The sequence below is a fragment of the Secundilactobacillus sp. MJ173 genome (genome assembly GCF_059704265.1).
In genome coordinates, this window is the sequence record NZ_BAAKGN010000075.1 from 1 (window position 1) to 57,671 (window position 57,671).

Annotated in this window: 53 protein-coding genes, 1 other RNA gene and 1 pseudogene (1 of these 55 running past the window's edge); 39 read left to right on the forward strand and 16 right to left on the reverse strand. The window is 43.6% G+C overall.

The window, feature by feature from the left end:
• On the forward strand, nucleotides 1–404 hold a 404-nt coding region (locus tag AC6H04_RS11940), incomplete at its 5' end, for a hypothetical protein (RefSeq protein ID WP_497571886.1).
• A gap of 106 nt (nucleotides 405–510) precedes the next feature.
• On the opposite strand, the gene AC6H04_RS11945 is transcribed toward AC6H04_RS11940, so the two are convergent.
• On the reverse strand, nucleotides 511–1,926 hold the full coding sequence (locus AC6H04_RS11945) for a C69 family dipeptidase (RefSeq protein WP_497571974.1): 1,416 nt from the start codon (nucleotides 1,924–1,926) through the stop codon (nucleotides 511–513).
• A 178-nt stretch (nucleotides 1,927–2,104) separates the two neighbouring features.
• On the opposite strand from AC6H04_RS11945, the gene AC6H04_RS11950 reads away from it, so the two are divergent.
• The 3 genes from AC6H04_RS11950 (at nucleotide 2,105) to glpK (ending at nucleotide 4,933) form a co-directional block, all read left to right on the forward strand.
• On the forward strand, nucleotides 2,105–2,998 hold the full coding sequence (locus AC6H04_RS11950) for a YitT family protein (protein ID WP_497571887.1): 894 nt from the start codon (nucleotides 2,105–2,107) through the stop codon (nucleotides 2,996–2,998).
• 62 nt (nucleotides 2,999–3,060) lie between these two features.
• Complete coding sequence (gene thmT, locus AC6H04_RS11955) at nucleotides 3,061–3,249, forward strand: 2-hydroxymuconate tautomerase (protein ID WP_098824198.1); 189 nt, start codon at nucleotides 3,061–3,063, stop codon at nucleotides 3,247–3,249.
• 172 nt (nucleotides 3,250–3,421) lie between these two features.
• Nucleotides 3,422–4,933 carry a glycerol kinase GlpK gene (gene glpK / locus AC6H04_RS11960; RefSeq protein ID WP_497571888.1) on the forward strand — a complete coding sequence of 504 codons (1,512 nt, stop codon included), beginning with the start codon at nucleotides 3,422–3,424 and terminating at the stop codon, nucleotides 4,931–4,933.
• 241 nt (nucleotides 4,934–5,174) lie between these two features.
• Here the strand turns inward: glpK and AC6H04_RS11965 are convergent, their stop codons facing one another.
• Nucleotides 5,175–7,301, reverse strand: a complete 2,127-nt coding sequence (locus AC6H04_RS11965; protein WP_497571889.1) for a metallophosphoesterase family protein — start codon at nucleotides 7,299–7,301, stop codon at nucleotides 5,175–5,177.
• A 104-nt stretch (nucleotides 7,302–7,405) separates the two neighbouring features.
• Between AC6H04_RS11965 and AC6H04_RS11970 the strand changes: the two genes are divergently transcribed.
• Entirely contained in the window at nucleotides 7,406–8,305 is a 900-nt protein-coding gene (locus tag AC6H04_RS11970; RefSeq protein ID WP_497571890.1) for a helveticin J family class III bacteriocin, read from the forward strand.
• Between the two features lie 74 nt (nucleotides 8,306–8,379).
• Here the strand turns inward: AC6H04_RS11970 and AC6H04_RS11975 are convergent, their stop codons facing one another.
• A complete protein-coding gene (locus AC6H04_RS11975) occupies nucleotides 8,380–9,189 on the reverse strand; it encodes a Cof-type HAD-IIB family hydrolase (protein ID WP_497571891.1) in 810 nt (269 codons plus the stop codon).
• Between the two features lie 151 nt (nucleotides 9,190–9,340).
• Here AC6H04_RS11975 and AC6H04_RS11980 point away from each other — a divergent pair, with 151 nt between their 5' ends.
• A complete protein-coding gene (locus AC6H04_RS11980) occupies nucleotides 9,341–10,693 on the forward strand; it encodes an RsmF rRNA methyltransferase first C-terminal domain-containing protein (RefSeq protein ID WP_497571892.1) in 1,353 nt (450 codons plus the stop codon).
• A gap of 58 nt (nucleotides 10,694–10,751) precedes the next feature.
• Here AC6H04_RS11980 and fni read toward each other — a convergent pair whose 3' ends face one another.
• From fni to mvk, 4 genes are all read right to left on the reverse strand, one after another.
• The gene (gene fni, locus AC6H04_RS11985) at nucleotides 10,752–11,792 is read right to left on the reverse strand and encodes a type 2 isopentenyl-diphosphate Delta-isomerase (protein ID WP_497571893.1); all 1,041 of its coding nucleotides are present in this window, start codon (nucleotides 11,790–11,792) and stop codon (nucleotides 10,752–10,754) included.
• Nucleotides 11,793–11,796: 4 nt separating this feature from the next.
• Complete coding sequence (locus AC6H04_RS11990) at nucleotides 11,797–12,870, reverse strand: phosphomevalonate kinase (RefSeq protein ID WP_497571894.1); 1,074 nt, start codon at nucleotides 12,868–12,870, stop codon at nucleotides 11,797–11,799.
• A 64-nt stretch (nucleotides 12,871–12,934) separates the two neighbouring features.
• A complete protein-coding gene (gene mvaD / locus AC6H04_RS11995) occupies nucleotides 12,935–13,921 on the reverse strand; it encodes a diphosphomevalonate decarboxylase (protein WP_497571895.1) in 987 nt (328 codons plus the stop codon).
• Complete coding sequence (gene mvk, locus AC6H04_RS12000) at nucleotides 13,921–14,868, reverse strand: mevalonate kinase (RefSeq protein WP_497571896.1); 948 nt, start codon at nucleotides 14,866–14,868, stop codon at nucleotides 13,921–13,923. Before mvk ends, mvaD begins: the two co-directional genes overlap by 1 nt.
• Before the next feature lie 289 nt (nucleotides 14,869–15,157).
• Between mvk and AC6H04_RS12005 the strand changes: the two genes are divergently transcribed.
• The 5 genes from AC6H04_RS12005 to AC6H04_RS12025 all read left to right on the forward strand — a co-directional run bounded on the left by AC6H04_RS12005 (nucleotide 15,158) and on the right by AC6H04_RS12025 (nucleotide 21,909).
• Nucleotides 15,158–17,986, forward strand: a complete 2,829-nt coding sequence (locus AC6H04_RS12005; protein ID WP_497571897.1) for a helicase C-terminal domain-containing protein — start codon at nucleotides 15,158–15,160, stop codon at nucleotides 17,984–17,986.
• Nucleotides 17,987–18,039: 53 nt separating this feature from the next.
• Nucleotides 18,040–18,546, forward strand: a complete 507-nt coding sequence (locus AC6H04_RS12010; RefSeq protein ID WP_497571898.1) for a cell wall elongation regulator TseB-like domain-containing protein — start codon at nucleotides 18,040–18,042, stop codon at nucleotides 18,544–18,546.
• 27 nt (nucleotides 18,547–18,573) lie between these two features.
• Nucleotides 18,574–19,761 carry a pyridoxal phosphate-dependent aminotransferase gene (locus AC6H04_RS12015; protein WP_497571899.1) on the forward strand — a complete coding sequence of 396 codons (1,188 nt, stop codon included), beginning with the start codon at nucleotides 18,574–18,576 and terminating at the stop codon, nucleotides 19,759–19,761.
• Nucleotides 19,762–19,782: 21 nt separating this feature from the next.
• Nucleotides 19,783–21,078, forward strand: a complete 1,296-nt coding sequence (asnS, locus tag AC6H04_RS12020; RefSeq protein WP_497571900.1) for an asparagine--tRNA ligase — start codon at nucleotides 19,783–19,785, stop codon at nucleotides 21,076–21,078.
• A 105-nt stretch (nucleotides 21,079–21,183) separates the two neighbouring features.
• The gene (locus AC6H04_RS12025; RefSeq protein WP_497571901.1) at nucleotides 21,184–21,909 is read left to right on the forward strand and encodes a DnaD domain protein; all 726 of its coding nucleotides are present in this window, start codon (nucleotides 21,184–21,186) and stop codon (nucleotides 21,907–21,909) included.
• A gap of 361 nt (nucleotides 21,910–22,270) precedes the next feature.
• Here the strand turns inward: AC6H04_RS12025 and AC6H04_RS12030 are convergent, their stop codons facing one another.
• Both AC6H04_RS12030 and recU read right to left on the reverse strand, forming a co-directional pair.
• On the reverse strand, nucleotides 22,271–24,577 hold the full coding sequence (locus AC6H04_RS12030; protein WP_497571902.1) for a transglycosylase domain-containing protein: 2,307 nt from the start codon (nucleotides 24,575–24,577) through the stop codon (nucleotides 22,271–22,273).
• Nucleotides 24,578–24,601: 24 nt separating this feature from the next.
• Entirely contained in the window at nucleotides 24,602–25,207 is a 606-nt protein-coding gene (gene recU, locus AC6H04_RS12035) for a Holliday junction resolvase RecU (RefSeq protein ID WP_497571903.1), read from the reverse strand.
• A gap of 187 nt (nucleotides 25,208–25,394) precedes the next feature.
• Here recU and AC6H04_RS12040 point away from each other — a divergent pair, with 187 nt between their 5' ends.
• The 6 genes from AC6H04_RS12040 (at nucleotide 25,395) to AC6H04_RS12065 (ending at nucleotide 30,305) form a co-directional block, all read left to right on the forward strand.
• The gene (locus AC6H04_RS12040) at nucleotides 25,395–25,976 is read left to right on the forward strand and encodes an SLOG family protein (protein WP_497571904.1); all 582 of its coding nucleotides are present in this window, start codon (nucleotides 25,395–25,397) and stop codon (nucleotides 25,974–25,976) included.
• A gap of 53 nt (nucleotides 25,977–26,029) precedes the next feature.
• Nucleotides 26,030–26,377, forward strand: coding sequence for a cell division regulator GpsB (gene gpsB / locus AC6H04_RS12045; protein ID WP_497571905.1), 348 nt, complete (start codon nucleotides 26,030–26,032; stop codon nucleotides 26,375–26,377).
• 20 nt (nucleotides 26,378–26,397) lie between these two features.
• An RNA gene (rnpB, locus tag AC6H04_RS12050) (RNase P RNA component class B) lies at nucleotides 26,398–26,776 on the forward strand.
• 251 nt (nucleotides 26,777–27,027) lie between these two features.
• The gene (locus AC6H04_RS12055) at nucleotides 27,028–28,164 is read left to right on the forward strand and encodes a THUMP domain-containing class I SAM-dependent RNA methyltransferase (protein WP_497571906.1); all 1,137 of its coding nucleotides are present in this window, start codon (nucleotides 27,028–27,030) and stop codon (nucleotides 28,162–28,164) included.
• 295 nt (nucleotides 28,165–28,459) lie between these two features.
• The gene (locus AC6H04_RS12060; protein WP_497571907.1) at nucleotides 28,460–29,773 is read left to right on the forward strand and encodes an ammonium transporter; all 1,314 of its coding nucleotides are present in this window, start codon (nucleotides 28,460–28,462) and stop codon (nucleotides 29,771–29,773) included.
• Nucleotides 29,774–29,819: 46 nt separating this feature from the next.
• Nucleotides 29,820–30,305: an 8-oxo-dGTP diphosphatase gene (locus AC6H04_RS12065; protein ID WP_497571908.1), complete on the forward strand. Its 486-nt coding sequence runs from the start codon at nucleotides 29,820–29,822 to the stop codon at nucleotides 30,303–30,305.
• Here the strand turns inward: AC6H04_RS12065 and AC6H04_RS12070 are convergent.
• The gene (locus AC6H04_RS12070) at nucleotides 30,276–30,944 is read right to left on the reverse strand and encodes a CPBP family intramembrane glutamic endopeptidase (protein WP_497571909.1); all 669 of its coding nucleotides are present in this window, start codon (nucleotides 30,942–30,944) and stop codon (nucleotides 30,276–30,278) included. The two genes, AC6H04_RS12065 and AC6H04_RS12070, sit on opposite strands and share 30 nt — an antisense overlap.
• 179 nt (nucleotides 30,945–31,123) lie before the next feature.
• Here AC6H04_RS12070 and AC6H04_RS12075 point away from each other — a divergent pair, with 179 nt between their 5' ends.
• Nucleotides 31,124–31,726, forward strand: a complete 603-nt coding sequence (locus AC6H04_RS12075) for a nitroreductase family protein (RefSeq protein ID WP_497571910.1) — start codon at nucleotides 31,124–31,126, stop codon at nucleotides 31,724–31,726.
• A 226-nt stretch (nucleotides 31,727–31,952) separates the two neighbouring features.
• Nucleotides 31,953–33,065, forward strand: coding sequence for an NAD(P)/FAD-dependent oxidoreductase (locus tag AC6H04_RS12080; protein ID WP_497571911.1), 1,113 nt, complete (start codon nucleotides 31,953–31,955; stop codon nucleotides 33,063–33,065).
• Here the strand turns inward: AC6H04_RS12080 and AC6H04_RS12085 are convergent.
• Nucleotides 33,062–33,460 (reverse strand): ribonuclease HI family protein, encoded by a 399-nt coding sequence (locus AC6H04_RS12085; RefSeq protein ID WP_497571912.1) that lies wholly within the window; start codon nucleotides 33,458–33,460, stop codon nucleotides 33,062–33,064. The two genes, AC6H04_RS12080 and AC6H04_RS12085, sit on opposite strands and share 4 nt — an antisense overlap.
• 34 nt (nucleotides 33,461–33,494) lie before the next feature.
• Here AC6H04_RS12085 and AC6H04_RS12090 point away from each other — a divergent pair, with 34 nt between their 5' ends.
• The 7 genes from AC6H04_RS12090 (at nucleotide 33,495) to AC6H04_RS12120 (ending at nucleotide 41,318) form a co-directional block, all read left to right on the forward strand.
• The gene (locus tag AC6H04_RS12090) at nucleotides 33,495–33,899 is read left to right on the forward strand and encodes an EbsA family protein (protein ID WP_497571975.1); all 405 of its coding nucleotides are present in this window, start codon (nucleotides 33,495–33,497) and stop codon (nucleotides 33,897–33,899) included.
• Between the two features lie 16 nt (nucleotides 33,900–33,915).
• The gene (locus AC6H04_RS12095; protein ID WP_497571913.1) at nucleotides 33,916–35,574 is read left to right on the forward strand and encodes a formate--tetrahydrofolate ligase; all 1,659 of its coding nucleotides are present in this window, start codon (nucleotides 33,916–33,918) and stop codon (nucleotides 35,572–35,574) included.
• Nucleotides 35,575–35,716: 142 nt separating this feature from the next.
• Nucleotides 35,717–36,175 carry a signal peptidase II gene (lspA, locus tag AC6H04_RS12100; RefSeq protein WP_497571976.1) on the forward strand — a complete coding sequence of 153 codons (459 nt, stop codon included), beginning with the start codon at nucleotides 35,717–35,719 and terminating at the stop codon, nucleotides 36,173–36,175.
• The gene (locus AC6H04_RS12105; protein ID WP_497571914.1) at nucleotides 36,168–37,079 is read left to right on the forward strand and encodes an RluA family pseudouridine synthase; all 912 of its coding nucleotides are present in this window, start codon (nucleotides 36,168–36,170) and stop codon (nucleotides 37,077–37,079) included. The genes lspA and AC6H04_RS12105 overlap by 8 nt, the downstream gene beginning before the upstream one ends.
• Before the next feature lie 94 nt (nucleotides 37,080–37,173).
• Entirely contained in the window at nucleotides 37,174–37,710 is a 537-nt protein-coding gene (pyrR, locus tag AC6H04_RS12110) for a bifunctional pyr operon transcriptional regulator/uracil phosphoribosyltransferase PyrR (RefSeq protein WP_497571915.1), read from the forward strand.
• 28 nt (nucleotides 37,711–37,738) lie between these two features.
• Complete coding sequence (locus AC6H04_RS12115; RefSeq protein WP_497571916.1) at nucleotides 37,739–38,809, forward strand: carbamoyl phosphate synthase small subunit; 1,071 nt, start codon at nucleotides 37,739–37,741, stop codon at nucleotides 38,807–38,809.
• Between the two features lie 4 nt (nucleotides 38,810–38,813).
• On the forward strand, nucleotides 38,814–41,318 hold the full coding sequence (locus tag AC6H04_RS12120) for a carbamoyl phosphate synthase preATP-grasp domain-containing protein (protein WP_497571917.1): 2,505 nt from the start codon (nucleotides 38,814–38,816) through the stop codon (nucleotides 41,316–41,318).
• Between the two features lie 82 nt (nucleotides 41,319–41,400).
• On the opposite strand, the gene AC6H04_RS12125 is transcribed toward AC6H04_RS12120, so the two are convergent.
• Complete coding sequence (locus AC6H04_RS12125) at nucleotides 41,401–43,116, reverse strand: NFACT RNA binding domain-containing protein (RefSeq protein ID WP_497571918.1); 1,716 nt, start codon at nucleotides 43,114–43,116, stop codon at nucleotides 41,401–41,403.
• Between the two features lie 160 nt (nucleotides 43,117–43,276).
• Between AC6H04_RS12125 and AC6H04_RS12130 the strand changes: the two genes are divergently transcribed.
• From AC6H04_RS12130 to AC6H04_RS12150, 5 genes are all read left to right on the forward strand, one after another.
• A complete protein-coding gene (locus tag AC6H04_RS12130) occupies nucleotides 43,277–43,717 on the forward strand; it encodes a MarR family winged helix-turn-helix transcriptional regulator (RefSeq protein WP_497571919.1) in 441 nt (146 codons plus the stop codon).
• A gap of 139 nt (nucleotides 43,718–43,856) precedes the next feature.
• Nucleotides 43,857–44,723 carry a DegV family protein gene (locus AC6H04_RS12135; protein WP_497571920.1) on the forward strand — a complete coding sequence of 289 codons (867 nt, stop codon included), beginning with the start codon at nucleotides 43,857–43,859 and terminating at the stop codon, nucleotides 44,721–44,723.
• Nucleotides 44,724–45,073: 350 nt separating this feature from the next.
• Nucleotides 45,074–46,174, forward strand: coding sequence for an NADH-dependent flavin oxidoreductase (locus AC6H04_RS12140; RefSeq protein WP_497571921.1), 1,101 nt, complete (start codon nucleotides 45,074–45,076; stop codon nucleotides 46,172–46,174).
• A gap of 140 nt (nucleotides 46,175–46,314) precedes the next feature.
• Nucleotides 46,315–47,040, forward strand: a complete 726-nt coding sequence (locus tag AC6H04_RS12145) for an SDR family NAD(P)-dependent oxidoreductase (protein WP_497571922.1) — start codon at nucleotides 46,315–46,317, stop codon at nucleotides 47,038–47,040.
• Between the two features lie 464 nt (nucleotides 47,041–47,504).
• Nucleotides 47,505–47,954, forward strand: a complete 450-nt coding sequence (locus tag AC6H04_RS12150) for a flavodoxin family protein (RefSeq protein ID WP_497571923.1) — start codon at nucleotides 47,505–47,507, stop codon at nucleotides 47,952–47,954.
• Nucleotides 47,955–48,030: 76 nt separating this feature from the next.
• Here the strand turns inward: AC6H04_RS12150 and AC6H04_RS12155 are convergent, their stop codons facing one another.
• The gene (locus AC6H04_RS12155) at nucleotides 48,031–48,894 is read right to left on the reverse strand and encodes a LysR family transcriptional regulator (RefSeq protein WP_497571924.1); all 864 of its coding nucleotides are present in this window, start codon (nucleotides 48,892–48,894) and stop codon (nucleotides 48,031–48,033) included.
• A gap of 114 nt (nucleotides 48,895–49,008) precedes the next feature.
• On the opposite strand from AC6H04_RS12155, the gene AC6H04_RS12160 reads away from it, so the two are divergent.
• The 6 genes and pseudogenes from AC6H04_RS12160 (at nucleotide 49,009) to AC6H04_RS12185 (ending at nucleotide 54,271) form a co-directional block, all read left to right on the forward strand.
• On the forward strand, nucleotides 49,009–49,893 hold the full coding sequence (locus AC6H04_RS12160) for an aldo/keto reductase (RefSeq protein ID WP_497571925.1): 885 nt from the start codon (nucleotides 49,009–49,011) through the stop codon (nucleotides 49,891–49,893).
• Nucleotides 49,894–49,969: 76 nt separating this feature from the next.
• Nucleotides 49,970–50,575: pseudogene (locus tag AC6H04_RS12165) on the forward strand (NAD(P)H-binding protein).
• Between the two features lie 47 nt (nucleotides 50,576–50,622).
• On the forward strand, nucleotides 50,623–51,273 hold the full coding sequence (locus AC6H04_RS12170) for an NAD(P)H-binding protein (RefSeq protein ID WP_497571926.1): 651 nt from the start codon (nucleotides 50,623–50,625) through the stop codon (nucleotides 51,271–51,273).
• A 15-nt stretch (nucleotides 51,274–51,288) separates the two neighbouring features.
• Nucleotides 51,289–52,329: a zinc-dependent alcohol dehydrogenase family protein gene (locus AC6H04_RS12175; RefSeq protein ID WP_497571927.1), complete on the forward strand. Its 1,041-nt coding sequence runs from the start codon at nucleotides 51,289–51,291 to the stop codon at nucleotides 52,327–52,329.
• Between the two features lie 193 nt (nucleotides 52,330–52,522).
• Nucleotides 52,523–53,848: an MFS transporter gene (locus AC6H04_RS12180; RefSeq protein WP_497571928.1), complete on the forward strand. Its 1,326-nt coding sequence runs from the start codon at nucleotides 52,523–52,525 to the stop codon at nucleotides 53,846–53,848.
• A 12-nt stretch (nucleotides 53,849–53,860) separates the two neighbouring features.
• On the forward strand, nucleotides 53,861–54,271 hold the full coding sequence (locus AC6H04_RS12185) for a MerR family transcriptional regulator (RefSeq protein ID WP_497571929.1): 411 nt from the start codon (nucleotides 53,861–53,863) through the stop codon (nucleotides 54,269–54,271).
• 117 nt (nucleotides 54,272–54,388) lie between these two features.
• Here the strand turns inward: AC6H04_RS12185 and AC6H04_RS12190 are convergent, their stop codons facing one another.
• A complete protein-coding gene (locus tag AC6H04_RS12190) occupies nucleotides 54,389–54,910 on the reverse strand; it encodes a helix-turn-helix domain-containing protein (RefSeq protein ID WP_497571930.1) in 522 nt (173 codons plus the stop codon).
• Between the two features lie 202 nt (nucleotides 54,911–55,112).
• Between AC6H04_RS12190 and AC6H04_RS12195 the strand changes: the two genes are divergently transcribed.
• Together AC6H04_RS12195 and AC6H04_RS12200 are read left to right on the forward strand one after the other, a co-directional pair.
• Nucleotides 55,113–55,784, forward strand: a complete 672-nt coding sequence (locus tag AC6H04_RS12195) for a response regulator transcription factor (RefSeq protein ID WP_497571931.1) — start codon at nucleotides 55,113–55,115, stop codon at nucleotides 55,782–55,784.
• Nucleotides 55,781–56,695: a sensor histidine kinase gene (locus tag AC6H04_RS12200; RefSeq protein WP_497571932.1), complete on the forward strand. Its 915-nt coding sequence runs from the start codon at nucleotides 55,781–55,783 to the stop codon at nucleotides 56,693–56,695. Before AC6H04_RS12195 ends, AC6H04_RS12200 begins: the two co-directional genes overlap by 4 nt.
• 26 nt (nucleotides 56,696–56,721) lie before the next feature.
• Here the strand turns inward: AC6H04_RS12200 and AC6H04_RS12205 are convergent, their stop codons facing one another.
• Together AC6H04_RS12205 and AC6H04_RS12210 are read right to left on the reverse strand one after the other, a co-directional pair.
• On the reverse strand, nucleotides 56,722–57,498 hold the full coding sequence (locus AC6H04_RS12205) for a hypothetical protein (protein WP_497571933.1): 777 nt from the start codon (nucleotides 57,496–57,498) through the stop codon (nucleotides 56,722–56,724).
• Nucleotides 57,491–57,671, reverse strand: partial view of an ABC transporter ATP-binding protein gene (locus AC6H04_RS12210; protein ID WP_497571934.1) — the final stretch only. Its footprint extends 746 nt past the window's final position; the window shows 181 of its 927 coding nt (coding positions 747–927); its start codon lies off the right edge, out of view — the gene reads right to left on this strand; its stop codon occupies nucleotides 57,491–57,493. Before AC6H04_RS12210 ends, AC6H04_RS12205 begins: the two co-directional genes overlap by 8 nt.

Here is a 57,671-nt window from a genome sequence, read left to right on the forward strand (position 1 = left end):
TTTTTATGGCCGAAATATTTGAGTTCAAAGCTTTAAACTTGTATGCTGAAATTAGACAATATCCAACGAAAGAAGTGGTTGAGATGGCTGATAATCAATTAACACCACGACAGCAGCGACTTTTAAAAACACAGTTAGTCATACAGGGAAGTGCATTAGTTGTATTGGTGACGTTATTATTTAAAATGATATCGTCTAATTTTCGTCTTCTCACGGGTAAAAACTTAATGATCATGCTAGCTGTTATACTGATCCAATGGGGATTAAGTGCAGTTCTTGCTAAGATTCAAAATCAGGCTGGTCAATTTCAACATTTTGAAAAGCATTGGCTATCGCAGTTGTCTACCAGTTTTGAATTTGCATTGTTTCTAGTGTTAGGTGTTTATTTTTTGTTGCAAGTGTGAGTGGGTTTCACAACTTAAATTCCGATTATTCAAAAGAAACGCCAGCCTGACAGTGTGTCGGGCTGGCGTTTCTTAATTTGTAATCCTCAAATCTAGCATCACATTGTCACAAATTTAAATCCTGTTTGTAGCTTAACGGTGAAAATGCAGTGGCCTGTGTAATCAAACTCGCTGATAACTCCCGGTATTTTGTCAGTGCTAATTCGGCATTTTTCATACTTTCTTTTGTGAGCAATGCTGTTAGTTCTACGCCGTTTAAGCGTTGTGCTTTTTGATCTGTCTGGATGACGGAACGCGTAAACTGCTGATTCAGTTCTTTTTGAACTTGCTTTAATTGATCACCAAATTGCTTGTAGTGGGAATCAACCAATACACCGGTTTGCTTAAAGACCCAATAGGCACTATCGGCGCTATAAGTTTGTGGTGCACGTTGGTAATCAGCAGGTGTCTCCGTAATCCCCGCATAGAAGGGCACGTAAACACTTTGCGCTGATACACCCATTGCCAGCCAATGAATACCGGCCAGTTCAGGCTGCGAATATTGGCGTAATTGCAACACATGTGATTCTTGGGTTGTTGCTAAGCTAACCGGACGAAATCGTTTCCGTTCTTCTGGACTGCCAGTTCCGATTGGATCATACGGTGTTTCCTGGAAGTGAGAGCTTAGGAAAGCCTTGGCATCTTCAACTGACAATAATTTTTCTGCTTGACGAATAAACGGCATGTGATGGCTATTCGTTGCTTGTTCCGTACTTGGATTAAACATTTTTTGACCGTACCACACACGTGGGAGATTATAATAAGCGTCCATTTGGTTATTAGTTCCAAAAATTTCTCTGAAGTTAAATCCCTGACGTTGGGGGTTTAGTGCGTGTTCCTGTACAAATGCTTGAATGTTGGGATGCCACATAAAGTTGTCCGGGTCATCAAAATCAATGGCTTGAATCGCCATCTGGTTAGCGACCACGGCATAGCTGTCATCTGGAATTCGTTGCGCTACCCAATAATGCCCCGAACCAGTTTCAAAGTACCAGGCTTCTGTGCGGTCGGCAAATAAAATCCCGTTAGACTCAGAAGTGCCATAGTGGCTAATGATCGTGCCCAGTCGTTTCACGCCTTCACGTGCAGTTTTAATGTACGGCAGGGTAACGGTTATCATGGCTTCTTCACCGATGCCATCCTTCACTAAGGGATCAGCGGCTAAGACCCGATCGTTTGCATAGGTGCTTTCCGTAGCACTCATGGCAACACCATACTGGTTGATGCCATCTTCTTCGAATAAGCCATACTTATCCGTCCACTCTGGTGTTGCAGTGTATTTGTAAGCTACTTCTGGCAATGGCATTTTAAAACCATTATCAGTTGATTCAAAAGTAGCTTGTTTGGTGACGGTTGCTGGATGAACGACAAAGTGTTTTGGCCACGCTGGGCGCGAGTCCTCGTTTCGGCCAATCATCACTGATCCATCAACAGATGCTGCTTTACCGATTAAGATACTGGTACAAGCAGAGTAGGGTGTCATTGACATACGTATCCCTCCAATAATCAATTCTAAAAAGCATTCTATCACAGATTGGGTTGAAACATGTTATTATTATGCAGTTGTAGTGATCAAATGGCCTGAAGATGATAGGCAAACGTAAAAAAATATGATTAAATTAGTGCTGTGAGTTAAATTTTTTGAAGGGACGTTATTTTTTATGCAGGCTCTCATTGACCGAAAAGATTTTACGATCAAGTGTGCACTGATCGTTGGTTCGGCGTTTATTAGCGCAGTTGCCCTAAATTTCTTTTTAATTCCTGGCAATATTTTTAGTGCCGGAATCAACGGGGTTTCTCAAATTTTATCAATCTTGGCTCTAAAGTGGTTTCATCTTCGGATAAACACCGGTTGGCTGATCCTGATATTCAACATCCCAATCGGTTTATTAGGCTGGTTAAAAATCGGCCGAGGATTTACCGTCTATAGTTTCATTACTTCTTTTTTAACTTCCATTTTAGCGGTGACTTTACCGGTTCAAACACTCTCCCATAATCCACTGTTGAGTGCTTTATTTGGCGGTATTTTAACGGGCGTCGGCGTTGCTTATCCGCTGAAATACGGTTTTTCAACTGGTGGCATGGATATCGTTGCGGTAATTCTGGAAAAAACAACAGGTAAAACCATTGGGACGTTAATGATTGCGATTAACTTAGTCATTGTGTTAATCGCTGGTACCTTGGTCGGCTGGGAAAATGCCATGTATACGATTATTTCGTTATACGGGATGTCTCGGGTAGTAGATGCGATTCATACCCGCCACCAAAAACTGACGGCCTTTATTGTGACGACTGCGCCAGATGATGTCATCGACGGTTTGAAGAAGACGCTGATCCGCGGGGTTACCATTTTACCAGCTCAAGGTGCTTATAAACGGCGTCCTGGGGCGGTTTTAATGGTGGTGATTTCCCGGTACGAACTGTACGAGTTGGAACACGTGGTGAAAACGGTTGATCCAGGCTCCTTCGTTAACCTGGTTAGCACAGTGGACATTGAAGGTAATTTTTATGATGAAACAGAGCAGTTAAAGTTTAAACAGGGGAACACTGAATAGACTTGCTTGAAAACGGGAAACACGGTATACTTTTATCATCTTAAACAAGGGGGGCACTTATAATGCCAATCGTAAATATTGATTTGATTGCAGGCCGTTCACAAGAACAGCTGAAGAACTTAGTTAAAGATGTTACAGATGCTGTAACTAAGGATACTGGTGCACCTGCTGAACACGTTCACGTTATTTTGAGAGAAATGGCCAAGGACCGTTACAGTGTTGGTGGCGTTCTTAAGAGCGACGAAAAATAATTTTTGAGGGTGGACGAGCAGTCGTTGACCCTTTTTTTAACGGCTATTTGTAACCGATTACAGCACTGATACAAATGCTTTTTGAACAAATGTAGTTGGCTAATTCTTCGTTCTTAGGTATACTATAGGTTGATTAACTAACTTGAGAATGTAAACGAATGGAGACTTAACGATGAATGACGAACAGTACATAATGGCAATTGACGAGGGTACGACTAGTACACGTGCAATTCTATTTAACCGGGATGGTCAGATTGTAGGTCAGGCGCAACGTGAATTCACACAGCATTTTCCAAAGCCTGGCTGGGTGGAACATGATGCAGACGAAATTTGGAGTGCCGTCCAATCGGTCATTTCTGATGCTGTGATCAATGCCCATATTCAGCCTTACAAAGTGCGGGGAATCGGGATTACTAACCAGCGTGAAACGACCATTGTGTGGGATAAAAACACTGGTGAACCCGTTTATCACGCGGTGGTTTGGCAATCAAAACAAACGAGTGAGATCGCTGATGAGTTAAAGGAAAAGGGTTATGCCGATTTAATTCACAAAAAAACGGGTCTGGTGATCGATTCATACTTCTCAGCCACTAAGATTATGTGGATTTTGGACAATGTTCCTGGTGTTCGTGAACGCGCTGAGAAGGGTGAGCTTTTGTTTGGTACTATCGATACTTGGGTATTATGGAAGCTTACAGGTGGTCGAATTCACGCCACCGACTATACCAACGCCTCTAGAACCATGCTGTTTAACATTCATGATTTAAAGTGGGATGACGAAATTCTAGATCTGTTAAACATTCCTGCTAGCCTTTTGCCAGAAGTTCACCCGTCTTCTTACACCTACGGCTATACTGCAGGCTACACGTTCTTCGGCCTACAAGTGCCAATCGCCGGAATCGCGGGTGATCAGCAGGCCGCATTGTTTGGTCAAACTGCTTTTGAAAAAGGCTCGGTTAAAAACACCTATGGTACCGGTGCATTTATCGTGATGAATACGGGTACTCAGCCAACCTTGTCTAATAAGGGGCTGTTGACCACTATTGCATACGGGGTTAACGGTGAGGTCAACTACGCCTTGGAAGGTAGTATTTTCGTGGCAGGATCGGCTGTTCAATGGTTACGGGATGGGATGCGGTTGTTCGAACACGCATCCGAATCTGAAAAAATGGCTGTTGACGCGAAAACTACAAACGATGTTTACGTGGTGCCAGCCTTTACGGGTCTTGGTGCGCCATATTGGGATCAGGAAGTCCGTGGCGCCGTCTTCGGTTTAACCCGTGGTACGACTCGAGAACAGTTTGTTAGAGCGACACTGGAAGCCATTGCGTACCAGACCAGAGACGTTGTGGATACCATGGCAGCAGATACTGGTATCGACATTAAAACCCTTAGCGTGGACGGCGGAGCAGCGAATAACGACTTTTTGATGCAGTTCCAGGCCGATATTTTGGATACCCATATTCAACGAGCGGCAATTGCTGAGACTACCGCTCTGGGTGCTTCTTACTTAGCTGGCTTGGCTACTGGCTTCTGGAAGGATTTAGATGAAATCAAACGCATGCACAAACCAAGTGAAGAGTTTGACCCTCAGATGTCAGCAAAAGACCGTGAGAACTGCTACTCTGGTTGGCAGGCGGCGGTGAAAGCCACACAGTTATTTAAACCGAAAAAAAACTTGTAACATTTTAAATATATAAAAGGTGTAACATAACTCGGCAAATTCCAGAGTATAACACCTCAAAACGGCATCCCGATGTTCTTATCGGGATGCCGTTTTTGGGTGTTAGATGCCCGGAATCTGAGTTGTGAACCAGTTAAGGCTACATAAAGACCAAAGTAAATTCTAGAACGTGTTTTAGTCAAGAAACTAGCTAAATACTTACCCATATAGACTTATGGCAAAACCTCTTTTTGTATTTGATCTAATATTCAAAATAACCGCGAAAGCCATGCCAAATTTGATCAACTTGCTTATTTTGATTCTGGTAATAAAGGGCGTTGCCAGTTAGAGGCTTCGCATCGGGACGTTTCAAAATTTCTTTCAGCGTCCAATGCCTGGTATCAGTGCCATCACCAAATAAGCGATACTGCCAGTTACGAAGTTTACCTGCTCGATCACGCCAGCCATATCGTAAACGGAATAATTGTCGCTGCTTAGGATTGATAATTAGCACATCCCAAGCACCAATGGCGTTGTTGTCCAGCCGATTAGCTTTACGGCGGTCAGCAATATCGCTGGTCGTAGCGATCCAGTTAATGCCATCTTGGTGCGACCAGTCGTCCACGTGAGTATGCCCCGACATAACAGCGATAATTTGTTGCCGGTGTTTAATCAAACTACTGTAAACACGGGCGTAATCGCCCTGTTGGTTGTTAGCAAACCAATCGTAAGTCCAAAACGGGTTGACAGCTTGTCTATCAGTTGCAGAACGAATCGAATCATGGGTAAAAACAATCACTTGTTCGTCAGGTTTCAGCTGATCTAGGGTATTGGTGAACCAGGTCGCCTGCTGTTCAGCAATCCGTGAACGGCTATGACGAATATTTTGTAAGATACCGGTCCAATGAATGCCGTTTGGCTGGTCGTCATAATCACGGTCAAAATACTCGTCTGAGCACGAGTCGCGAATATCGAAGGTATTGAGCATGATGAGACTGACAGGTGTGTCAGGTACGTGATATTTGCCGTAGAAGTTATGTGAGTCGGCTAACCAGCTATTATTAAAAGTGTTTCGCAAATGTAACGCCGTTTGCTCGATCATTACCTGGTCAGTGCGATAACCGTTTAAATAGCGTGCAAACCCAGAGTTATCATCGTGGTTCCCCTGAGTGATGAAAAACGGTCGCTGACTTTGGCTCAAAGCAGATACTGCATCACCAGTGTCAATAATCGTTTGGTTAAGGGGCTGGTTGCCATCGACGAGATCACCGTTCATCACCAAGCCATCAAAAGCCTCTTTTCGCGCTAACTGACTGATCATTCTCAAATCATGCAACGTTCGTTGAGTACCGAGAGACTGGTGGGAATCGTAGTGTGTATCATTTATCAGACCAATGACGATTGAATCAGGTTGCCGCAACTGCTTAATGTTAGCGGCGATTTGTTGCAATTGCTGTTTTTCTAGGGGTGTGGCCAACTGTGATGCTGGCTTATTTACTCGATTAAATTCCCACGGTTCTCGTAGCCGAGAAACCTTTTTAGAACCCGTAATTTCCTTACCAAAATAATGCTGATGAGTTGGGTAGCGACTCATAAAAGGCACGTAGCCGTGTCGACCAGCGTGGGTGAGTTGTAACCAACCGCGATGAACATCAGCTAACTTACCTGTGTAATCGATAACTGAGTGCCGCTTAAGGTGACCAAGAATGGGAGCATTCAAATTAGGGGATTGGTAGATACTGACAGCCCGCTGATCGAAACGAAACCGACCATTCATTTTAAAGCATACTGATTCAACGGAGCGACTTGTAGGCTGTAAGTTTAAGTTTCCATTCTCTAAAACGCCATATCTTTTACCAGTTCGCTGGTCATAGTAGGGTAGAAATCCACGTTCAGTTTTGACATAGACAATACGCTCATTTAAAAAGATATTGCTATATACAATCTGGTCACCTGTATATAGCAGTGCTTTGTTTTTGCTCAGTGCTGTCCACTTTGGCAATGTTCGAAAAGCGAGCGGTTCGGCAGCAACAAACGTTCGTAAGTTGTTAGGAATTTTTGAATGGGGCGATGAGTATGTTGGTTTCAGTTTCTTGGCCGTTTTAATCTCAGATCCCCAGTTTAAGTTTGAGTCATGACCATATAAAATCCGCTGTCGGGTAGCAACACACAAATAGCTGTTTTCTAGCACCAGCCAATAGCGGCCATCACTTTTAATTTTTCCTTGATAGTGAATAACATGGTGAGCCGGATAAATGCGTAGTCGAGGACTTAAACTATTTGGCTGTTGTCGGCTGACTAAAAATCGATCTGGTTCGAAAGTGCCTGACTGAACTAATGGCTGGCCGTCGATTAAATAGTCAGTGAAGCGTTTCTTCTGATGTCTCAATGCTATCACCTCCGTTTGCCTTTCATATCTTATGGTATAATCAACCTAGTAATAATGCAGATAATAGTGGCATAATATTTGCGATGAAAAAAGGAGTTTTTTTGATGCAGTCAACGTTAGCTTATGAGATAAAAGGGTTGGAACAACAATCAGTCGTGAATGCTTTTTGCATGAGTGATGAGACGGCATACGTTGTTCAAACCGTTAATCAAGATACGGTTATTACGAAGTGCGACTTGGATAAGTCGAAGATCACTGCTGTAGCAACATCTGAGAGATTGATTCTGCCAAACTTGGTCAATGTGCATAGTTTGGCGTTGATCACTAGTACACCTGATCTTACGTTCATCCTTTGCGGACAGCCAGTTGATACTGATGGGCAAGTTAATGCGCCAGAGCTATGGTACCTTACGTTTGATCAAAACGATTCCACAGGACAATCGACACCCTTTAAAATAACGCACTTAGAAAGTGCTAACATCACGGGTACACCGTTGCCAGAACCAGTTATTGGGGCAGTTTCAGCACTGTCCAGTGATCGTAGTGAACTAACGGTCATGGTCTTGGACAAAGCTCAGCACATTCAGTGTACCGTCTTTAATCTTGACCAGGTGATTCGTTTGATTTGGCAAATGATTGAAAAGGGCGAAACAACCATCAAGGCTGGAGATTTGAGACTGATGGCTGCAGTATATCAATCATTTAAACCAACTGAAAAACAACTAGCTCCCGAAACTATTGGTAGCATTCAAAGCATTGCGTTCTCAAATGGCCGTGCACTATATGCCACCAAGAGTTACGGTGATCAGCGAGCCATTAGCAAGGGGTTCTGGTTATTAAAAAATGGGTTTCAGGATCAGCTGGTCGATAATTTATCAGCTGATACCCAACTGACAGGAATCATGCTCCTGGGGAAGTACGTTTACTTTGGTGCCTCACAATCTCAGTCAAATAACCAATTTGACAACCGGATATACCGCGTTGAAAAAAGCCTTTGGTCTTAACGGATTTAATACCGATAGCCTAGCATTGTTTGCAACGACAATGCTAGGCTATCCGTTCACTTTGATCAGGGTGTCTAAGCTAACTTAAGCGTTTTTGAAAGATAATCAGCCATCCCGTCTTGATCGTTATTCAGTTCAGTTACGTCATCAGCGATTGATTTTAACTGGGCAGTGGCATTCTTCATAGCAACTCCCGTACCAGCATAGTCAATCATTTCGTTGTCGTTGTGTTCGTCACCAAAAGCAATGACGTTTTGTCGATCAATATGATAATAATTAGCAAGACGTTCAACGCCAACAGCCTTTTGCACACCCTTAGCGCCTATTTCTAGTACGCTATTGGGTCCACCCCAAGGCGCTACATCGACAAAACTGCCGAAATGGTCCTCGATGTATTTTTGCAGCTGTTTTTGTAAAGGTCGGTCAACAGCAATGGTCATGCTCGTTGGATTTTGAGTTAAGGTAACGGGACTCAGTTGTTGATCTTGGGTCAAAACCGTTGGGAAAAAGCCGACTTGTGTTGATTCGTTTTGATGTGCCAAAAAGAGGTGTTTACCCTCAGCTGCAATCATTTGAATCTTAAATTCCTGCTGATGTTTCAGCAAATCCAAGACAATCTCACGGTCGAACGTATACTGGTATTCTAATTGCCAGTGCTGGTGAGGCATGTGTCCTAGGCTGCCGTTAAAATTAATCATGGGTGAAGTTAGCCCCAGTTGATCATAGTAGCTTTGAGAGAGTCGATTAGGGCGTCCCGTTACAATACTGACGATATGACCGGCTTTAATAGCCGCTTTAATGGTTGCCACGGTTTTTTTAGACAGTACGGCTTCATGATTTAAAGTCGTTCCGTCAAGATCCAGTGCGATTAGTTTTTGAGTCAATATAACACATCCGTTTCTTTGAATAATAGACTTAATTTAACATATTTGATGTGATGAGAGCAAGATTGCGCCCATGAAGGCCAATTGACCATGAAGTCCTGAAAAGGTATACTGCTTTCAGAGAATTTTTAAATAATGAAAGGGATCGATCATGGAATTACCTGTAGCGTTTAAAACAAAATACAAAAAATTACTGGGTGAACAAGCGGAGGCTTTCTTTGCTAGTTTTGATCAACCAGAAAACAGTGGTTTCAGAATCAACCCCATGCGTCCCAAGCCTGATGACTTGGATTTATCCGATCCCGTGCCATACACTCAGTGGGGTTACTACGGAAAAGTAGCCGGTCATAGCCTGGATCATCAAAGTGGGGCTGTATACAGTCAGGAACCCAGCGCCATGTTTGTTGGCGAAGTTGCTCATCCAAGCGCGGGTATGCGAGTACTTGATCTTTGTGCATCACCTGGTGGCAAATCGACTCACCTTAGCAGTTTTCTGCAGCAAACCGGGTTATTGGTCAGCAATGAAATCATGCCTAAGCGTGCTAAAGTCTTGGCCGAAAATACCGAACGATTCGGATTAAGCAACACCTTAGTCTTGAATGAGGATCCGGCTGCCATTGCCAAAGTTTTTCCGGTATTCTTTGACCAAGTCCTAGTGGATGCACCGTGTTCGGGTGAGGGAATGTTCCGTAAGGATCCTGATGCGGTGAGCTACTGGTCTACCGATTACCCAGCAGCCTGCGCGAAACGTCAGCGAGAAATTTTAACCGAGGCGGTGAAGGTGCTTAAGCCTGGCGGTGAACTGGTCTACTCAACGTGTACGTTTGCACCAGAAGAAGACGAACAAACGATTTCCTGGTTGCTGGAAACCTATCCACAATTTGAAGTGGTCCCCATCGAAAAAACGGCTGGTATCATTGATGCCAAACCAGAGTGGGGAAACGGCGATCCAAGTTTAAAGGGTGCTGCGCGACTATTTCCACACCTCATGAGGGGTGAAGGCCACTTTGTTGCAAAATTAAGGTTAAAGGAAGCCATTGGTGAGGGGCATAAATTTCACCCGCAGTCTTCGAACGTGTCTCGTGAGCAATCTCAATTATTTGAAGACTTTGCAGCCCAATACCTAAACTTCAAAGCGGATTCACATCAATTACTGGCATTTGGTGACCAACTCTATCTGATGCCAGAAGGTACACCGTCACTGAGAAAACTAAAAGTTGTTCGTCCAGGTCTGCATCTCGGTACGTTCAAAAAGAACCGTTTTGAACCCAGTTACGCCATGGCATTAGCGTTGCGTCCTGGTCAGTTCAAGTTTGAATCTGCCATCTCTGAAGATGACTGGAAACAAGTGGTACATGGCGATACCTTTACACGAGGTGACCTGCCAATCAAAAAGGGCTGGGTCCGGCTATTCTGCAATGGCCAGCCAGTGGCTTTTGCTAAAGTTGTTAATCAAACCGTTAAGAACTTCTTTCCAAAGGGACTACGGTTTAAAGCTGAATAAAAAAGTGTTTTAGCACATTTTTCCGTGCTAAAACACTTTTTTATTTTGTGTTCAATTATTACTCTAGTGAAATAAAACGTTGTCTCGCAAACGATTCCAGCTCTGGTGAGAAAACCATCGATTGCTTACGCAGATCTTTAACGGTCTCACTCCCCGTTAACAGCATCAATTGTTTGAAATCCCGGAGCCAGTGGATTAACCAGTTCTCCGTTGCAGCATAGTTAGTGGTAATCAAATGATGTAAAACTTCACCGGCCATGCCGGCGATATCAGCACCTAACGCTAGTGCTTTAATGGCATCTAGTGGTGTCTTAATGCCGCCACTAGCGATAATAACGGGACGACTGGATAATTTTCGCATTTCCAATAATGACTCAGGAGTCGTCAAACCCCAATCTGCCATGTAAGTCATTTCCTTTTCAGGTCGACGAAAATTTTCAATTTTGGCAAAACTTGTCCCACCACGGCCACTTAAATCAACGTATTGAACACCAATCGACATTAACTTTTGGACGGTTTTTGCGGTCATTCCAAAACCAACTTCTTTGATAATCACTGGGACATCAAGTTTGGCCACAATTGCTGCTAATTGATCCAGCCAGTAAAATTCACGGTCACCCTCGGGCATAATCGTTTCCTGAGCGGCGTTCACGTGAACCTGCAGCGCATCAGCTGAAATCATATCAACTACTTTTTGAGCATCTTCGACGCTGTGTCCGGCACCAATGTTAGCAATCACCATACCACTAGGGTTATATTTTCGGACCACAGAAAACGTAGCCGCTAATTCAGGTTCCTTTAGTGCCACACTTTGCGATCCAACGGCCATTGGCAATTGGGTTGCTTCAGCCAACTGTGCAAGCTGAGCATTAAACTGACCAGTTTGCGTTGAACCACCCGTCATCGCTTCAATCAAAATCGGATAGGCAATACGATGGTTCTGAAAGGTAACCGTGGAGTCAACGTCAGACAACGCTAATTCAGGCAAGCTCTGGTGAAGAATGCGAACCTGATTAAACGTGCTACTGTCGGCAGAACGGTGAAACTTTTCGGCCAACGATACGTGTTCATCTTTACGATGTGACTGCTGTGAGGCCATGCTATCACTCCTCTACGTCGTGAACGTTAAACTTTAAGGGAATAATTTTGTTTGCAGCCCATTTTTTGATCAACTGATTGAGCTGTTTATGAGAATCGACAATGGCAATCCCGCAGTCACCGCCACCCGCACCAGATGTTTTAGCAATCCCGCCGAATTCTTCAGCGATGTCACAAAGTTTCTTCAGCAATGGTGTTTCAATATGCGCGTGCGTGAACCGATCTAATTCATTCAATAGTTGACGATTAACCGCAATTTCAGTTTGAATGGCTTGTAAATCTTGATTTCTGAAGCCGTCGATCATCCGTTTTAAGCAGGCTTTACTATTGGTCAGAAAATCTTGATAGGCTTGCTGCCGTTTGGCCTTGTTCAACGCCACGCGGTCAACTAGGTGAGAGGTGGAAGCGGGCGAACCGGTCCAGCCAACCAGTAGTTTTAAATTCTTTGGTGGTGTCAGTAATTCAATATTTAAGCCTGGCCAGTCCATTGACAGCATTTCGGCAAAGTTATAGTTTTTCTCGGCTAACTTAAGCCAATCGCGGTCGAATGAATGATAAGCAATCCAGCCACCGTAAACACTGGCAGCAATGTCACCTAAAGACCCATTTCCTTGAACGTGGAAATGGGCGATAGCAGCTAATTTAAACAGCTTATCATGGTTGACGGGTAGTTCATAAAATTTGCAGAGTGCTTTGATGGTTGCAACTGTTACTGCTGCTGAGGAGCCTAGACCATACTTACGGCCATCTTGGCTGTCAAGGTCGCTTTCTACGGTTAAATGATAAATACCTAGCTCCTTGCCAAGGGTTTTAGCGTAGTCTTCAGTAACCTTAATGGCGGATAAAATATAGTGGAAGGGGTTGTCACGGTTATCAAAAACCATTTCACCGTCTTCTCGACGCCAGTAAATTGAATTTTCTTGATACTGACTTGAAACGATACTGCCGATTTGATCCGCAGACTGAATCGTGACCGTCACAAATTGATCCAAGGCAACGATGATAGCCGGGAAACCGGTCTCAACGACCGCGTATTCACCTGCAATATAAAGTTTGCCTGGGGCTTTCACAGAAATCAAAACATCATGTCCTTTCATTAGCAGACTAGAGTCGTACACTGCTAATTTTAAATAAAACTAATTATTAATCTGAAATTGAAATACCTGAACCTGGTCGGGTCACGAGTACATCTTCCTTACCGAATTCGGCTTGAAAATACTGTGCGATTCGCTCTGCATTTTCGCCCTGGCAAAGGATTTTGACGTTTGGTCCAGCGTCCATTGTAAAGTAACAGGGTATTCCTTGCAAACGTAACTCTTTGACCATGTTCATAGCTTTAATACTATCCGCATTGAAATAGGTAAAGTTAGGATCTGAACTCAGGGTCAAAGCGTGCATCCGCATGGCATTCTGTTCAGAGGTATGACCTAGTAATTCAAAGTCTTGATTTTGAATGGCAGTTTTAATCGTCTTAAAATCAGCTTGACTAGCGGAAATCCATTCAGAATAAAAGGGACTGGTTTCAACAGCCAGTCGCATACCCACTCGACTGGATATTTTCTTTTGTTTCGCCGTTAAAACCAGGGCCACCACCGCGATGTCCCAAGTTGGTTGCTCATCGATCGGATACGCAAATGAGGTTGCGTCATCATGACCTTGCTGCCAAGCAACAAAACCACCAAAGATAGAGCGGGTGGCTGAACCGGAACCCAGACGAGCCAATCTTGACAGGTCGCGCCGGTTTAAGTTTAGCCCGGCTGCCCGGCTAGCCGCACCAGCTAAAGCGGCAAAACCAGATGCCGAGGAAGCAAGCCCTGCTGCGGTTGGCACAAAGTTTTGCGTGTCGACTTTTGCGCCATAGTTGATACCAGCCAAATCACGCACATGATTTAAAAAAGTACGCACGCGTAAACTAGCGTGATCCGATAAGTGCTGGCCATCGAAAACGACCTCATCAGTTGCCAAGTCAGGTAAAAACTCAACGGCCGTTTGCGTGTAGAACTCGTCAAGGGTAATAGATAGACTGTCATTTTGCGGGATAATTAGCTGGTTGTCTAACTTACCCCAGTATTTAACTAGGGCAATGTTAGTATGTGCTTTCGCGATAATTGGATGATTTGCGATTACCATTATTTAGTTTCCTCACTTTTTAAGGGTTGAACCCACGATTGGGTAACGCCCTGATTAGCTAATGCTAACCGAATTCGTGTTGCGGTGGCTTCGTCTGGTGCCAGACAGATCATACAACCACCCATGCCGCCACCGGTTAATTTGGCTCCCAGGGCACCATGTTGATTGGCAACAGTGAGCATTTCTTCTAACCGCGGGTGGCTAACACCCAGCTGTTTCAGCAAAATCTGAGCGCGGTTAAAAATCGTCCCCAGTTCCGTTAATCGATCGTTAGCCAGGGCCGATTTAGCAGCGTGGGTTAGCTGGCCCAGCCCCCTGATTGCGTGATCAGCTAATGCTAAGTCACGCTTGCGCAGTTCGGCGACCGCTTGAACCGCCAAACCCGTTTGCCCGTGAATGCCACTATCTGCCACTACTAGGTAACCGTGTAGATGAAACGGAATAGCACTAGGTTGAGTACCCGATACAAACCAGATGGGGTTACTGGCACTAGCAGTAGCGACATCGATGCCGCTGGGGTTACCATGAATAATTTTTTCAGAAATATTTGCGTCAGACAATAGCTGTTCGTGTGAGAGCGGTTGTTCGAAAAAATGGTACAGGGCACGGATAATGGCCACCGCAGTCGCAGCCGATGATCCCATTCCTCGTTCAGCGGGGAGGTGACTATTAATGGTTAAATCAAAACCCACGTTAGATGCATCGAAACGTGCCAACAGTTCATCAATCAAGTGGTTAATACCCGTTAACTGTTGTGGGCCAGCATGTCTAGCGCCCGTATAATAGCGACTGATCAGCATTTGATCAGTGTCCTCACGAAGCGTTATCGTGACGTTTTCACGAACGGCTGGCAATGGCAATGCAATTGCAGGCTGGTGATAAACAACGCTGTGTTCACCAATTAATATAATTTTTGCGTGACTGCTGCCACTAGCCGGCGTATTCACTGAAATTGCTCCCCTCGAACATTTTATTGTAGACTTCAAATAATTCGTGTTTTTTAAATGATTACAAACACATGGTATCATACGACAAATAGCCAATTGTTACAAGAAAAGGCGAAAACTCATCATTATAAACCCGGTAAACTTAACGTATTTTTAAGAATGGTCAAGGCGGGCGGCCAATTCAAACCGGTTTGAAATTGTGCCAGCCATAAACGTCTGCTTCCGCCTGCGAACCAAGTGTAGTATGATAAACGGAGAAAGATAGATAATAGAGAATTTGGTGAAATTAATGGATGCAAATACAATTTATGCCGTTGTCGATATTGAAACGACCGGTACTAACGTTGCTGAAGGCAACCGAATGATTCAATTTGGGTGCGTCCTGGTACAAAATGGTAAAATTATTAACCATTTTAATACAGACGTTAATCCACAAACTTCAATTCCACAATCCATTCAGGCACTAACTGGGATTACCGACGCGCAGGTCAAACGTGCACCGCTATTTGACGACGTGGCCGGTACGATTTATAGCTTATTGTCCGATACGGTTTTTGTGGCACATAATGTCAACTTTGATTTTCCGTTTGTTAACGCCGAGCTTGAACGGGTGGGCTACCCCAGACTCGATATTCAAGCTATCGATACTGTCACGCTGAGTCAAATTTTGCTGCCCACAGTACCAAGTTATCGCCTGCACGATTTGACACAGTATCTCAGCATTGAACATGACCATCCGCATACTGCTAACGATGATGCGCTGGTTACTGGCGAACTGCTAATTGTGCTGTTTAAACGGATGCTGGAACTACCAATCGTCACGCTGCAGCAAATGGTGGCAGAGGATGCTGATCTCCCTCAAAATACTGCTGAAGTCTTTAAATGGGGACTAGCAGAAGTTCGCAAAAATCCTCGGAGCTTGCCAGACAATCTCTACGTTTCTCACGGGATTGCCTTGCGTAAAACGCCTGTTTTAACGGCAACGGACGATCGTGAGTACACTTATCCGCGAACTAAAAAAAATAAATTAAAGCGATTTCCCAAACACTTTGAATGGCGTGCAGATCAAGCCAAAATGATGAACTTAGTCTACCGACAATACACGGATGCGGAAACGGCCAATCAGCCACTGATTGTTGAGGCGCCTACTGGTACCGGCAAAACGTTAGGTTACGCCTTACCCATGGCATATTTGGCACAAAAGTTCGATAAGCAAGTGGTGATTGCTACCGATACCGTTTTGCTACAAAATCAGCTCATCAATCAAACCATGCCGTTATTGGAAGACATGCTCCCGTTTGAGATTCATGCGGAAGTGGTCAAGGGCAACGCACACTATCTGGATCTGTCACGGTTCAAAGTATCCCTGAGTCAAGCCGATCATTCTAAACAGACCCAGCTGATCAAACTGCGGTTGCTAGTTTGGTTAACTCAAACGACCACCGGTGATTTGGACGAACTGCATTTTAAAAATGAACCGCCATACTTAGACAGTGTTTATCATCACGGGATGACTGATTTAACCGATACTGATCCGTTTTACGAAGATGATTTTTTAAGACGACTGTATAAACGACTGAAATATACGCGCTTTATAATCGTTAACCACGCCTTTTTGATTCGGCATGCTGATTTACTAGGTGACGATTTTCACCAACCGTATTTAGTTGTTGATGAAGCGCAACATTTAGCTGATTACGCACTGAAAACTCAGCGGCAAAAATTTGATTTTCAAGTTTCACTTGCTACTGCTCGTCGCTTAATGGAGCTGCTAGACCCTGAGAACGAATACGGACTGAACGCCGCAACCGATGGGTTAACACTGAACGATGATTTGAATACCTTTTACCGCTGGTTAATTGAATTTAATCGTCAATTAAGTGCGTTAAGCGATTATTTGACCAATCATTTTAAAGCCCAATTTGGCGGTAAGTTCACCAAACCTTATAAAGAAATCGTGATTTCTGAAACCGATTGGGTGAACTTTCTTAACCAACGTAAGGGTTTGTTTGAACAATTAGATATTTTAGTCGGTAAATTTCAAGATGAACTGGCTAAAATCACGGATTCGTTTTATAAGCAATCTAACCGTTGGCTAAAAAGTGATGAAGAGTTATTCATGCGTTTTGGTCATGCGGTGAATGCCTTGACGGATGCATGGCAAACGCTGTCATCAATTCGGCTGGCTCCCCAGCATGAAGAGGCTGGGACGGGTAGCTACCTTTACTGGCTCACCATTAGCAATGATTTGACACATATTATGATTGCTTCAAATCTGATGACCGTCGAAGGGTTCCTATCACAGCAAATTTACTCGCACTTTCAAGCCCCGATGTTTACCGGAGCAACCCTCTTTTCATCAAACCGTTCTCAGTATTTATATGACCAATTAGACCTTGATAGAACGGCGGTTAAAATGAGACGGTTGAAATCTGATTTTAACTTCGAAGCTCAGGCTAAAATGTATATCAGCAGCGATGCGCCAGATATTAAAGAAGAAGACAAATATAATCAGTACGTTTCACAAACCTTAATTAAGGTTCTTGCAAAAGTTGATCGGCCGACATTGGTTCTCTTTAATTCTTTAGCAGCAATTGAATCGGTATACAGCTTACTAACTGACACGATTCATCCAAAAGAACGGCTGATTTTAGCTCAGGGTATTTCGGGTTCCAAAGAAAAGCTGATCAAACGGTTTATGGACGAAGATAGCGCTGTTTTGCTGGGAGCTGCCAGTTTCTGGGAAGGGATTGACTTGCCGCAGGATAAACTGCAGCTGTTAGTCATTGCACGCTTACCATTTGATTCACCTGATCAGCTAGAAACCAAAGTTCAGTACGAACGAATGAAAGCAAAGGGGAAAAACCCGTTTTATAATTTATCGCTTCCTAAGGCCACGTTGAGACTGCGTCAAGGTGTTGGTCGGTTGATTCGAACGCGCCAGGATTATGGGGTTGTCGTCGTTTTAGATAGCAGGTTAGTCACGCGTCATTATGGTCAAACGATTATCAAAACGTTACCGGCTAGTCTACCCATTATGACGGGGACTACGCCGCAACTACTCAGCGATATCACTAAATTTTTTAAAAATCACAAAAGTATCGGCCATCTCAGCTAAGATTTTGCTATAATTATTGGCAGTGACAACTGAAAGAAGGCGTATTAACGAACATGAGAAGGGAACATGCAAGCCGGCAGCATTTGGGTAATCGGGTTTTGCTCACTGTACTCGGCATAGTCGTGGTTTTGCTATTGTTGATCTTTGGGGGTATCCACCATGCGACTTCCCCAATAACGAAGGCGAAAGCTCAGTCGGTGCAGATTGCTAAAAAATATGCCGGTCTGAAAACTGATGACGGATTCTACTGGACGAATTTAAATCAAACCTATTACACGGTTGCCGGCAAGAATAATCGAAACCAGTCAGTGTACATTATTGTTCCCCAAAAAGGCGGACACGTGGTTGCGCTACAGCAATCCAGCGGGATGTCTCGTGACCAAGCTTTAAGCCGAATCTGGTCAACACAAAAGCCGAAAAAAGTCCTCTCAGCGGCACTGAGTGTCTTTAATGGTAACCCAGCATGGGTCATCAGTTACATGAATCAAAAGGGGCAATTGTGTTACGAAACGTTAAGCTTTAAATCTGGTAAGGTCTTACAATCTATCGAAAATATCTAATCTTACAGGTATCTAGGGGGCTATATTTTGAAAATCTCACAGCGTGCGCAACAGCTTCAACCATCGGCAACTATGAAAGTTTCTGCTCAAGCGAAGCAAATGATTGCTGACGGAATCGACGTGATTAACCTTGGCATTGGTGAACCTGATTTTGAAACACCCAAAAACATCGAGCAAGCGGCCATTGACGCAATTAGTGCCGGTAAAGCAAGCTTTTATACTCCAGCTGCAGGCATTCCGCAATTAAGAACTGCAGTGGCACAACGAACGAACAGAGACTATGGTTTGCAAGGGTTGACCGCCCAAAACGTTGCGATTACCACTGGTGCCAAAATGGCACTGTATAGTGCTTTTCAAGCCATTCTTGATCCTGGTGATGAAGTGTTATTACCAGAACCGTACTGGGTCAGTTACTCCGAACAAATCAAACTCGCCGGTGGTATTCCCGTTTCTGTGCCAGTGGGTGAAAGTTTTAAAGCAACACCGGCTGATTTGGAAGCAAAATTGACTGACAAGACGGTTGCTTTTGTGCTCAACAGTCCACAAAATCCAACTGGCGTTATTTATGATCAGCAGGAGCTGGCCGCATTAAACGACTGGACCAAACATCATGATCTAATGGTGATCACGGACGATATTTATGGTCAGTTGGTGTATAACGGTGCTAGTTTTACTTCCATTGCGCAGCTAGCTGATCAGTTAGATTCACGTATCATTATTATTTCTGGCGGGAGCAAAACGTACTCCATGACTGGTTGGCGGATGGGCTATGTCGTTGCTGATGAACGACTAATCAGTAAAATTTCCGCCTTCCTATCTCACGCCACTGGTAATCCAACTGCGGTCAGTCAGTATGCTTTACTGGAGGCTTTCACGGGTGATCAAACGCAGACTGAAGTGATGCGTCAGGCTTTTGAAGAGCGTTTAAACACAATTTATCCGTTATTAAATGACATTCCAGGGTTTGAATTAAAAGTTAAACCCCAAGGCGCTTTTTACCTTTTCCCAGATGTCAGCAAAGCACTAGAAATTACTGGTATTGCGTCTACTGGTGAATTGGTCAGCCGCTTATTGACTGAAGCTCACGTCGCGTTAGTTGACGGTTCTGCATTTGGCGTTAACAACCATGTCCGCATCAGTTACGCAACTGATCTAGATTCACTTAAAACAGCTATGGCTAGAATCAAGGCTTTCATGGTACAATTTAAAGACTAATTATTCATTGGGGGTTACATTGTGCAACAGATTAACATCATTAATGCCAAGGACCATGTTGACGAAAAAGTTAAGATTGGTGTTTGGTTGACTAACAAGCGTTCCAGCGGGAAGATTGCTTTCTTGCAGTTACGAGATGGTACCGCCTTTTTCCAAGGTGTTGTGCTGAAGAATAACGTTTCTGAAGAAGTTTTTGAACTTGCTAAAGAGCTTCGGCAAGAAACCAGCATGTGGATTACGGGTGTGATTCACGAAGATAGCCGTTCTAAATTTGGCTATGAAATTGCTGTGGAGGATATCGAAGTGATCGGTGAAAGCGAAGACTACCCGATCACGCCCAAGGAACACGGGGTTGACTTTTTGATGGATCACCGTCACTTATGGTTACGTTCATCACGTCCTCATGCAACCATGGTGATTCGTAACGAAGTCATCCGTGCCACTTATGAATTCTTCAATAAAGAAGGGTTCACTAAGATTGACGCACCAATTTTAACTGGCAGTGCTCCTGAAGGGACAACTGATTTGTTCCACACGGAATACTTCGACCGCGATGCCTATCTTTCACAATCTGGTCAACTATATGAAGAAGCCGGCGCAATGGCCTTTGATAAAGTCTTTTCGTTCGGACCAACTTTCCGTGCTGAAAAGTCTAAAACTCGTCGCCATTTGATTGAATTCTGGATGATTGAGCCAGAAATGGCCTTCATGCATCAAGAACAAAGCTTGGAAATTCAAGAACAATACATCGCTTTCTTAGTTCAAAACGTCATTGATCATTGCAAGGACGCTCTTGAAGTCCTTGGTCGCGATATTGACACGCTTAAGCAATACACGCAGTTGCCTTATCCACGAATCAGTTATGATGAAGCCGTTGAAATGCTGAAGCAAAACGGTTTTGATGTGGACTGGGGCGTTGATTTTGGTTCGCCAGAAGAGACTTTCTTAGCTGACCAATTCAAGCAGCCTGTGTTTGTGTTAAACTACCCTAAGGCCATCAAGGCATTCTACATGAAGGAACACCCAACGCGTAAAGACGTTGTCATTTGTGCGGACTTATTGGCACCTGAAGGTTATGGTGAAATCATCGGTGGTTCTGAACGGGCAACTGATTATGATTACCTTTATGACCAAATCATCAAAGCTGGCTTGGATCCTAAGGAATACAGCTGGTACTTAGATTTACGTAAGTATGGTAGTGTTCCTCACTCAGGCTTTGGTTTGGGTCTTGAAAGAGCCATTACATGGATCACTGGTGAAGACCACGTTCGGGAAGCTATTCCGTTCCCACGTTTACTCAACCGTATTTACCCGTAGACAATATATGTTTGAAACAGAAACTTCTCCAAAGCCGAATGTTGATGGCGCAATGGGGGAGTTTCTTCACGTTAGAAGTCGAATCAAAGGATTGGAGGGCAGCAGATGGACAGTTTTGCAAATGCCTTAATTAAATCTGGTCAGACAACGGTGGCAACACTGTTACTGGAGCACTATCGTGAATTAGGGATGAGTAACACTGAATTCTTAATCTACCTACAAATTAAAAGTTATAACGATCGTGGTATCAGCTTTCCACAGACTGAGACGATTGCTAAAGCGGTGGGGCTCACTGATAATCAAATTTTTCAGGAGCTGCACACCATGATTGGTAAACGGTTGATGCAGATTAATACGGTGCAGCAGCCTGGCCAGTTGGCACGAGATTCGTATGATTTTACTTTGCTGTACGAAAAACTCGCTCAGTATGTCAAAAAAGCTGAAACCCAAACTGTGACGAGTCGGGTTGATAATGATCGTGAAACCATTTTTAACCAAATTGAAACTGAATTTGGCCGACCACTATCTCCCATTGAGCTTGAGATGATTTCTCAGTGGCTTGATAAAGATCATTACCAAGTCGGAATTATTCGGCTGGCCTTGAAAGAGGCTGTGCTCAATCAAGTTTATAACTTAAAGTATATGGACCGAATCCTGCTTAGCTGGCAAAAAAAGCACCTGACAACGCCTGAACAAGTTCAGCAGGAACGCGAGCACCGTCAACAGAACCAGGGTGTTACAGGCGCAAATACGGCTAATAATAGAACTAAGAATCAAAAAAATTTACCTCACATTCCAATGTTTAAGATTGGTGAGAAGCCAAAAGAATAAGCAAAATGGATTGTAAATAAATTTATTGATACTCTAATAGTAAACAATCTAAGATTAGTTCTGATATTATTAATTGATGAAAATCGACTAATATCAGAACTTTTTTTTACACTGAAAGTGAAGTTAAGGACTGTGACATAAGTCTATATTGATAAAACTCTTGTCTGGTTTCTTAACTGAAAGGTAGCTATGGATTTACTCATGTGCGCCACTTTAATCTAGCCTAGGTATGCGTCACAACTCAAATTCCGGCCATTTAACCAAAGAAACGCCATCCCGACAAAATGTATCGGAATGGCGTTTCTTTGGATTAAATTCTGGAACCTACCGAGTTGTGTCACACGCTTTTAGGTTTTACAGACTATTGACTACTTTTGGTTGATGAATTGCTTTTGCCAGTTCCAGAATTTGCGTTGGTGTTATTAGACGCACTATCTGTAGAGGCTGAGTTGGTGTTCTGTGTGTCGGTGTTGTCATTTCCGTTACCACCGCCATTACCACCAGTTGGTCGTTGCTCTGTGGAAGTTCTTGAACTCTCCGCAGAACTAGAAGTCTTCGACGAACTATTAGTATTAGCCTCGTTATTACCAGTTGTGTCATTGGTATTCGTACTACTGCTGCTACCATCATTCGTTGGGGTCGACGCATCACCTGGATAGCCAGAAACGTAATATTCAGTTGTTCCGTTTCGACGAGTGGCAACGACGTCTGATGGTGCGGTCCAGTCAGTATTACTTGCATTTTGTTGGACGTAGCTCATCTCAGAACGATAAATTTCCTGCGCTATCTTGGTTTGTGCTTCTGGGATGTAATGTCCGGCCTGGAATTGCTTGTCATACCCAGTCCAAATGGAAAGTGAGTAGTTTTTAGTGTAACCAGTAAACCAAGAATCCATGGCTGCGTCACCAGGCACTTGCGATGCATAATCATCAGGGTAGGCGGTTGTCCCAGTTTTACCTGCTTGATAGAGACCGGAGATATTAGCTGCGGTACCAGAGCCGTTTGTGCTTGTCATCACACCCTTTAACATATCAGTGATCATGAAAGCAGTTGCAGGGGACATGGCACGCTTGCCTTTGACACCGTAGTTATGCGTTTTGCCATCTGCGGTGACAACGTGATTGAGCAAATGAGGCTTGTAATAAGTCCCACCATTAGCGAAAGCTGCGTAAGCGGCTGCTTCCTGTTCTGTGGAGATATAAAGGCCAATCCCATTTTGCAAGGTCAGCTTATCATTAAAAGTCATTCCCAAATTACCTAGGAAGTTAGTGGCACGGTTAATGCCAACCGCATCTAATGTTCTAATCGCTGGAATGTTTCGGGATTCCACTAATGCCTTACGCATGGTAATGGTACCCTCATGTCGGTTATCAAAATCGTTAAGCTCACGGGTCGTACCTGGATAGTAGTACTGCGTATCTTGAACCGGTTGATACGTTGGGTACTTCAAGTACTGGATTGCTGGGCCGTAATCCGCGATTGGCTTAGCCGTTGACCCACTAGAACGATCAGTTTGAACAGCTCGGTTAAGGCCAAAGGTAACGTTACCCGTTTTACGGCCACCAAGCATGGCAACCACTTGACCGTTGTTTGGATTGACCATTGTGGCACCCAACTGGAATTTATTGCTTGGATATGCCACGTAATTACTGCTATTAGCAATGCTATAAAGATGCTTTTGGGCTGACATATTGAGGTTAGTGTAAACTCGTAGTCCATCTGTATTGGTATTATAGCCATCACTTTTAAGCTCTGCATAAACTTCTTTCAAATACGCATCAATGTACTTTTGATTAGCCGAATTGACCGTGCTAACCGGATGGGTTTTAGCCAATCCAGTTTGAACACTAGTTGCCTTAGCAGTTGCTGCCTGTCCAGAAGTGATCACCTTATTCGAAACCATGGCATCTAACACTTGATCACGACGATACTTTGCGTATTGCGGATGGTGAATCGGGTCGTAGTTAGTTGGGCTTTGCGGCATACCAGCTAACATGGCCATTTCTTGCAGATTAAGCTTGGATAACGACTTGCCATAGTAATAATGAGCGGCTGTTTGCATGCCGTAAACACCATTACCCATGTAAACTTTATTAATGTAAAACTCAAGGATCTGCTGTTTACTGTAGGTCTGGTCAACCTTAATCGCTAACCAAGCTTCTTGAGACTTACGCTTTAAAGTTTGATCAGACTGTGCGGTTGAGAAGACGGACAGTTTGACCAGTTGTTGCGTCAGCGTACTCCCGCCTTGAAGTCCCAGTGAAGAGCCCGTAACGTTGTGCATTGCAGCACTCACGATTCGAATGGGATCAACACCATGATTCTTGTAGAAACGTCGGTCTTCAATAGAAACAACGGCAGATTTTAACTGTTCAGGAATATTCTTCGATTTAACATAATCACGGTTCTGTTCACCTGACCTTGAAATCACATCGTTATTGGAATCGTAAATTTTAGTTGACGTATCACTTTCAAGTGCAGATTGTGAAATGTTTGGTGCTCCCTGTGCATAGTAGAAGAAAACGACTGCACCTAATAGGATAGCTGCCAAAAAGACAACGACAGCCCATTTGAGTATTCGCCAAATAGTGTGATGGCCTTTGGGACCACGGTTGCGTTTGGCTCGTATCTCTGAACGTGTCTGAGGATTAGATTGATTGCTTGACATAAATAGACTCCTTTGGTTAAGGCGTTAAATGAGTTGATCAACCGCATCAAGATAAGCGATAATGGGGTTGAGCGAATACTTTACGGGTATGGCAGAAGTTTTAAACACGGACATGGGGATTGATTTCCGAGCGCCCGCGTTATCCTGTTCGTCCCAGTATTTGATTAAATCAGTTGCCTTTAGTAAAAATAATTGATCAAGCGTGGCAAATTTAATTAGACCAAAACAAATGCCACCTTGTTTTAAACAACTACGCATATGCTCTACTTGATGCTGGTGAAAGTTATCTAGAGGGAAACGCGTTGTTTCCTTCGTTTCTTTTGCATCAAAATCGATATACCGGCCACGATAAATTCCGTTATAATCCGTGGTTGAGGCTTGTCGGAAATAAGCTTCCCGAATCACCGCAGCACTACGTTTGGGATAATCTACCTTGACGATTTGAATAGGAGTTGGCTTCTTATGAATAACTGCAATATCGTGAGCCAAATAATATTGATTGCTTTCGTTGATTTCCTGTTCTAGCGTCATACCGCGGCCGCCGTGCTTCACTAATGAAGTGTTAGCCTGTGCTGAGTGTTTAGTTGCCTGCGGCTGGTATTTTGCCCCGTTAGGATAATGGATTGTCACTGGCTGGATCATCTCTTTTCTATAGTAAAATATTGAAAAAAAGTGCATACCCAGTTACGGTTATTATACCAAGTTGCTTCGTGAATAAAAACTGGAATATAAAACTATTAACTTAAGTATTATGTAAGAAATTAGTTTTTGCACAACACTCATGGTTGAAATGATACCACAAAAAGGAGTAAGAGAAATGCAACGTGTTTGGATAACGGGGTATCGGGCCTATGAATTAGGCGTATTTTCCGATAAAGAACCCAAATTTTTAGTGCTGCAATATGCACTGAAGCAGCTGATCAAAGCGGCAATTGAAGATGGAACGACTTGGGTGATTACTGGTGGGCAGATGGGCATTGAACAGTGGGCTGCTCAAGTGGGCCTATCATTAAAAAACGAGTATCCGGAACTGCAAGTTGCCATGATGACACCATTTACCCATTTTGGCAGCAACTGGAAACCAGAAAATCAAGCTAAATTAGCGACCTTGCTGTCACAAGTTGATTTCCACGCTAGTGTCAGTAGTCATGATTATACATCACCACAACAATTAAGAAATTACCAAGAATTTATGTTAAGTCATACTGACGGTGCAATTTTAGTATACGATGTAGACAACAAAGGCAAATCGAGTTACGATTATGATGCAATTGTAAACTGGCAAGGGCAGCATGAATATCCCTTGCAAATGATTGATTTCGATCAATTACAGGAGTTTTCGTATGAATTTGGAGAAAATTCAGATAAAAATTCAAATAGGGGTTTCAATTCAAACTAAAATTTGATAACATCTTAAATGTTGGTGTTGAATAAGTGATGAGGTGTATTTAAATGGCAACCATTAATTATAATCCAAAAGACATCCTTCAAAAAGAGTTTAGACAGAAGATGCGGGGATACGATCCTGCTGATGTCGATAGCTTTTTAGATAATGTGATTAAGGACTACGAAACATTTACGAAGGAAAATCAGCACCTCCAAGACGAGAACGAACGTCTGCGTGCAAAAGTCGATGAATTGACAAAGCAATTATCCGTTGGGGGCGCAACTGTTACCCAACCAAGTCAGCCAGCTACTAATGTGACTAACATGGATATTTTGAAACGTCTTTCTAACTTGGAACGCCATGTGTTTGGTTCTCAAGTAGACAGTGGTGCTAACACATCTCACCGTCTCTAATAATTTGATAGTAACTTGTAAATCTCGGGTAATCGCGGTCGGCTTATGTCGGCTGAGGAAAGTCCATGCTCGCACAAGCTGAGATGCTTGTAGTGTTCGTGCTCGGTGAAAAAATAAGCCGGGGGACTTCGTAAGAAGTTACGGCGGGAGAACGCGCTAAGGTTTCGGCTATGCGTTAATATCCCTGAAAAGTGCCACAGCGACGATGACGTATTCGGAAACGGGTACGGTGGAACGTTGGTAAACCCCTCGAGCGGGCAACCCAAACTATGGTAGGGGAGCTTCACATCTGGAAATGAACTAAATGTGGGGGAAGAGTTTTTACTCTTGAGATAGATGATTACCGCTTTATTAGACTGTCCCTGACATCTAATAAAGTACGGAACATGGCTTACAGAGATTTACAGTTCAGGATTGGTGAGAGGTGACTCTCACCTTTTTTTTGCAATTATAAAGACAAGAAAACACGTTCTCATCAGGAATGTGATGAATTGCCTATAAAATGATGTTAATCTTAGTAGCGAGAACCAAGTTACCAGATTTTGGCTATAACGGAGGCACGTACCTTTAGCAATAATCTGGGCTTCAGCAGTGTTTTTAGAAACTTGTTACTTTAACTAAGTAACCGCACACAAAGAAAGAGGCAGAACATGTCACAACAGAAATTTCAATTATATGCAGCAACGGCTAGTGGATTAGAAGCTTTAGCTGGCCAAGAATTACGGGACTTAGGGTATGACGTACGTGTCGACAACGGACGAATCTATTTCGAGGGCACCATGACCGATATTTTACGGGCAAATATTTGGTTACGTTCGGCTGATCGTATCAAAATTATCTTAAAAACATTTAAAGCAACTACGTTTGACGACATTTTTGACACCGTCACTGCTATGCCATGGGATCAATGGCTGCCGATGGATGCCAAATTTCCAGTTAATGGCCGTTCTAAGAACTCTAAACTGTTTAGTGTGCCGGACATTCAAGCTGTCACAAAAAAAGCGATTGTTAATCAAATGGCTAGCGCGTATCATCGTAAAAGTCGTTTTCCTGAAACCGGCGCCCTGTTTACCTTAGAAATTGCGTTAAATAAGGATGAAGCAACGCTGACCCTTGACACTACGGGCGACAGTCTGTTCAAACGGGGTTACCGTCAGGAAAAGGGTGAGGCGCCATTAAAGGAAAACTTCGCCGCTGCTTTAATTATGCTGACCAACTGGCATACCGATATGCCGTTCGTTGATCCAATGTGTGGTTCTGGCACGTTGCCAATCGAAGCAGCATTAATGGCTCGCAACATTGCGCCAGGAATCAACCGCCATTTTCAGTGCGAAAACTGGCATCCAGACAACCTTAAGATTTCAAATGAACTTAAGGAAGAAGCAAAGACTAAGCAAAATGACGATGTTGTCGACATTACCGGTTGTGATATTGACGGCTCAATGATCGATATTGCAAAGTTAAATGCAAACGGTGCTGGCGTGTTACATGACATTACCTTTAAACAGGTTGCAGTTAAAGACTTTAAGACTGATAAGGAAGACGGTGTCATCATCGCCAATCCGCCTTATGGTAAACGGATGGGTGATCAAAAGAGTGTTCGTAAACTCTATGAACAAATGGGTCAAGTCTTCAAACCGTTAACTACTTGGTCAAAGTATATTTTGACTGCTGATCTCGAGTTTGAAACGTTCTACGGTGAAAAGGCTACTAAACGCCGTAAATTGTACAACGGTGCTTTGAGAACGGATTACTTCCAATATTGGGGTCATCGTTCACATAAGTAGGAAACTTCCTACGAATTAGAATAAAACAGCTGATACGACTAATCAATGAGTGAGTAGTCATATCAGCTGTTTTATTGTTTTATCGCCAAACAGCCTTTCATTCATGGAAATGTATTAAAACCTAACATCACGACGACAATTCTCAAAAAAAATTAATCTTATTCTCAGATAGTGTTCACGCCGTTTACTGGTCAACTATTATTTTTTCCTAGGTAACATCATCAAAATACTGCTGGAATAGCATTTTAAACCATGTTAGAATTCATAACATAATCAAAGAGAGAAGTGATTTTATATGAGTCTTGCTAACGTCTCGTTTATGGTGTTATCCAGTATTCTGGTTTTATTCATGACACCTGGATTAGCCTTTTTTTATGGCGGTTTGGTGTCAAAACGAAACGTAGTCAATACCATGCTGTCAGTATTTGTCATGACCGGTGTCGCCATTATTTTGTGGATTTTAATTGGATATTCATTGTCGTTTGTCGGTGATCATGGCGGTGTTTTCGGCAGTTGGGCCCACCCGTTTATGAGTCACCTGAATCTAAATACGTTGACTAGCACTCATATTCCCACGAGTCTTTATTCGTTGTTTCAAATGATGTTTGCAATCATTACGCCAGCCTTGTTCGTTGGTGCGGTGGTAGGCAGAATCAGATTCAAGTTTTTGCTGACTTTCTTAGTTGTTTGGTCCATCTTTATTTACTACCCGATGGTTCACATGGTTTGGAGTCCAGCCGGATTACTTGCCAAACTGGGAACAGTTGACTTCGCTGGTGGAACTGTGGTTCATATTAACGCCGGTATTACAGCTTTCGTGTTATCGGCATTCCTAGGAAAACGGATTAAGTTTGGCGATATTCCACATACCCATTACAACTTGCCGTGGGTTTTGCTTGGAACGACCATTCTTTGGATTGGCTGGTACGGCTTCAATGCTGGCTCGGCTCTAGGTGTTAACACGGTAGCCGTTCAAGCAACGTTAACCACTACGGTTGCAACCGCAACGGCAATGGTAGCATGGATGTTCCTCGATATCTTCATTAAAGGCAAACCCACACTGGTGGGCGTTTGCACGGGAACGTTGTGTGGCTTAGTTGGGATTACGCCAGGTGCCGGCTTTGTCACTGTCGGTGGCTCATTTTGGATCGGCCTTGTTGCCACTTGTTGCAGCTACTTCTTTGTGAACGTTCTAAAGGACCGTATTGGTGTGGACGATGCGCTGGACGCTTTTGGTTGTCACGGTGTTAGTGGCATCTTCGGTAGTGTTGCGACTGGTCTGTTTGCTACGAAATCAGTGAATAGCAGCCTTGCAGAAAACGGTTTGTTTTATGGTGGCGGTGCCCATCTCTTCTTGATTCAACTTGCTGCCACGTTAATCACCATTGCCTTTGTGGCTATTATGTGTATCGTCCTCATCAAAGCACTGCAGCTCGTGATGCCAATGCGGGTTGACGCAGATGAAGAAGAGTTAGGGTTGGATATTGGTGAACACGGTGAAGAAGCCGATTACACGGTTGAACTTAGCGATGATGTTGCTAAAGCCCAGAGTGATATGAAACTCTACGCCACAGAATTTAAAGGTCAAACTGCCCGTTTACGAGAATGAGTTCGTTCTTTATAATGAAACCATCTAAATAAATGAGGTGGTAGGCATGGGACTTGATCGTACTGAACCGGTGGAATTGGTGAATATGTGCATGATTTATGATCCGAAGACCAAACGGGTGCTGGTGGAAGATAAAACTGATGTGAGTTGGAAGTTTGGTCACACTTTTCCTGGCGGTCACGTTGAACCCAACGAACCCGTTGCGGATGCCATGATTCGAGAAGTCTTTGAAGAAACTGGGTTGCACATTGGTCAGCTTGAAGCGTGTGGCTGTGTTGAATGGTTTGATCAGCAAGCAGGGTACCGGAAAATCGGTTATTTGTACCGCACGAGTCACTTTTCCGGTTCCCTTAAGCAGGGCGATGAAGGTCGAATTTTTTGGATGCCATTGGCTGATTTGAATGCATCCAATACAGCAGAAAGCTTTATGGAGATGCTAGCTATTTTTACCGAACCAACAACTGTTTCTGCCATGTCCTTGACCATGAATGGCCAATTACACTTAACCGCCAATCAGCAGGACGATCAATAAATCCCAGACAGAGTGAACGATGATGCTTGGCCACAGTGACCGACTTTTAAGAAATAACCAGCCGAACAGGTAACCAAGAATGGCAACGGTCACTAACTGTCCCATAATCGTGATTAATGGAAGCGCGGGATAAGTCGTCAGGTATTTAGGCAGGTGGATTAACGCGAACAAAACGGCTTGAATGATTAATGCTGACTGTTCAGTGGGAGCGATTTTCTTTAACCGGTTTAGCAGATAACCCCGAAACACGGTTTCTTCGCAGAGACCGACAATCAAAAAATCTTGCAGCAGCATGGTGGGTTTAAAACTAGCTACAATGCTAATGGTGTGTCGTTGAATAAACGCGCTTGCCAACATGTAAATCAGGATTGCGGCAAGTGTCACGTAAAGTGGCTTGAACTTTAAATTTAACTGAAAGGGCCGTTCAATCTCGAATTGGTCCTTTTTTGTATGAAAAATCATGAAAAAGCCGACCCCTAGCCAAATCAGCATTTTAACGGCATCCGTCAGTAATTCCTCAGTCCAGCCGCTAGTTAAATTGATAATGGGGACGTTGATAAAAACTTGTATAACAAACCATAAAACAAAAAAGTAGCCGTACTGACTAAGCAGTTGGCGACCGACTCGTTGATGAAACATGACGTCACGTCCTTCACTGTTATTGATTATTTTCAGTGTAGCATGCGCATAGGATGAGGACAAACGGCCTCACGATTCTTAAATAAAAAGCGAAAAATACTTTACTTACAAAAAGTAAGCTGTTATACTAGTTTTTGTAAATTAATAAATGAACGCAACTTATTGGAGGACTTTATAAAATGAAAGAACAACTTTTAAACTTAGCTAAACAACGTCGCTCAATCTATGCTTTAGGTCGTAATGTGAACGCCAGCGAAGACGACTTGGCAAAATTGATCAAGGAAGCTATTAAGTTAGCACCAACTTCATTCAACAACCAGACAACCCGTGCGGTGATTCTGTTTGGTGACAGCCACGAACAACTTTGGGACATCGTTGCTAAGCGTTTGAAGTCTGAAGTGCCAACTGAAGAGGCTTATCAGAAGACATTGCAAAAAATCAACGCCTTCAAGTCAGCATTTGGGACGGTCATGTTCTACACAGACATGGATATCGTTCACCGTTTTGAAAGTGACTTTGCGCTTTATGCTGATAACTTCAAGGACTGGGCAGAACAGGGTCAAGGATACGCACAGTTTGCAGTATGGACAGCCTTAGCTGAAAACGGTTTGGGTGCTAACTTACAACATTACAATCCTCTGATCGATGAAGAAGTTAGAGCTGCGTTCAACATTCCAGCTAACTGGCAATTACGTGCCGAAATGGACTTTGGTTCCATCGAAGCACCTGCTGGCGATAAGGAATTCATGGCTGACGAAGACCGGTTTAAAGTACTGAAATAGATTTACTTAAATAAAATTAAATTCTGATTTAAGAAGCTCTTAACCAAGGCATCGCATACGTTGATGCTTTGGTTAAGGGCTTTTTTGGTGTTTATTTAAGCCGAAAGTTGCGTTGACCTATTATAGATTTCCATAAATTTTCAAAAATTTCTAGTTTAATCTTGAAAGCGATAGTATGCTAGAATTACGCTATGAAACAAAATTGTTTTGGAAGGGTGGTTTGATAATGAACAAGAAAGTCGCAATTATCGGTGGGGGTATCGTTGGCGCAAGCGCAGCCTACTATCTTAGCAGTTTACCTGGAGGCAGCCAAATCGATGTGACCTTGTTTGATGACGGTACCGGTCAAGCGACAAAGGCCGCTGCAGGCATTATTTCACCTTGGCTATCAAAGCGAAGAAATCAACAATGGTACCAGTTAGCAAAAGATGGGGCTACCACTTTGATGACTTTGGCAAGACGCGCAAACCTTTCCACGGATATTTATCAGCAGACTGGGACCATCATTACCAGAACCAACGAAAAAGACCTTCATGATTTGTTTGAGTTGGCACAGGAACGACATGCACAAGCACCCGATATGGGTGATATTGAACGCTTAACAGCGGATGAAGTCAAAGAACGAATACCATTGTTGACCAACCCACAGCCAGGAATTTACGTTAGCGGTGGGGCACGAATCGATGGTGAGGCTTTGACTCGTGAGTTGCTGTTGCAAGCACAACAAGTTAATTTGACGATTAAACATCAGCGAGTTTCTTTCAATCACCAGGGCGATCTTCTTTCGCCAGCTGGGCAGCAACGGTTTGACAACGTCATCATTGCAGTCGGTCCTTGGCTGAACGAATTAGTTGAGCCATTGGGGATTAAGGCGGCTATTCGACCACAAAAGGGGCAGTTGATTGAATTATCTGTGCCAGACTATGAATCACTGGAAAACATGCCCGTTTTGATGCCAGAGGGTGAACGTGACTTCATTCCATTTGGTCACGGTAAGTTAATCGTTGGGGCAACCCATGATGATGAGGCCGGGTTTAATTTAACAGCAACGCCTGAAGCCACTCAAGATTTATTGAGTAGTGCAAAACACTTCGCGGATTATTTAACTGAGGACAACATCACCCGAATCAAGGTTGGCACTCGTGCCTATACACCAGATTTTGCACCGTTTTTTGGTCGTCTAAAAGCTCATCCAAACCTGCTTGTGGCCAGTGGTTTAGGTGCTTCGGGATTGACAACTGGTCCGTTGATAGGTCGTTTATTAGCCGGTACTTTAATTTACGGTGGCACCCCGGATTGGTCAAATTATGAAAAGCCATTAACGACTTATTTAAGTTAATCGATTTCATGTAACGCTTGCTGGGCAAGATTGTGGGCGCCTTGGTTTTGTTTTTCTGGCACCCACTGAGTAATGACGAGATTAAACGCGGACTGTTTGGTCAGTAGTTGATCAACCAGGTCTTGATAATGTTTGGCATAACGCTTTTCAACGCTATCAGCGACGATTTTAGAATCTGTAAAATATTGAACGGTGACGGTCTCTGCCTTCCCGTTTAGAAGCTTCAGGAGCTCATCAAATCCGACAAGTGCAGCGTAAAATTCAGCATGATGATTGTCACTATCGGGTAAACTAGCACGTAATTGTTGCTGCTCGCCCGCGTGTACGATCAGGATACCAGCTGCGCTGTGTTGTGTGTCATTGTTGGTTGCTGCATCTGTGTATAACGTATACATGGTATCAAACCTTTCGAAATGAGGTAGTTCTATCATAAATCAAAAGCGAAAATTTTTATATCAACCTGCGCCATTAAGTAGTATTATCCTGTGGAGCTGGACGTTTTGTATCCTCTTTCTTGCTCTGATTATTGGGTTGGAGGTTTCAGCCAAACTGCAATGGATTGCTTATCTGCTGGGAATTATTTTTTTAGTGTTGACTTGGGCACAAATTCATTATCGGCATATTTACCTAGATCATGGCATCATTAGGGTCAGCCGGGTAATCAACCGGAACTGGGTCAATATTCGGTTAAAAGACGTTCAGGAACTTCACGTCTCAAAGTACCGTTTAGGTTTTATCTATGGCGGAAAAATTTATTCGTTTATCATGCCATTGAATTCCATCATTGAATTGAGTAATATCATTGGTGAAACCAAAGAAGAAGCTCTCAAATAAATTGGAGGTTGTTTAATTGAACGATATTGAAATTTCACAAGCTGCAAAAGAAGCCCCAATCACGGAAATAGCCGCTGAATTAGGCCTTTCTGCTGATCAGATTGAACCTTATGGCGCATCAAAAGCTAAAATCAAGTTGCCGGTTAAAGGTGACACCAAGGATTCTAAGCTGGTTTTAGTCACTTCCATTAACCCCACGCCAGCTGGTGAAGGTAAATCGACTGTCACGGTCGGTTTAGGTGATGCGCTTAGACGTCGCGGTAAAAAGGCCGCAATCGCCTTGCGAGAACCATCCTTAGGTCCAGTTATGGGGATGAAAGGTGGCGCTACTGGCGGGGGCTATGCTCAAGTGATTCCGATGGAAGATATCAACCTCCACTTTACGGGTGACATGCATGCCTTGACTGAAGCTCACGATACCTTAGCTGCTTTGATCGATAATCATATTCAGCAAGGTAATGAATTGAATATCGATCCGCGCCAAGTGATTTGGAAGCGAGTTATAGACATTAATGACCGAGCACTACGTCAAACAGTGATTGGCCTTGGTGGTCGGACTTCCGGTGTTCCGCGCCAGGATGGTTTTGACATCACCGTTGCTAGTGAACTCATGGCCATTCTTTGCCTCAGTAAAGACCTTGGTGACTTAAAAGCACGCATCAATTGTATCGTCATTGGCTATACCTATGATAAAGAACCAGTTACCGTAGCTGACTTAAAAGTGGGCGGCGCAATCACCTTACTGTTAAAAGATGCCATTAAACCAAATCTCGTTCAAACTTTGGAACACACACCAGCAATTATCCACGGCGGTCCATTTGCCAATATTGCCCACGGGTGTAACTCCGTTTTAGCAACCCAGACGGCTTTGAAACTGGCTGATTATGTCGTTACTGAAGCTGGCTTTGGTGCCGATCTTGGCGGTGAAAAGTTTATGGACATTAAAACGCCAGTGCTAGGTAAAACACCGGACGCTGTTGTCATTGTTGCAACTGTACGGGCGTTGAAATACAACGGTGGCGTTAACAAAAACGAGCTTGAAACCGAAGATCTGGAAGCCTTAGCTGCTGGTTCCGCTAACTTAAAACGGCATGTCATCAGCATGCAGCAGTACGGTGTGCCAGTGATTGTTGCAGTGAACCGCTTTACTTCTGATACAGATGCGGAAATTAATCAATTGCTCGGTTACATTAAAGATGAACTCCACGTACCTGCCTATGACACAACGGTTTGGGCCAACGGCGGCGGTGGTGCGCTTGAACTGGCGGATGCTGTAGTTGATGCAACGAATCAGACCAGTGATTTTAAAGCACTTTACCAACCAGATGACGATGTCGCAGATAAGATGACCACCATCGTGCAGAAAATTTACGGTGGGAAGAATGTCGAGTTAGAGGCCAAAGCCAAGCGGCAACTACGTCGGTTTGCGAAGTACGGTTGGGATAAATTACCAGTCTGCATGGCTAAGACACAGTATTCTCTATCTGATAACGCAAAGGCGCTTGGTGCGCCAACTGACTTTACGATTCACGTCCGGGAATTTGTTCCGAAATTAGGTGCTGGGTTTATCGTGGCAATGACGGGTAACGTGTTAACCATGCCAGGATTGCCAAAACATCCAGCTGCCCTAAACATGGATATTGACGCAGATGGCAAAATTACAGGCCTGTTTTAAGAAATCAACTCAAGCGGATTGATAACAATGACGTTTATCAGCCGCTTTTTTGATATAATGGAAGTTACTTAAACAAACAGCTGCCGTTTTGGGGGCAGATGAATTCATACATTTCAAAGTAAAGGAAGTTGCCAACTTGTTAATTGGGCTAATCACAGCATTTATCATCTTATTATTTTTCATTGACCAATGGATCAAACACTTTGTTGTGGCAACGATTGCCTTGGGCGGTACGCACACCGTTTTACCAGGAGTTCTCTCTTTGACTTATATTCGAAATGACGGTGCCGCTTGGAGTATGTTAGCGGGGCAGCAATGGTTTTTCTTAATCATTTCGGTTGTTGCGCTGGCGGTCATGATTTGGTTCTTAGTCCGTTACCGTACCAACTGGCGTTATGAGATTGGTCTGGCGTTTATGATTGCTGGTACACTGGGTAATTTCTACGATCGTGTTGTCAACGGCTTCGTGGTTGATATGTTCCAACTGGACTTCGTTAATTTTCCCATCTTCAATTTTGCTGATAGCTGTTTGACCATCGGTGTTATCTGGATCATGGTGATTTTGTTTATGGAAGATAAAGCGGGGACACCAAATGCCTAGAACAGTACAGTTAACCATTACGGATCAATCGGGTCGGTTGGATAAGGTTCTAAGTGACATGATGCCCGACGAGAGCCGTTCACAGCTTAAACAAGCTATCGATGAAGACCGAGTTTTGGTGAATCAAAAAGTGGAAAAGCCGAAATACAAGGTTCAACCGGGTGATCAAATTGAAGTGACGATTCCAGACCCGGTTGCACTGGATTTGGAACCAGAAAATATTCCCCTAGATATTGTTTATGAAGATGACGATGTCATCGTAGTCAATAAACCGGCTGGGATGGTGGTTCATCCATCACCAGGGCATCCTGACCATACACTGGTCAATGCACTGCTGTATCACTCGCCATTATCAACAATTAATGGTACCTATCGGCCGGGTATCGTGCACCGGATTGATAAGGATACATCCGGTTTACTGATGGTGGCTAAAAACGATAACGCACACCGATCATTAGCCGCCCAGTTGAAAAACAAAACTAACCTGCGGGAATATATTGCACTGGTTCATGGCGTCATTAAACAGGACAAGGGTGTGATCGATGCACCAATTGGCCGTTCGCCAAAGGATCGGAAACGTCAGGCCATTGTGGCAGATGGTCGTCATGCCGTAACCCACTATCAGGTACTAGAACGTTATTTGAACTACACGTTGATTTCATGTTGGCTAGAAACGGGGCGCACGCATCAGATTCGGGTGCATATGAAATCCATTGGACATCCGCTGGCCGGTGATCCGCTTTATGGGCCTCGGAAAACAATTGCCGGCTCAGGTCAATTCCTGCACGCTAAAAAATTGGGGTTCAGGCATCCAGTGACTGGCAAACAGTTGGTATTTGAAGCACCGCTTCCAGATGATTTTCAACGGGTGATCAATCGCCTTCGTGAGCAGACGCCCAGTTGAGATACATCGCTTGCAAGTCAAGTTATTCCAGCATATTGTAAAGTTATTATCGGTTTTCCGAAATAACCAGACTTTAAAAAATAGGAGGCCACTTATGGCAAAAGTAGTTGTAGACGCAATGGCAATGCAGCGTGCACTGACACGAATTACTTACGAAATTATTGAACACAATAAAGGAATTGATGGTTTAGTGATCCTAGGAATTAAAACGCGTGGGGTTTATTTAGCACAGCGGATCGCCAGTCGGCTAAAACAGTTGGAGAACGCTAGCGTCCCAGTGGGTGAATTGGATGTTACGCAATACCGTGATGACATTGAACATGATAGCCAAGAAACTGATCCTCAAGTTACAGTTTCAAAAATTGATTTTCCAGTGACCGATAAAAAAGTGATCTTAATTGACGATGTATTATACACAGGGCGGACTATCCGAGCTGCAATGAGCGCTATTATGGATCTTGGTCGGCCTAAACAGATCAATTTGGCAGTCTTAGTTGACCGTGGTCACCGTGAATTGCCCATTCGTGCTGATTTTGTCGGCAAAAACATTCCAAGCTCGCAGCAAGAACGAATCAAAGTCTCTGTCAGTGAAATCGATGGCCATGACAGCGTTGAAATCATCGAACGGTAGCACAGTAATCAAGATTGGAATGATGTAAATGGCACAACGCTTTTTAATATTGGAAGATGGTTCGGTCTACCCGGGACAGGGTTTTGGTGCTGGAGCAACCACCACTGGCGAAATTGTCTTTAATACCAGTATGTTGGGCTATCAAGAAATCGTGACGAACCAAATCTACCACAATCAGATTATTGTTTTTTCTCAGCCGATTGTCGGCAGTATTGGCATTGCCCATGACGCTTATGAATCCATTCTGCCCACTGCCAAGGGCATGGTGGTCAGAGACGTGACTGATATTTCCAAGAATCGCCAACGATCACTATCGCTGGATCAATTTTTAAAACAACATAATATTCCTGGTATTAGCGGCATTGATACCCGGCATTTGATTCGTCAAATCAATCAAACTGGGACGATTAAAGGCAGCATTGTGGATGTCGCTGATGATCATGCTTTTGACCAATTACACGCCACCGTATTAACCAATCAGCAGGTTGCGCAAGTTGCAACGCCGCGGCCTTATCCGAACCCTAATCAGGGTTATAACGTGGTTGTGATTGATTTTGGCCTCAAACACGGCATTTTACGGCAGTTATCAAAGCGGGACTGTAACGTAACCGTCTTACCGTGGGATGCTAGCGCACAAGACGTGATCAACTTGGACCCTGACGGCGTTTTACTGTCGACGGGTCCCGGTTCACCACTGGATCTCCCAGAGAGTGTTTTGGATATGATTCGGACAGTTGAAGAACGAATCCCGTTATTTGCGATTGGACTTGGTCATGAATTATTTGCCTTGGCCAACGGTTCTGAAATTACGAAACTGAAGCTGTCTCATCATGGGGCCAACCATCCAATTCGTAAAATTATAACTAATGAAATTATTTATGCCATGGAAAGTCAGGAATACGTTGTGGACCCAGAATCAGTTAATCGTGACCGTTTAATTACGACTTATCTGGATTTAATTGACGGTTCCATTCAGGGACTCCGGCACAGAGATTACCCAGCTTTTTCAGTGCAATTTTTCCCTGATGGTGCCCCCGGTCCTAACGATTCGGTGGACTTATTCGACGAATTTATTGAAATCATGGGAACACGGAAGTGATGAGATGGATACTGAAATTCAAAAAATACTTATAATCGGTGGCGGGCCAACAGAAATTGGTCATGAAACCGAATTAGACGCTGCTTGTGTCCAAATCATTCAAGCATTTAAGAAGCAGGGTATTCGTTCGCTGCTAATTGATAACAATCCATTTTCCGCAGCGTTGGAGGATGTCCAGCCGACTAATATGTTCATCCAGGCGGTAACGGCTGACAACGTTCAGCGAATTATCGAAAAAGAGCACCCTGATGCGATTCTAGCAACGACGGGTGGGGTCACTGCCATTAGCGTGATTCAAGAGTTACAAGAAAATGGTGTGTTAACCGATAATAACGTGAAAACTTTGGGCATCCCCGCAGACGCCATGATGGACATCAATAATCCTGATCGGCTCAACGGTGTCATGCGCAACGTTGGCGTGCCTGTGATTGCCTCCGAAACTGTGGGTACCTTAGACGAGGCTATTAATGTGGCGAATGATATTGGTTACCCGGTGATCGTCAAACCGATTGCACCGCGAATCGATACCAACCGGATACTGTGTGAGAATGAAAGCGACATGCTCAGTGCAGTTTCCCGTGGCTTTACTTGGTCGCGTTTTAAACAGTGTGTCATCGAGCAAAGCATCGTTGGCTATAAAGAGATTGAATTAGTGTCCATGCGTGACGTGATGGGCACCCAAGTATTAATTGCCGGTCTCGAAAACATTGATCCTATTGGGATTCACTCTGGCGATTCCATGGTTGTTACGCCAACGTTAACCTTAAGTAATACTGAATATGAAATGTTGCGAGACACGGCCTTTGCCATTAATAATCAGTTTCAATTTACCGGGGTTGTGCACACTCACTTTGCTTTGCGGGCCGATGGTGAGCGCTTTTACGTGACAAAAGTAACACCTTATAATGATCGTGGAACTTCACTAGTAGCTGCTGCAACGGGTTATCCAATTGCGTATGTCGCTGCTAATTTATACTTGAACCAAAAATTGACGGATGTTCACTTGCCCGACATTTATCATTTTAAACAAACTGCACTCTTAGAACCCAGCTTGGATCACGTGGTGGTGAGGATTCCGCTTTGGCCGTTTGAAGATGTTAAAAATGCTAATCGACACTTGGGCACAGTGATGAAATCGGTGGGGTCAACGATTGGAATCGGTAGAAGTACCGAAGAAGCAATTTTGAAAGCCCTTCGTTCGTCACAGTTTAGTCCGCAAGATGAATTGCCATCAATGAGTAACTTAACTGACTCGCAAATTATCTCGCAACTGATTCACCCGTTGTCCAGTAGAATTCTAGTTTTACTAGAGGCCTTACGTCGCGGTTACCAGGTAGACGAATTGAGCGAACTCACAAAAATCGACCAGTTCTATTTTGTGAAATTTAAGCACATCCTCGCCATTGAAAATATGATCAAAACCCACCCAATGGATGTTGAAGCGCTTCATAAGGGCCGATATTACGGTTTCGGTGATGGAATGATCGCTAACATGTGGCAGGCGGATATTGAAACCGTTCGTCAGCTGGGACACGACAATCATATCGCAGCAACTTACAAGGGCGTCGAGCCATCAGCGGGCGAGTTGTTGAATGCACCAACAACTTATTACAGTACCTTTGAGCTTGAAAATGAAAGTGAACAACTTTCCGACAAAACGATTTTAGTTCTTGGACGTGGCGGTAATCAGTTAGGACCAAACGCTTCAGCCGACTATTTCACCACTGAAATGCTCAAACAATTGCGAAAATCTGGGTATCAGACGGTGATCATGAACACGAATCCCAACGCTGGCTCACTTACGCCAACCCTCAGTGATAAACAAATCATTGATCCGGTCCAGTTGGGGGACATCATGAATGTGATTGCGATTGAGCATCCGGTAAAAATCTTCGTTCCCGGCAACCGTCATTATTTGACACGTGAGCTACGTCGTCGGCACTATTCGATTTCGATTTTGCCACCGGACCAAGAAAAGCGTAGCGAGCTGTTAACGGATCATGCGAATATCGGTCTTGATTTATTTGTGACTGAGGGGCACATCGTTCCTATTCTTGCGAGTGATCTTCGTTCGGATCAAGGTATCGCCACAACCCTAGATCAAATTACGTTAATGCGGTCGCCAGCAACGTTAACGGATAGCCAGCTAAATGAGATTCTTGTACATGCCAAGAAGTATTTGAGCCACCATAAACGTACGGGGATGGTTCAGATGCTATATACAACTAATGGTAAACAAGCACCACGTTTTGCTGGTGTTCGGCCAACACGGCTAACTACAATTGCGTACCTCAATAAGGTAACGGGCATTAATTGGATCCGCATGCTGGTACGTCAGGCGCTAGGAGAAATTAACGAGGATTTGATTGCTCAGTTAGACGTGGATATTCATTCTGACCGTCGTTCCCAAGTACGCGGCACATTTCCGTTTAAACAACTGCAATTGCCAGATCAATTAGGCCTGACAACGCAGGAAGTGGGTGCCAGAATTAGTTTTGAGACGTTATAGTTTATTGAATATTAAAAGCCATGCTTCCAGTTAAAAACTGAAAACATGGCTTTTAATGTGCGCTAATGTGCGTGTAAAAAGGTTACTGCATACTTAATTTTTCAACAAATTCCCTGTCCGGCGTAACGAAGAGGGTCTTTTGACCTTCATAAATGACGTAACCAGGTTTGGTACCGTTTGGTTTACGAATCTTCTTCACTTGGACGTAATCAACTGGAACTGAGCTAGACTGCCGTGCCTTCGAATAATAAGCGGCAATGGTAGCGGCCTCCAGTAAGGTTTGTTCCGAAGGGGTGTCGTCGTGAATGATCACATGAGAACCCGGCATGTTCTTAACGTGCAGCCAAATATCGGTTTTAGCAGCGCTATGCAACGTTAACTTTTCGTTTTGCAGATTGTTTTTACCAACCTCAATCTTGGTACCATCACTGGCCGCAAAAACTTCTGGTTTAGAAACCTGACGTCGTTTCTTTTTGCCACTACGCTGATTGTGTTCGTGGTCGCGTAAATAACCGCCTTGCTGCAACTCAGCTTTGATATCGGCTAAATCCTTTGGTGCGGCTAATTCGATTTGTGAACTGATATTTTCGAGATAGTCGATTTCAGCATTAGTCTTCGCCATTTGGTCGTTGACGTAGCTGACCGAGGCCTTTAATTTATTGTACTTTTTAAAGTATTTCTGAGCGTTTTGCGATGGACTGATTTGATTGGATAACGCAATCTCCAGTGGCTTTTCGTCATCGTAGAAATTAGGCAGGGTAATGCTGGTCATCCCACGAGTTACTTTGGTGAGGTAAGTCGTCAGGAGTTCACCTTTGATTCGGTATTCATCCGCATCATCCGCTGATTTTAACGTTGACTGGAGTTTTTTGAGCTTGGTACGGTTCTTTTTGAGCTCGTTACGAACCACGTGAATCAGCGTACTGCCTTGCTGCTGGACTCGATCACGTTCAGCTCGGTCTTGATAGTAAAAGTCTAACATGGCACTTAAACTATCAAAGCTTTTACTAGTGACATGATCTTGCCCATAAGGGAAGGCGTTGAAGCCAGTCTTGCCCTTATCATTAGTGACCAGAACTGGTTTCGGATCATCGAACTGCTTAAAGAAGGCAGTAAAATTGTCAATGGTTTCGCCAGGTTGATGCAAAGCCTTCGCCAATCCTAAACCAGTGTCTTGACCGAGTCCTTGGTAAGTATGGCGTAATTCTTGAGCAAGAACATCTTCGTTGGGATAGTCGCGAACGAGTGTTTTAGCCGCAGTAGCAGCGTCTGCTTCAAAGGGATTCAGCAAATCTTGTGCAGGTGGATTAATGTAGTGACCACCAGGTAACAGCGTTCGGTACCGGTTTTGGTCGGAACCGACGTGTTTAATCGTATCCAAAATAGTACTCGTGGCAAGGTCAATCAAAATGACATTACTGTGCCGAGCCATAATTTCAATGATCAGGCGTAAGGTAACTTGGTCGCCCAATTCATTACGACTGGTAAAGTCCAAGTGGACGACCCGGTCATTAGCTGCTTGGCTAATGCCAGTTAAAATCGCGCCACTTAAGTATTTACGCATCATCATGGTAAAGTTAGTGGGTGTTACTGGATTAACATAGGGAATATCAGTAATTTGAATTCGGGCAAAAGTCGGGTTTGCTGATAACAGTAACGGTAAACTCTTGCGGTTCGCCCGAACGGTTAAGATCACTTCATTATTATACGGTTGGTTGATCTTAGAGACACGACCACCGACAAGCTGTCGGCTCAACTCGCCAACCATTGCGTGGGTGAATGCACCATCAAATGACATGGTCTCACTTCCTTCGTTCGTTTATTCACACGGATACTAGTATAACGGTGTTCACACCCCGAGTAAAGCAGATTGGTTGTAAATTATGGCGTAAATAAGAGGCTTTTTAGTAAAAAAGATGTATAATACAAGTAAATCACAGTGAAAGGGGAGTCGTATCTTGGAGGGAATCTTAGACAACTTAAGTTTGGCTGCCAAGTCGTTGCAGACACAAACGGCTAAAATTACGAAGCACTATCGCGTTACCATTGCCGAATGGCGGCTCTTACGCCAAATTGAAAGTCAAGTGATCACGCAGGATGCCATGGCGGAGGCTTTACAGTTAGACACATCAACGTTAAGTCGGCAGTTGAAAAACCTCAGCGCAAAGGAGCTTGTTTCCAAAACAGCTGTGGGCAAAGATCGTCGTCAGCTGGAATATGCGTTAACGTCGCTTGGACGTGATACTTTAGAGCATATCAATACCGATTATGATGCGCTGATTGACGCTGTCTTTCATTACTGGCCGGAAGACGAGCAACAGATGATGAAGATTATGCTGAATCGGCTGAGCCGTAGCATTGATCGCGCAGAGAGTGTTTTAAAAGAAGACGCCAAATAATATTCGTAACGACTGTTGAAATTCTTAAACAATCGTTACGTTTTTGACTGTGCTTGCTTTCACTTCGCGGATTCGTTACAATTAATCCCAGACTTAAACGACAGGTAAGTTAAATCGATAAAAGAAACGGGTGTTTACAATGAAAATAGCTGTCGTCACTGATAGTACCAGCTATTTGTCACAAGAAGACATTGAGCGCTATCACATACACGTCGTTCCGATCCCAGTGATCATTGACGGCCGTTCCTACAATGAAGGTGTGGATATCAGCACCGACGAATTCTGGGATAAATTACGATCCTCAAAATCATTTCCAAGTACGTCACAACCACCGCTGGGTGAAATGATTCAGCTGTACCAGCAACTAGGTGATGAAGGCTATGACACGATTATTAGTATTCACTTGGCCAGCACAATCTCTGGCTTTGTTAATTCACTTAAACAAGTTAATGAAAACTTGACTAACACTCACGTGGTGGTTTATGACTCTCAAATCACCGTAAAACTCATGGGGTATCTGGCCATTGAAGCGTCTAAACAGGCTGCAGCTGGCAAAACAGTTGATGAAATCATTTCACGGTTGGATGCTGTTCGAGCAACCATTGACGAAATCTTCGTAGTCGATGATCTGCAAAACCTCGTTCGGGGTGGTCGGCTGTCGAATGCTTCTGGGTTCGTCGGCAGCTTACTGAAAATTAAGCCACTGTTAACCTTTGACGATGAAAGTCACGAAATCGTGGCGTTTGAAAAGGTTCGATCACGGAAAAAAGCCCTGTTACGGGTAGAAGATTTGTTTGCTGAGGCAGTTGAAACCGCGGACTATCCCTTGCGAGCCATTATCATCGATGGTAATGATCCTGAGGGTGGCGACAATTGGCAGAAACAGATCAAGAATAAGTTTCCAGATATTCCGATGGAACGCAGTTATTTCGGCCCCGTGATTGGGACACACTTAGGTGAGAAAGCATTGGCTTTAGCTTGGCTCATCGATACGGATAAAGCTTAATTTTTTGCCATTATAATTCGATGCGTTCTAGAAACTACGGCTTTTTGCGAGATTATTTTACTTCAATCATCGCAGAGAGGCTTGAGAAGTTTTTCTGAACATCATAGATTTTTAATAATCGTAGGAAACTGAACGTAATCTAAGCGTTCAGTTTTTTTATTTATCCAACGAAAGCATGATTTGACAGTGTTAATGTGTCAACGTAATATTGAATACAAAGTAGCTTACTATTCGTAACCAAGATTAGCTCTGGTTACCTCAATAATGGTTACTAGCCAAATCGTGATTCGTGTTTAAAAAAAGAACGAAAAAGACATATCATGATGCGATACATATAGGAGGAATCGTTAATGAATTATCAAGAACCATTTACATTTCAATCTGGCGTTACGGTGAAAAATCGGCTGGTAATGCCACCAATGACCACCTTGCAGAGTTTTTACGATGGTACGATCACTTCAGATGAAATCAATTATTATGCTGAGCGCGCGCAAGGTGTTGGAACGGTCATCACGGGTGCTGCCAACGTGACCGAGATGGGCAAGGGATGGCCTGGTGAACTCAGTATTGCTCACGATGAAGACTTACCGGGACTCACTAAATTAGCGGGTGCAATCAAGGCTCAGGGTGCCAAGGCGTTTGTTCAGATTTTTCATGCTGGACGGATGAGCCGCTTTGATGCTTTAAACGGACAGCAGGCGATTTCTGCCAGTGCTGTAGCAGCACAACACCGTGACGGGTCCCCAAAAACGAGTACGCCACGGGAAATGACGTTAGCCGAAATTCACGAAACAATTAATGCCTTTGAAACGGCGACTAAACGGACCATTGAGGCCGGATTTGATGGCGTGGAAATTCATGGTGCTAACCTTTATCTGATTCAGCAATTCTATTCACCGCAGTCCAACCGTCGGACCGATGAATATGGTGGGGACCGTACAGGCAGATTTACATTCATCAAGCAACTTCTCGATAGCGTTTTTGACGCGGTAAAGCAATATGCTGATCGGCCTTTTGTAGTGGGCTATCGATTCTCGCCAGAAGAATTTACCACACCTGGTATTACCTTGGAAGATACCTTTTACTTAGTTGATCAACTGGTCAAAACACCTCTGGATTACTTGCACGTGTCCTTAGATTCGTATAATCGTGTTGCACAATCGGATGATTATCAACAACAGTCCATTCTGGCTTACCTACATGAACATATCGCCGGTCAAAAGCCATTGGTCGGTGTTGGTGGTGTTCGAACTCGTCATGACGTTGAGACATTGTTGGAAAATGCTGAGTTTGCAGCAGTTGGTCAGCAGTTGTTGATTGATCCAACGTGGGTCCAAAAATTAGAAGCCGGGCAGGATGCAGATATGGTTACTGGTAATTTTGCTGATGCTATTCAGTATATGCCGTTCAACAACCCACTATATCAATTTTTGGTGCAAAGATACCAGTAGAACAGCGTTTATGAAAACTAGTTTATCCAAATGAAGATCAATTCACTTTGAATGGATCTTTTTTTGTCTATTGGTCTATATCTCTCAACGATTCATGGTAAAATATAGTTACTATTATTTTTCATGAAGAAGGACTAACGATGTCAGAAACAGTATTGATTACTGGCGCAAATAAGGGTATCGGTTTTGAAATTGCACGTCAGCTGGGACAAAAGGGCTGGACAATCCTATTAGGTGCCCGGAATAAGGAGCGGGGATTAGCTGCCGTTAATAAATTACAGGCAATTGGTGTGACGGTGGAGTTAGTGATGATTGACCTTAACGATTTAGAAACTATCCATGCCGTGGCGGATAAGATTGCTAACGTTCATCCGGAGCTCAAAGTATTAGTCAATAACGCGGGTATTCCAGGTGACATGGATGCTGAACCACTGGCAACTCAAACAACGGATTTACAGGCAACTTTAGATGTGAATGTGACGAGTAACTTTGAACTGATTAAGTCATTTACACCGATTTTACAGAAAAATCATGGTCGAATCGTTAACATGACTATTCCAGCAGCGGGCAACCGGTTCTTTCATCCGTTTGCTTACTGTGTCAGCAAGTCAGCACTCAACCAAATGATTAAAATGTTTGGTGACAGCTTTAAGACCCAGCATATCCCAGTGGAAATTTTTGGTGCCGTACCAGGCGGAGTTACCACTGATTTGAATCATCATATGGATAACCGTTTCATGCGCTCAGTGGAAGACGGGGCAGGTTCGGTAGTCAAATTAATTTTGGATCATCATAACCATCAAGGGAAAATAGTGACGCGTTTTGGCGGCTTAAAATTAGTTAAAAAGGTCATCGTGGGACATTAATCTGTTTTGGGTGGGTGAATAGTGATTGTTTGATTGCCTGGTGAAAAGTTACTTTAACTAACTTACCAAACAAAAAACAAAACCACCATAAGAACATATATCCAACTGAACAATAGTTGTCATATCTTCTATAACAACGCTTCAAGGAGTCATTAAGGCTAACTTGAAACGCTTTTTTGACCCAGAAAATCAGTTGAATTGTAGACTGCAATCAAACTGAAGATTCTAAATGTGACTAAAACCATTTTATCAATCGCGACAAGGACAAACATATAGTGCCTATTAGTACTGTACTGAAGATAGTGAATAACTTTTTTGAACATCAAAATTAGCGTTGGCAGGTTAGATGAAGGCAATTACGTTAGAAGTGACACCGTTTTAAATTATTGCAAATTAATTCTTGCCTTAAAGTCGACTTCAAGGTTTAGTATGTAGCATGAATTAAAAAGAAGAAGGTAATTCCATTGAAAACGCTAGTTGTTTATTATTCACAGACTGGCCGGACTGAGGTTCTGGCTCAACAAATCAGCCGAGTCGTTGATGGTGACTTATTTAAATTAGTTCCGACTGAAACATTCCCATCAGATATGTTCGCTACTGCTGATATGGCGAAAGATCAATATGCTCATCATCAGTTGCCAGTTTTGCAGACGATGCCCAATCTTAGTTCATACGACCGCATTCTAGTTGGTTCGCCGGTTTGGAGCGGTCGCTTGGCGACACCACTTGCTGCTTTTTTTGAAAGTGCGGCAATTGAAAATCAAACAGTGGCTGTCTTTTGTACTTCAGTCGGTCAGACGGGTGGGTTTGAAACTGACGTTAAAAGAGCGGTTCAGGGTGGTCAACTTAAACCAAGTCTCATTGCTGGCACTAACTCAGTTAACGATGGCAAAATCAAGGATTGGCTGGCTTAACAATGCAAAATAGTATCATCTACTGAAATTAAAAACGTTAAGGCTAACTGAACCCGCCTTAACGTTTTTCACTTACTCAACTTGGCCACTCACGAATGACCTGCTGAATAATCGGTTCAACTTGAGACTTGGAAGCTTTTAGATACGCCGCGTAAATTGGCATTTTGGCACTATCGTCATGAATCGGGATGGCAACTCGGTTATCCTGGTCATTTGTTGCGGGGTCAGCCCGGGTAATATTGGTGGTAAACGCTGGAAAATCGGCATACTTAGTCAACTCTTGCATGGCGGTTTTCTCTGCCTGATACATAAAATGGGCATTGGGAATTTCACGTTGAATAATTGTCCGCCACGGCCCTATATCATGCAAAACAATAAAACTTTGACCGGCCAATTCAGCAAACGAAATTGTTGGTTGATTGGCTTCATACATGAACCGATTCAAATAGACGAACAACGATTCAGTTCCAATATAACGAGATTCAATGTTCTCTGTCATGATCTCTTCATTGGTAAATATCAGCGACTGTTTTCGTTGGTGCAACTGGTCCACCACGTGACTTAACTCAATCAGATTTTGATTGACTGTTACCTTGATGGTCGTTTTAAGGTCAAGTTTCTGGCATAAAATTAAGGGTCCGGGAACGGTTGATCCAATGCGGATTTGGCGCTGATTTTGATCAAAATTGCGAACTGTTTCCAGTAAACCTTGATTAGCAGCTAACACCTTTGCGGCTTCCTCGGCAGCTAGTTGACCAGTTGGCGTTAAGGACAATCGATTAGGCTGACGGTCGAATAACTGAACACCAAATTCGGTCTCGAGTTTTTGTAAGCCCCGAGTAATAGTTGGCTGTGTCAGATGTAGCCGATTAGCGGTTTCGGCAAGGGTACCAACTTGATTAAAAATAACCAGTTCTTCCAGTAAATAGACTTCCAGCATGATTGCTCCCTCCAGTATGCGTTACTCGTATACTACCATGACTATCTGGTAATTTTCAACTCTATAAACGTGGGTTAAGATAACCATACAAATTAATTCAGGAGGTTATTATCCATGACTACAATTCCTACAACAACTTTATCTAACGGTGTCGAAATGCCGCAACTTGGTTTCGGTGTATTTCAGGTGGCTGATCTAGCTGCGGCTCAAACAGCAGTTAGCCAAGCCATCGCCAGTGGTTATCGTTTAATTGATACGGCAACCGCGTATCAGAACGAAACAGCAGTTGGCGCTGCCATCAAAGAAAGTGGCGTTAACCGCTCCGACCTCTTTGTGACCTCCAAACTTTGGGTGTCAGATTTCAGTTATAACGGCGCCAAGGAAGGTCTTGATCGTTCGCTCAATAAATTAGGACTAGACTATATTGACCTTTACTTGTTGCACCAGCCCTATGGAGATGTCATTGGTGCTTGGCGTGCCTTGGAGGAAGCACTCAAAGCTGGCAAAGTTCGGGCGATTGGGGTTTCTAACTTTTACGCCGACCAACTCAAAAACCTGATTTTGTCCACCGAAGTTAAGCCAGTTATCAATCAAATTGAGGTTAACCCGTGGTACCAACAACCGGCTGAAGTCGCCTATAATCAAAGCGAAAACGTTCGAGTTGAAGCCTGGGCGCCATTTGCGGAAGGTAAACATGCTATCTTTTCAAATCCGACGCTTAAAGGAATTGCTGATTCACATAGTAAGAAGACCGGCCAAGTCATTTTACGGTGGTTACTACAACGGAATATCACGGTTATTCCAAAGTCAGTTCACCAAGAACGGATGATTGAAAATGCTGATGTGTTTGATTTTGCTTTGACAGACGCTGAGATGGCACAAATCAATCAGTTGGATAGACAGGAAAGTCAGTTCTTCGATCACCGCGACCCAGTCACCATTGAGCAAATCTTTGGTACCAGCTTGACAGCAGCTCAAGAAGGAATTTATCAAAAATAAGGCAATATTTGCTTGCCTTGAAGTAGCTTTAAGAGATTAGACTAACCGTAGTGATTTCGGAATGGAGGAAATAAGTATGGTAAACGTGCTGATTATTGGTGCCACCGGCTCAGTGGGTCGTGTAACACGCCAGTACTTTCTTGATCACACAACTGATAAACTCACACTGATGTCCAGAAAAATCAGTCGGTTTAGTGCATTGGACGCAAGCCGCGAGACAGCAATTCAAGGCAGTGTGACGGACAACCAAGTGTTGCAAGCAGCCCTGGCCGGTCAAGATGTTGTGTTTGCGGCGTTAAGCGGTAACCTACCAGCCATGGCGGAATCCTAAGTGACACAAATGGGTGAAATGGGTGTTTCTCGGTTATTGTTCATCACCTCAATGGGAATTTACAACGAAATTTCGGCTAGTGGTGGTGCGGCTGGCAACTTGGAAAATAATCCCGTATTGACCGGTTACCGGCATGCAGCGGACATCGTTTCGGCTTCAGAACTAAATTACACCACCATTCGGCCTGGATGGTTCGACAACGGTGATGATACGAATTACCAAATCACGAGACAAGGCGAACCGTTTGGCGGTTACGACGTTTCCCGTAAGTCCATAGCGGATTTAGTGGTTAAACTAACCCACGATGCTACACTCGATTCCCGTGATAGTTTAGGCATCAATCGGGCATAATCAACACAGATGAGATCCTGGTTATTAGTGAAAGGATATGTAAAAAAATGAAATTATTAATTTTAGCAGCCAACGGGCAAATTGCGAAGCTCGTTGAGCAACGGATTTTAAATGAGAATCAATTTGATGATGTTCAATTAACCTTATTTCTGAGAAAACCCGAACGCTTGACCAACTTGGCCGACAATTCGCGCGTTACATTAATCGATGGCAGTTTAGATGATGCCAAGGCGGTTGACCGCGCAGTAGCTGGTCAAGACATGGTGTTTGTGGCGGTAGTTGATCACTCAAGTCATAATCTTTGGACGCAAAATATCATTACAGCCATGAAGCACAACGGCGTTTCCAGGGTGATTTCCGCAAACGTTCTGGGAATCTACAACGAGGTACCAGGGGAATTTGGACGCTGGAATCGTCAATCATTGGCTAGCAGTCTAGCGGGAACTCAAAGAACTGATCAATTGTTGGCAGATTCCGGTCTGGATTACACCACCATCCGGATTCCTTGGTTAAATGACCGGGATGAGGTCAAGTATACTGTTACTCACAAGGCTCAACCATACGTTGGTGTGTCTGCGTCGCGTCAGAGTGTCGCTGACCTGATTTTGAAAATAGTTGCCGATCCAACGTATGGCAGCAAAGATAGTTTAGGTTTGGCGGACCCCGAAACTCAGGGATCAACTCGACCGGTCTACTAAAAAGGAGAACGTGAAATGAAAACAGCAGTCTTTGAAGAACCTGGCAAAATCGGCGTTCATGAACTAGATAAACCAGTTGTTAAGAATGAAACGGACGCGGTCCTGAAAATTGTTCGCGCCTGTGTATGCGGTTCGGATCTTTGGTGGTACCGTGGTCTTGCCAATCGAGACCATAATACCCCAGTCGGTCATGAAGCCATCGGTGTGGTGGAATCAGTGGGATCAGAAGTCACCAGTGTGAAACCTGGGGATTTTGTAATTGCGCCATTTACCCATGGTTGTGGTCATTGTGCTGCTTGCTTAGCAGGCTTTGACGGGGATTGTCTCAATCGCACCGATTCAGAAGTGGTGGGTTATCAGGGTGAATATTTAAGGTTTAAGAACGCGCAATGGGCCTTAGTAAAAATTCCCGGTCAACCCTCAGACTATACGGATGACCAACTGAATGATTTATTGGCGTTAGCCGACGTCATGGCAACTGGCTATCATGCTGCACACATGGCTGAAGTTAAAACTAACGACACGGTAGTGGTCATGGGCGACGGTGCTGTTGGTTTGTGTGGTGTAATTGCGGCTAAATTACACGGGGCAACCCGCATCATTGCCATGAGCCGCCATGAAGACCGGCAAGAGCTGGCCCGTGAATTCGGTGCTACTGATATTGTTGCGGAGCGTGGTGATGAAGCCGTGACTAAAGTCATGGCACTGACGGATGGTGCAGGGGCGGATGCCGTCCTTGAATGTGTGGGTACCGAACAATCCGTTGAGACCGCAGTAAAAGTTGGCCGTCCAGGGACAGTTGTGGGTCGTGTTGGGGTGCCACAAAAATCAGACATGGATACTAACCAACTGTTCTGGCACAACATCGGTTTACGTGGTGGCATCGCTGCTGTCACGACTTACGACCGGAAAGTGTTGTTGGATGCTGTCTTGAAGGGAGAGATCCACCCCGGAAAAGTCTTCACAAAGCGCTTCACACTCGATGACATTCAATCAGCGTATGAAGCCATGGATCACCGTGAAGCGATTAAATCACTGATTATCGTGAGCGAGTAAATTTTAAATAGTTGCAGTGAAAGGCCGACAAATTTACTATCTGCCGGTCTTTTGCTAAACGTTGAATTGGAAGTTGTAATGATTCAATTTACTTAATGTTTTTTGCAAATTGTGCTTGCCTTGAAGTTACTTCAAGGGTCTAACATCATTTTTTGTACTAAACAAATAAATGATGAAAGCACAGGTTTAACACATGAAACAAGCAAAGTTTGGCATTGTATTGCCAATTATTTTAATCAGTTATTTTATGATTCTTTTGGATAACTCAATCGTTTTTACCAGCACAGTCAAAATGGCCGCTGATTTATCTTTGGATGCCCAAACGCTCTCTTGGGTCACCAACGCGTATGCGTTAACTTTTGGCGGTTTACTACTGCTTGGCGGACGTGCCGGTGATGTTTTTGGTCGTCGGAAGGTTTTCTTAGTTGGCCTCGTAATTTTTAGTATCGGTTCACTACTGGTTGGTCTGTCAGTCAACGGTGCTATGCTGATTGCAATGCGTGCTTTGCAAGGTGCGGGTTCCGCAATTTTAGCACCAACAACATTAGCACTACTAATGGACAGCTATAAAGGCGTGATGCGAACTCGCGCCATTGTGTATTACGGTGCAACCGGTGGTCTGGGCGCTAGTTTTGGTCTGGTCATTGGTGGTTTGATTGCCAGCTATCTTTCCTGGCGAATTGGGTTCCTACTGAACGTGCCCATTGGTATTTTAATGGCGATTTTAACCATTAAGTTCATTCCAAAAAGCAAACCAGCCGATGGAAAAATTGATTGGCTGGGTGCCATCTTGTCAGTTCTCGGAATTGTGACTATTATTTACAGTATTAACGGTGCCACTTATCCAGTGCCAACCTTAGTGATTGGCGTTATTCTGATGCTGGGCTTCATTTGGCAGGAACAACGAGCTGTCGAACCGTTAATGCCACTCAAGCTCTTTAAGGATCGTGAACGCAGCAGTGCCTATCTGGCGCGGTTCTTCTTCCTCGGCGCCATGATTTCGTACTTCTTCCTAACTCCGCAGGCCATGCAAAATGTCTATCACTTTACACCACTGTTGGCCGCTCTGGGATTTTTACCAGAAACGGTGCCTCAATTTATTTTTGCTACGTTGGTCTCACGATTAAATGCACGTTTCTCAAATACACAAATCATGATTGCCGGGACATTGATCACGACCGTTGGTTTATTAATAGCCGCCATTGTGCGAGTTCAAAGTGGATACTTGCTGGCAATCGCCATTCCCATGGTCATCATTGGTATCGGCCAAGGGTTCGCATTAAGCACCCTGACCGTTTCTGGGGTGGCAAATACGGATCCAGAAATTGCTGGGTCGGCCTCTGGGGTCGTCAATACCGTCCACCAGGTCGGCAGTTCCGCGGGATTATCGGTTATTACTATGATGACTGCAAGTTTCAGTAATCCCGTTATCTCTTATAACCATTCACTGATGATTATGTTTGCCTTCATGGTGGTTGCGTTGCTCTCAACGATCAATATTGCCTTTACCAAGAAATAGGAGAAATCAAAATTGAACATTAAAGAAGCAAGTGAAAAAACTGGCGTCTCATCCGCAGCAATTCGGTACTACGAAAAAGAGGGCCTGATCCCGCCAATAGACCGAACGGATGCCGGTAACCGTGACATTGATGCGCGGATTCTCAGACGAATTACGTTTGCTCGACAAATGCGATCAGCAGGGATGTCGATTGAAAATCTTCGACATTATGTCCAGTTATTCGACGCCCAAGAAGACAACGCCAAAGAACAAATTGATTTGCTGCAAGAACAATTAGTCGAAATGGAGGAAAGGCGGGACGATATTCAAGCCGCAATTGACCATTTACATTACAAGTTGGATCACTATGATGATCACATGGCGACTACGGAAGAAGAGTTGCGTCAGATTGAGAAAGAACATGATTCAAAAGCCGGTAGCTAGACGCCGAATGGCAATTTTTAAGTGTTTGCCAGATCAGAAAGTTGTGCTAGATATACAATAGCCATAGCAGTTACGTCTGCTATGGCTCTTTCAACATAATCGAAACCACAAATGGATTTACTTCTTTAAAAAGTCCTGTGCCCACCAACCATAGATGGGGCTTAACCCCAAAGTAAAAATAGCGATAAACAGTTCAGAGAGAGTATTAACGGACAGATTATGGTCAAAAATATAGCTAATTGCAAGTTGCAAAACAAACAACATGAGATTCATGTATACTGCAAACGTCAGTGTAAACAGCCAAAAGATAAAATTACCTTTGCCCCATTTTGGGTGATGACCAAAATGAACAAATAGATATGAACCTATAATCCCAAACCGATATCGAACTCTTCTTAAATAGTGTAAATCCTGCGAATCAGCCTGAAATTTTGTCATCAGATCTTGATCCCCCTTTAGTAGAGTATCCAGTGATATTTTGTACAACTCACTGATTTTAATGAGGGTTGGTATGTCTGGATAATTATTGCCGTTTTCCCAGTTGGAAATGGCTTGCCGGGTGACGTTCAATAACTCAGCCGCTTGCTGCTGAGTTAACCCTAATAATTGACGTTGTGCCTTTAGCTTATCTTTTAACATACTCATCCTCGTCTCCATTATTAATTCTTTAATGCTATTATACTAGCAAGCGGTCGTTGCAGCACGACAGCGTTTCTTGCATCCGCGATATAGCGGTATTTACGTTATAATTAACAAGACTTTATGATGGATTTTAACAGTTAAGCCTTGTTTCCGTAACCCTCAAGCCATAAGCTTAAGTCAAGAAGTGGAGGTGAGCATCATGAAAACTATTCTGATCGTCGAAGATAGTGACGACATGCAAGGGTTGCTAACTAGTATGCTGTCATCAGAATACCAAGTTATTAGCGCGTATTCAGGCACTGAGGGCTTATTGCTCTTTAAGAAATTTCCCGTCTCGTTAATTTTGTTAGACCGCTTGTTACCTGGCAAAAGCGGGGATGAGGTGCTGCAAATTATTCGACAGACGTCACAAGTGCCAATCATCATGCTAACGGCATTAGATGATGCCACCGACATTGCTGATTTACTGGTGGCAGGGGCTAATGATTACGTGACGAAGCCCTTTGATATTAATGTATTAAAAGCGCGGATAATGGTACAGATGCGACAAACGGGGGTTGACATAAACGATGAACGGCCAATCGTTTATCAGCAGCTAACACTGTACCCACAGGAATTCGTGGTTAAGAAAGGGACTGCAAGCTGTCCGTTAAAGAAAAAAGAATGTGAAATTTTAAAATTACTATTCAAGAATCCGCAACAAATCTTTACCCGAGAACAGCTTTATGAACAAGTTTGGCAAACACCTTATTTGGGTGATGAGAATACGATCAACGTTCATCTCAGTAATTTGCGAAATAAGTTAGCCAAACTAGATTCGGACCGTGCTTATATCAAAACCATCTGGGGAATCGGGGTGCGGTTAGCATGATACCATTAGCAATTATACTTGTTATTCTATTGGCCGTTTTAACCTACTTCTTGCTGATAATGATGGATATTCGAACTTTAATCACTCAGTTAAAATTCATTAACCAGCACACCACTAATCAACAGTTGAAGGTCAAGACTCGCAATCCAGTAGTTGTGGCTTTAACCCGGCAAATCAATCAGATGATTGCCAAGCAGCAAGCCACTCATCAGCAATCAGTTCAAACCCAACAACAGTTAGACCTGGCGATTCATAACATTTCACACGACTTGAGGACGCCACTGACGGTTGCTAGTGGGTATTCGCAGTTGTTATTAACGAACGAAGGTTTACCTGAAAGTGAGCACCAGCAGGTCGGCAAGTTGAACCAAAATCTGCAGACGTTGTCAAAACATCTTAATTTATTACTCCTGTATAACCGGCTCTTAGAGAATCGCATCACGATAACCCCCAAAACGTTAAACCTGTCAAAATTACTGACTCAGACCTGTTTGAACTACTATGATGCGCTGCAACAAAAGCAAATTACAACGGATTTAAAGATTGAGCCTAACATCATGTGGCAACTGGACGAAGAAGCAACGACCCGAGTCTTACAGAATATCTTAGGTAATATTTTGGATCATGGCTATCAAAAAGCGACCATTGAGCTCAAACACATCGATCAAGGCGTTCAGCTGACAGCAACCAATCAGTTAATGACGCCCATCAAGAACTTTGATCGGTTACTGGAGCGTTTTTACACAGAAGACCTATCTCATCGCGAACAAAACGCTGGGTTGGGACTTTACATTATTGCGGAACTATCGCGGATGCAGGGTGGCAAAGTCAACCTAAATACAAAGGGGCTGCAATTTCAGATCCAAGTAACATTCAAAACGGCTAGTCAACAAAAAACGGATGACGCTTAAAACAAGGCTTCATCCGTTTTAGTTATTTACAAGTCGCGCTTTCTAAACGATAAGAAAGCTAACACTAAACAAACAATAATGGTACCGAATCCCGCCAAAAGCAACTGATTCATTTGACCAGATGTGTAATGGTCAAAGTACGCAGAATCAACGTTATTTTGAAAACTGAAATATTTTAACCAATGCTGCTTGATAAAAATTTGCACTAGAATTGTAATGATCAACGGGAGAATGATGGTTGTCACTACAGCTGTAATCGTTGAAAAGAAGAGGTACATGACTAACGTCGAGATGGCGAAAATAGCGCTTAGTTCTAATAATTGAATGCTTGAAGTTTGAAGTAATTTGACTAAGAAATGACCGGTAATTTTGCCGAACCCATTTTTAAAACCGCCGGCTAAAAAGATGAACAGGTAGTAAAAAATTACCTGACATGCCGAAATCAGCAGGAAGATAACGTACTTGGAAATAAAGTAGTTAAGCCGCGTCATGCCACTACTGAGCGGATTTTTATAAATCTGCCTCGAGAATTCAAAACCAATGGTCATGATAAATAACGGTAGAATAAAGTAAATCAGCGCGCTCGTTTCACTAGACATCGCTTTAACACATTGGACGCCTGTCCAGACAACTTTTTGATTAGCTGCCTGAAAATTGGCAAGAGCATCAGAGCCACCACCGACAATGCCAATAGTTGACGTGAGGATGCTAATGGTTGCAACGATAATCATCAGGATTTGGGTGATGTAAAAACCTTTAGAATGAAATAAACGATACATATCAGCCCTTGCCATATTAAGCATTTGGGGTCACCTCGTTTTCCGAGACAATTGATTTGAAGTAGTTTTCAAGGTTAATGTGCTCACGGACGATAGTTGTCACACTGACGGAAGCGGCCACGAGCATTTCTACCAATGCCGCGTTATCCAGCGACAGATCATAGATATTCAGCGTATGCTGATCAATGACTTTGAAA

Bases quoted from the DNA above. Each gene is read 5' to 3' on its own strand.
- AC6H04_RS11945 (WP_497571974.1), bottom strand. From the start codon at position 1,926: ATGACACCCTACTCTGCTTGTACCAGTATCTTAATCGGTAAAGCAGCA.
- AC6H04_RS11980 (WP_497571892.1), top strand. From the start codon at position 9,341: ATGGAATTACCTGTAGCGTTTAAAACAAAATACAAAAAATTACTGGGT.
- AC6H04_RS12140 (WP_497571921.1), top strand. From the start codon at position 45,074: ATGAATTATCAAGAACCATTTACATTTCAATCTGGCGTTACGGTGAAA.
- AC6H04_RS12055 (WP_497571906.1), top strand. From the start codon at position 27,028: ATGTCACAACAGAAATTTCAATTATATGCAGCAACGGCTAGTGGATTA.
- AC6H04_RS12005 (WP_497571897.1), top strand. From the start codon at position 15,158: ATGGATGCAAATACAATTTATGCCGTTGTCGATATTGAAACGACCGGT.
- AC6H04_RS12070 (WP_497571909.1), bottom strand. From the start codon at position 30,944: ATGTTTCATCAACGAGTCGGTCGCCAACTGCTTAGTCAGTACGGCTAC.
- AC6H04_RS12135 (WP_497571920.1), top strand. From the start codon at position 43,857: ATGAAAATAGCTGTCGTCACTGATAGTACCAGCTATTTGTCACAAGAA.
- AC6H04_RS12075 (WP_497571910.1), top strand. From the start codon at position 31,124: ATGAAAGAACAACTTTTAAACTTAGCTAAACAACGTCGCTCAATCTAT.
- AC6H04_RS12160 (WP_497571925.1), top strand. From the start codon at position 49,009: ATGACTACAATTCCTACAACAACTTTATCTAACGGTGTCGAAATGCCG.
- glpK (WP_497571888.1), top strand. From the start codon at position 3,422: ATGAATGACGAACAGTACATAATGGCAATTGACGAGGGTACGACTAGT.
- AC6H04_RS12170 (WP_497571926.1), top strand. From the start codon at position 50,623: ATGAAATTATTAATTTTAGCAGCCAACGGGCAAATTGCGAAGCTCGTT.
- fni (WP_497571893.1), bottom strand. From the start codon at position 11,792: ATGGCCTCACAGCAGTCACATCGTAAAGATGAACACGTATCGTTGGCC.
- AC6H04_RS12125 (WP_497571918.1), bottom strand. From the start codon at position 43,116: ATGTCATTTGATGGTGCATTCACCCACGCAATGGTTGGCGAGTTGAGC.
- AC6H04_RS12060 (WP_497571907.1), top strand. From the start codon at position 28,460: ATGAGTCTTGCTAACGTCTCGTTTATGGTGTTATCCAGTATTCTGGTT.
- AC6H04_RS12205 (WP_497571933.1), bottom strand. From the start codon at position 57,498: ATGCTTAATATGGCAAGGGCTGATATGTATCGTTTATTTCATTCTAAA.
- AC6H04_RS12040 (WP_497571904.1), top strand. From the start codon at position 25,395: ATGCAACGTGTTTGGATAACGGGGTATCGGGCCTATGAATTAGGCGTA.
- pyrR (WP_497571915.1), top strand. From the start codon at position 37,174: ATGGCAAAAGTAGTTGTAGACGCAATGGCAATGCAGCGTGCACTGACA.
- AC6H04_RS12155 (WP_497571924.1), bottom strand. From the start codon at position 48,894: ATGCTGGAAGTCTATTTACTGGAAGAACTGGTTATTTTTAATCAAGTT.
- AC6H04_RS12105 (WP_497571914.1), top strand. From the start codon at position 36,168: ATGCCTAGAACAGTACAGTTAACCATTACGGATCAATCGGGTCGGTTG.
- AC6H04_RS12080 (WP_497571911.1), top strand. From the start codon at position 31,953: ATGAACAAGAAAGTCGCAATTATCGGTGGGGGTATCGTTGGCGCAAGC.
- AC6H04_RS12145 (WP_497571922.1), top strand. From the start codon at position 46,315: ATGTCAGAAACAGTATTGATTACTGGCGCAAATAAGGGTATCGGTTTT.
- AC6H04_RS12025 (WP_497571901.1), top strand. From the start codon at position 21,184: ATGGACAGTTTTGCAAATGCCTTAATTAAATCTGGTCAGACAACGGTG.
- AC6H04_RS12085 (WP_497571912.1), bottom strand. From the start codon at position 33,460: ATGTATACGTTATACACAGATGCAGCAACCAACAATGACACACAACAC.
- AC6H04_RS11950 (WP_497571887.1), top strand. From the start codon at position 2,105: ATGCAGGCTCTCATTGACCGAAAAGATTTTACGATCAAGTGTGCACTG.
- gpsB (WP_497571905.1), top strand. From the start codon at position 26,030: ATGGCAACCATTAATTATAATCCAAAAGACATCCTTCAAAAAGAGTTT.
- AC6H04_RS12200 (WP_497571932.1), top strand. From the start codon at position 55,781: ATGATACCATTAGCAATTATACTTGTTATTCTATTGGCCGTTTTAACC.
- thmT (WP_098824198.1), top strand. From the start codon at position 3,061: ATGCCAATCGTAAATATTGATTTGATTGCAGGCCGTTCACAAGAACAG.
- AC6H04_RS12115 (WP_497571916.1), top strand. From the start codon at position 37,739: ATGGCACAACGCTTTTTAATATTGGAAGATGGTTCGGTCTACCCGGGA.
- AC6H04_RS12030 (WP_497571902.1), bottom strand. From the start codon at position 24,577: ATGTCAAGCAATCAATCTAATCCTCAGACACGTTCAGAGATACGAGCC.
- AC6H04_RS12180 (WP_497571928.1), top strand. From the start codon at position 52,523: ATGAAACAAGCAAAGTTTGGCATTGTATTGCCAATTATTTTAATCAGT.
- AC6H04_RS12010 (WP_497571898.1), top strand. From the start codon at position 18,040: ATGAGAAGGGAACATGCAAGCCGGCAGCATTTGGGTAATCGGGTTTTG.
- AC6H04_RS12065 (WP_497571908.1), top strand. From the start codon at position 29,820: ATGGGACTTGATCGTACTGAACCGGTGGAATTGGTGAATATGTGCATG.
- AC6H04_RS12120 (WP_497571917.1), top strand. From the start codon at position 38,814: ATGGATACTGAAATTCAAAAAATACTTATAATCGGTGGCGGGCCAACA.
- AC6H04_RS12195 (WP_497571931.1), top strand. From the start codon at position 55,113: ATGAAAACTATTCTGATCGTCGAAGATAGTGACGACATGCAAGGGTTG.
- AC6H04_RS11970 (WP_497571890.1), top strand. From the start codon at position 7,406: ATGCAGTCAACGTTAGCTTATGAGATAAAAGGGTTGGAACAACAATCA.
- mvaD (WP_497571895.1), bottom strand. From the start codon at position 13,921: ATGGTAATCGCAAATCATCCAATTATCGCGAAAGCACATACTAACATT.
- AC6H04_RS12190 (WP_497571930.1), bottom strand. From the start codon at position 54,910: ATGTTAAAAGATAAGCTAAAGGCACAACGTCAATTATTAGGGTTAACT.
- AC6H04_RS12175 (WP_497571927.1), top strand. From the start codon at position 51,289: ATGAAAACAGCAGTCTTTGAAGAACCTGGCAAAATCGGCGTTCATGAA.